The following is a 53,174-nucleotide window of genomic DNA, read 5'->3' as shown; positions in this document are numbered from 1 at the left end:
TGGTGTTTCCGGCGCTCCGATTGCCGGAAACATCCGCCCTTGCTGACGCCGGGCGGACTTATTCCGGCCTACATCCAGGGCCGCCATTTCAGCTTTCATGCCTAAATGACGGTCTTGAACAGACTTGTGTATAACGACGAGAGCTGGAGCTTGGGAACTAGCACAACAAACACAATACGGGGCGCAGCGTGTCCGGCACTGCATCCTCAAGCTCTGCGCAGGATCAAGAGTATTAAGATATTCCCGCGCAGAACTTGAAAACCAGGAAATAAACGTAATGAGTGGCACCCACTCCGGCAGTTCGATCACTTTCATTGCCTATCCTTTCATCCCGTTCAGCGAATCCGCATCCAGGGTATGGAAACGGCGGAAGATTTGCAGCACCAACCCCAAGCCGACACCCACTTCAGCCGCAGCCAGCGTTAATATCAGCAGGAACATGATTTGCCCGTCCGCCTCTCCCCAACGTGATCCGGCGACAATAAAAGCCAGACCGGTAGCGTTGAGCATGACTTCCAGAGACATCAAAATCATAATCAGGTTACGCCGCACCAATACCCCGATTAAGCCCAGCACAAACAGCGCGGCAGACAATAACAGGCCCTGCTCCATAGGAATCCCGTTCATGATCGTTCCCCGGTTTTTGTGGTCTTGAGTATCGGTTTTGCCAAGTGATAAGCACCGACCAAACCGGCCAGCAATAACATCGAAGCCAGCTCCACAGCCAGCAGATAAGGTCCGTATAACGCTATCCCCACTTGCTTGGCATTCACTACATGGCCGGTTTCGGCGCTGCCGCCGGATATAACGATAACCAACATTTCGACGAACAGAATCAATGCCAACAGTGACGGCCCGATCCACATACCCGGCTGTAGCCAAATGCGTTCCTGTTCAATGGTCTTTTGTCCTTGATTGAGCATCATGATGACGAAAACAAACAAAACCATAATCGCCCCGGCGTAAATAATCACTTCCAGCACTGCGGCAAAATGCGCGCCCAACAGAAAAAACAAAACGCCAACGGCCAGCAGCGATAAAATCAGGTACAGCAATCCATGCACTGCATTGAGCCGGGTGATCATCATCACCGTAGCGAAAACAGCAACGGCGGAAGCGATATAAAACAAAGTCAACGTCATCATGTTCTCCTGATTAATAGTTCTGACACCGGAACGCTCATCTTTGTACACATCACGGAGTAGGCCGGAATAAGCCCGCCCTTGCTGTCGCCGGGCGGGCTTATTCCGGCCTACCTCTTAATGGCAGTGACGCTCCGGCGTGGGATCGATAAATCAAGGTAATAACGTTTTCACATCGACCGGCGGAGCCTCATTCTCAGCCTGCCCCTTGGCCTTGCCTTCAACCGTCATTCCGGCGACCCTGTAAAAGTTGTAATCGTGATATTTCCCGGTGCCATCAATTAGTAAATGCTGTTTTTCGTAAACCATGTTTTGCCGGTCGTATTCGCACATTTCAAAATCCGGCGTCAGTTGAATTGCATTGGTCGGACAGGCTTCCTCGCAAAATCCGCATAGAATGCAGCGGGAAAAATTGATGCGGAAAAATTCCGGATACCAGCGGCCGTCCTCGTCCTCGGCTTTCTGCAAAGCGATACAATCCACCGGGCAAGCGACCGCGCATAGATTGCAGGCAACGCAACGCTCTTCGCCGTCAGGGTCGCGAGTCAGCACGATGCGGCCGCGGTAACGGGGAAACAGCGCCGGTTTCTGTTCCGGGTATTCGACCGTATCCGGCTTGACGAAAGTATGTTTCAAAACTTCCCATAATGATCGCAATTGACTTAGCATCGATTTCTCCCCCTCCGATTCATAATTTATGAATTTTTACTCACCACGAAGACACGAACGACTGCAAGGACAGATATTTGCTCCTGCAATATCTGCATTCCCCACATCCATGTGGGTTATGCAGGAGGTAGAGCAACGCAGGAGCAGTTGCCGAGAACACGAAGGAAAACATAAACTTCGTGTTCTTCGTGTCTTCGTGGTTAATAACAGAACCTGACATCGTCTTAACCTTGCAATGACAAGACCACGCCGCCGGTCACCAGCAAGTTCAACAGCGCCGCCGGTAACAGCACTGTCCAGCCGAAAGCCATCAGTTGATCGTAGCGGGGCCGCGGCAACGAGCCTCGCAGCAGAATAAAGAACATGATGCCGACGGCGGTTTTCAGGCAAAACCATAGCAGCGGCGGCAGCCAGGGACCCAGCCAGCCGCCGAAAAAAAGCGTTACAATCATTGCCGAGCTGAGCGTAATGCCGAGATACTCGCCGACGAAAAACATGCCGAATTTCATCCCTGAATACTCGGTATGAAATCCGGCTATCAACTCTTGTTCGGCTTCCGGCAGATCAAGGGGAGTGCGGCGGCTTTCGGCAACGACCGCAATCAGGAAGATAATAAAGCCGAAAAACTGGGGAATAATAAACCAGCCGTCGCGCTGGGCTTCGACAATCTCCCGTAGGTTGAAAGTGCCGGACAGCATCACCACGCCCATGACGGAAATACCCATAAACACCTCGTAGCTGACTGTCTGCGCCGCCGCACGAATTCCCCCAAGCAGCGAATATTTGTTGTTGGACGCATAGCCTGCCAGCACGATGCTGTAGACAGACAGCGAAGACAGCGCCAGAAAGTAAAGCAGTCCGAAATTAAAATCGATAATGCCGACGCCCGGCGCAAAAGGAACGACGGCGAAACCGGTCAGCATGGTGATGAATACGATGGTAGGAGCCAGTATGAATACCGGTTTGTCGGCAAAAGGAGGAATCCAGTCCTCTTTGAAAAACATCTTGATCATGTCCGCCACGACCTGCATTAAACCGAATGGTCCGACCCGATTAGGACCCAGACGATCCTGCCAGACCGCCAACAGGCGTCTCTCCACCCAGATCAGCATCGCCGCAACGAAAATCACCGAGACCAGAATGCCGATAATGTCGGCTGCATCGCCCAGACCCGTATTCATAACTGCACCTGCCGATCCACTTTTTTTAAAGTGACCTGAGCCCCGCTTTTCATGGACTGGAATGCAGGCAGTCCCGCTGTTGTTGCCAATAAACCGGGCGGCAGCGTAGGCTCGATCCGCACCGGAACCTTCAGAACCGGGGTTCCTGCAAGACTGCTGATGTCCACTTGATCGCCGGTATCGACTCTCAGTGTTTCTGCATCCAACGGATTCAGCAAAATACAAAAATCCGGCAATCGCTCGAGCAGCGATGGCGAATGCAGGCTTAATTCCTCGCTGCCGAAAATGTGCGGCAATGGCGTGATTCGCCACCGGCCCGGCGTCGGCATGAACCCGGCTGGAATGTCGCTGAACCAAGGCAGAGCGCCTGATGCTTCAATCAACCGTATTCCGGCGTCGCCTCCACGCAGATGCCCGCCTGTTTCTTGCTGGAATTTGTTAATCGCCTGATTGGAGTTCCATCCCGGCGTCCAAATCACCGGCAATAAAGCCGGTGGGATTTGCTCCATATCGCCTTCCATCGAAAAAGCGAACGGCGTTTCCATATCATGCGGCTGGCCGGGCTCGCTGACATTGACATTGGCGTGCATCGCGGTACGGCCGCTGTAGCGGTGCGGTTGCCTGGGGATTTTGCCGCCTTTGACGGTGTAATCCGACCTCGGCGCAGCCTGGATAATATCGGCAAGCCCCGGAAATGCGCTTGCGCAAGCGGCGGTCAGCTGATCGTGATGCCGCCATTGGCAAGCTTCCATCACATTTGTCAGCCACTGCCAGCTGCCGCGCACCGACTCTGTTTCCGGGTAAACCGGAAAATAACGCTGAGCCCGCCCTTCGTTATTGACCAGGGTGCCTTCGGATTCGGCGAAAGTCGAGGTCGGCAGCACCAATTCGGCATGCTCCGTGGTTTTATTTTCCAGGCTATCAATAACCACGACATGATCGGCCAGTTGCAAAAACAAGTCCACGTTTCGGCTCGGCGCCCGGCGATAGAGATCGTTCTCAAGAATAATCACGCTGTCCGTCAAACCGTTGCCGATTCGTTCAAAGGCTTGCGATAAAGGTCTTCCGCCCATGATTGCCAAACCAAGGCTGTTACATTCCGGAACCGTAAAGGCCAGTTGTTTGTTTATCGACGGCAGCGCCTTGGCGACGTTGTAGGCCGCCTGAATGACGGCAAGGCTTGAACAACCGGTTCCCGATACGATCAACGGGCGTTTCGCCTGTCTCAAGCTGTCGGCAATGGTCGTTGCCAGCGCTTGTTCCCTATCGCTCAGAGCGGCAGGCGCGGGAGCCGACTCATCAAGACTGTGAGCGATCGCAAAGCCCAGACGGGCAATGTCTTCCGGACTGGCTCGATAAGTATTCGCGGCCGTATCATCCAGACGAGTGGCGCAAACGCTGGCAATGAACACCGGCGTTGAGACATGTTTATCCAAATTCCTCACCGCAGCATCCTGCCAGGGCAATATGTGCAGGGTATCAGCCAGGTCGAATGATGCATTACGCGCCGCCTGCCGTAACGAAAGCGCCAGCCTTGGGGCGCTGTGAGTCACATCTTCGCCGAGGATCAGCACCGCATCGGCTTGTTCGACTTCGCGCAGGGAGGGGGAATGGATGCCGCCGTCAAGCATCAGTTCGGCAATAGTATTCAGTAAGATATGTTCCGTATCCTCCAAACCGAGGAAGAAGTTTTCCTCGCCAACCAGCATGCGCAAAGCAAAATTGGCTTCCAGAGGCGCGCGCGGCGAACCGATGCCGATCGCCGGTTTGGCGGTTTTCAGCAGGTTGCGGAAATAACTTTCTGCGGTATCGACAGTGATGTCCGGATAGCCTTTGAGCTTCGGTTTTCGGATGCGTTCGGGACTGTTAACAAAACCGTAACCGAAGCGCCCTCTATCGCAGAGAAAATAACCGTTAACCTCACTGTTATAGCGATTGACCACTCGCCTGAGTTCACCGTAGCGTTCGCCGGGAGCGATGTTGCAGCCCAGGCCGCAATGAATGCAAACCGACGGCGCGCTTTGTAAATCCCACTTGCGCGCATAATGCGCGCTGAAAGTTTTGTCGGTGAAAACCCCGGTGGGACAGACTTCGACCAGATTACCGCTGAATTCGTTTTCCAGCGCGCCATCCTCAAAACGGCCGAAATAGACGTTGTTATGTATCCCGAAGACTTGAAGGTCTTTGCCTCCGGCATAATCGTCATAAAAACGCACGCAACGGTAGCAGGCGATGCAGCGGTTCATTTCGTGATTGATAAACGGGCCGAGATTCTGGTTATTATGGGTTCGTTTCAGGCCGCGGTAGCGACGAAAGATATGGCCGGTCATGACCGTCATATCCTGCAAATGGCATTCGCCGCCTTCTTCGCAGACCGGACAGTCATGGGGATGATTAGTCATCAGCAGCTCGATATTATCGCTGCGAAATTGCCGCGCCGGTTCGGCATTCAGGGAAATACGCAAGCCATCGGCTACCGGCGTCATGCAGGCCATGACCAAGCGCCCGCGCCGGTCTTCCGCATCTTTATATTGAATGATCGCGCATTGCCGACAGGCGCCCGCCGAGCCCAGCGCAGGGTGCCAGCAAAAATAAGGCAGGTCCAGGCCCAGCGATAAGCAGGCGGACAGCAGATTTTCGCCGTCCTGAACGTCATAAGATTGACCGTCGATTTCGATGCGGGCCATTACGCAGGCTCCATGATGGCGTGACTGCCGACGATATAGCGCTCAAAATCGTCGCGGAAATATTTAAGCGCGCTTTGCAATGGTTCCATAGCCCCGGGAGCCAACGCGCAAAAAGTATTTCCGGGGGCCAGCATGCGGGTTAATCCTGCCAAGGTATCCAGATCTTCGATGCGACCTTTTCCTGCAAGGATGTCTTTCAGTAAGGTTACCGTCCAGGGCAAACCGTCCCGGCACGGCGTACACCATCCGCAGGATTCCTGGGCAAAAAACTGTTCCAGATTCAGCACCATTTGCACCGGGCAGGTTTGGTCGTCAAGCACGATGATGGTTCCGGTACCCAGACGGCTACCGGCTTTGGCTACGGCTTCGTAATCCAGGACCACATCCAGGTGCTCTGGCAGTAAAAAATCGGTTGATGCGCCGCCGGGCAAAAAGCCGCGCAGTTTGTAACCGTCCCGCATCCCCCCGGCATATTTCTCAATAACCTCCCGAATGGGGATGCCCATCGGCAGCTCCCATAAACCGGGATACTTAACGCGGCCGCTGGCGCCGAATAATTTGGTTCCCTTGTCGACGCCGCGTCCCAAGCCCTGATACCACTCGACGCCATAATGTAAAATATGCGGTACGTTACATAAGGTTTCCACGTTATTGACAATAGTGGGCTTACCCCAAAGCCCGGTGACCAGTGGGAAAGGCGGTTTGGCTCTGGGCGTGGCCCGCTTCCCTTCCAGCGCATTAAGCAACGCCGTTTCCTCGCCGCAGATATAACGTCCTGCGCTGGTATGCAGAACGATTTCCATGCTGAAAGCTGAATTCAACACCTGTTCGCCCAGATAACCCTTAGACCTGGCTTCCAGCAACGCATAAGCGAGACGCCGCCTGGCAAGATGGTATTCTCCGCGCAGGAAGATATAGGCGGTATTGGCCTGAATCGCATAGGCCGCAATGATCATACCCTCGATTAACTGATGCGGGTCCTGCTCCATCAACATTCTGTCCTTAAACGTTCCCGGTTCCATTTCATCGGCATTGGCGATCAGATAGCGCGTTTGCGGCACATTGGCATCCATCGGGACCAAACTCCATTTGAGTCCGGCATTGAATCCCGATCCGCCGCGCCCCCGCAGCCCAGCATCCTTAACCCATTGCTGCACGTCTTTCGGTTGTAATCCCGTAATGGCCTTGCGCAGCCCCTGATAACCGCCGGTGCTCTCGTAATCGGCCAGCGTGGCAAAGGCTCGGTCCGGCCGGATATTTTTAGTCAGCGGCTTGTTCATTTTTTCCATAGCGCATTACCTTCCGAAAATCTCGTTAACAGCATTTTCTGTGAGGTCGAGCCTCAGTTCATCCCCGACCATCGCCACCGGCGCATGATCGCAAGCGCCCAGGCAAACAATCGGCAATATAGTGTATTCGCCGTCCGTGGACATTTCGCCCAACCCGACGTTCAAATGCCGACACAGGCGTTCCTGTATCTGATCGCTGCCCAGCATCCAGCAAGTAACGCTGTTGCAATAATGAATGACAGTTTTACCGACCGGTTGGCGGTAAATCAGGTTATAGAAAGTCGCCACCGCTTCCAATTGTGTCGGCGATATGTCCAACAGTTCGGCGACGGCAATCAGGCAGTCATCAGAAACCCAGCGCCGGTATTTCTGAACGATTTTCAGCGCCTCGATAGAAACCGCCGCTTTATCTTCATAATGGCTCGTCTCGGCGTTAATCTCCTTGATTTCAGCGGGGCTTAAGCCTTCAAAAACTTGCTTTTTCATTTCAGCGGTCCACGTCGGCCATTACAAAATCAATGCTGGCTAATATCGCAACCAGGTCGGCAATCATCATGCCGCGGCACATCATCGGTATCATTTGTAAATGCGCAAAGGAAGGCGTACGGATACGGGTCCGGTAGGACATGGTGCCGCCATCGCTGGTCAGGTAGTAGGCATTCAAGCCTTTGGTAGCCTCGACGGTTATGGACGATTCGCCGGAAGGAATCACCGGCCCCCAGCTTACATTCAGAAAATGCTGGATCAGGGTTTCTATGTCATGCAGCGTACGCTCTTTGGGCGGCGGCGTGGTCAACGGATGATAGGCCTTGTACGGCCCTTCCGGCATGTTTTCCAGGCATTGTTTGATGATGCGAAGGCTCTGGCGCATCTCCTCTACCCGCACGGTGCAACGATCGTAACAATCGCCGTGCTTGCCGGTGGGTATGTCGAATTCGTAATTCTCGTAGCCCGAGTAAGGCCGCGCTTTACGGTAATCCCATGCAAATCCGGTGGCTCGCAGGTTCGCGCCGGTCACGCTCCAATCGATAGCTTCCGCGGTGTTATAGGCGCCGATACCCTGAGTCCGGCGTTTGAGCGTGCTGTTTTGCAGCACCAGCTTGTCGTATTGACTCAGTCGGGCAGGCAAATAGTCGATAAACTCGCTTATGCGTTTATCCCATCCTTTCGGTAAATCCATTGCGACGCCACCGATCCGGAAATAACTGGAATGCATACGCGCGCCGCTAATCGATTCCAGAATATCGAACACCTTTTCGCGGTCGATAAACATATAAAAAATCGGCGACATCTGGCCCAAGTCCTGGGCGTAGGTGCCGTAAAACAACAGGTGACTGGCAAGACGGTAGAGTTCGCAGATCATCACACGGATGACCTTGGCGCGCTCCGGCACTTCGATTCCGGCCAGTTGCTCGACGCTAAGCACATAAGGCAGATTGTTCATCGAACCGCCCAAATAATCGACCCGGTCCGTGTAAGGAATATAGGTGTGCCAGGACTGCCGTTCGCCCATCTTTTCCGCGCCTCGATGGTGATAGCCGATGTCGGGCAGCGCATCGATAATCTCTTCGCCATCCAGTTGCAAGGCAATACGAAACACGCCATGGACGCTGGGATGGTTGGGACCCATATTCAGGAACATGAAATCACTGTCTTCGCTTTGTCGGCGCATGCCCCAATCTTCCGGCACGAAGCGCAAGGCGTCCTGCTCGATGTCCTGCTGCTCGTCGGAAAGACTAAAAGGTTCCATTTCGGTCGCACGGGCATAATGATCCTTGCGTAGCGGGTGTCCCTGCCAGGTCGGCGGCATGATAATGCGTTTGAGATGCGGGTGGCCTTCAAAGACGATGCCGAACATATCCCATACTTCGCGCTCGTACCAATTGGCCGAGGGCCACATATCGCTGATAGTCGGGAGTGACAAGTCGGCTTCGCTCAACGCAACTTTGAGACGAATGTCTTCGTTGCGGTCGAACGAAAGTAAATGATAAACGACGGTAAATGCGCTGTCAGGGAGGCCTTGCCGGTGAATGCGCTGACGCTCGTCGACGGCCGTCAGGTCGAACAATAAAGGATAGGGAGGCGTCGCCTGTGATTTTAAATAGCGGAGAATGGCATGCAGGTTTTGCCGGGAAATCCAAAGCGTGGTTATGCCGTCGCGGGTCGACTGGAGGCTAAAGTCGCTTGCGCCTGTTCGTTCCGTCAGTTCGCGCACGATCTGCGGCGCGTCAGCAGGAATAGCGGTTTTGTCAGCGTTACCGTCCAATGTATTCCTCTCATTCATAACAGACAAATCGGTTATAAAACTTAAAAAATCATCACCACGAAGACACGAAGAACACGAAGTTTTATTTCTTCGTGTCTCGGCAATTGCTCCTGCATTGCTAAACCACAAGGATGTGGTGAATGCAGAAAACGCATGGAGCAGTTTTCTGTCTACCTCCTGCATAACCCACAGGGATGTGGGGAATGCAGAGAAATGACGGGATCATTTCCTGTCCATACAGCAGTCATTCGTGGTGAATAATGAGAAGTTACCGTTTGAACTATAGCTCGTCCGGATTTCTCAACTGCTGCGCACGCATCCTTTCTTCCGTCAATAAATCGCGGTAACTGGGTTTGGGCGCTTTGGTCACCGCTTGATCGCCGACCACCCAGCTTAACGGCCGCCTTTCCTTACCTATCGCATCCTGCAACAGTATCAAGCCTTGCTGCAATGCCTCCGGCCGGGGCGGACAGCCCGGCACATAAACATCCACCGGTAAAAATTTATCCACACCTTGCACGACGCTGTAAATATCATACATGCCGCCGGAATTGGCGCAGGAACCCATGGATATGACCCAGCGCGGTTCCAGCAGTTGGTCATAGAGCCGCTTGACCACCGGCGCCATTTTTCGGAAAACCGTGCCGGAAATGACGATCAGATCCGCCTGACGCGGCGACCCCCGGATCACTTCAGAGCCGAACCGGGCAATGTCATGACGGCTGGTAAATGCGGTCGCCATTTCCACATAGCAGCAAGACAGGCCGAAGTTAAAAGGCCAGACGGAATTGGATTGCCCCCAAGCAACCATGTCCTCAAGCTTGGCAAACAAAAAATTGCGGCGTAACGCTTCTTCATACGTTTGCTGCCCGGGTTGTGGAGCCGGATCTGTCTCCGCTTCGGTTAGAGTCCAATGCATGGTTCCCCCTATGATCTGCTGTCGGATGAGTCAATGCGCTGCCTGCGGGTACGCCAATCCAGAGCGCCTATAGACCCTAGGTAAATCAATGCAGCGATTAATACGCCGATAAAGATCAGCGCTTCGATAAAACCCGGCCAGCCTGCTTCTTGCACCGCAACCGACCAGGCAAACAGGAACACGCTTTCCATGTCGAAAATAACAAAAAAGATAGCCAGCAAATAAAACTGAACGGAAAAACGAATATGAACATCACCCGCCGGAACAATACCCGATTCAAAAGGTTCGTCGGCAGCTTTGGCGTGATGTCTCTGTCCCAGCAGATACGCGCCGCCGAGCATGATGCCGGTGATAGCAACGACGGCTCCGAAATAGATTATCAATTGAAACAGATCGGTGGCGGGAATAGCTTCGGAATTTTGCATATCGGAGAGCCTTATTTTATCGATAAAAAAATTAAAGATATGAACTCTGCTGCGTAAGCGCTTTCAAACTGATTATTCATTTTCCTGCAAAATACTCAGCGACACTGGCAAAGGCCTTCCTGAATTATTACGGCAATATCCAATCCATGAGCCTAAAAAGCCAGTGGGAATGGAAGAATCATATACAGGTTAGAGAAGGCTAATCATTTGTACAATCCGTAGAAATGCCTATTAGGATTCTTGATTAGCAAGATGCTTCAGCTAGCACCGTCATACTGGCAGGGATGCCAGTATCCAGAGCCAGGGATGGTAACTTTCCAATACCGCTGTGGCATGATTTAGGCTTGATGCCAAGCCATAGTCTCACATCCATGTGACTGGATTCCGGCATCCCTGCCAGAATGACGAGCTTTTTGACGCTAGCTGAAGCATCTTGCTAATCAGGTTAGGATTTGGTTAAAAATAACTTCCCGAAATCACTGTCTCCTATCGTCAAGCCGCTCGTGTTGAGCCCTTCGATAAACTCAGGAGAGCCTTGTCGAAGCATGATCGGCTTGACGCGGTAGGCCGAAATTTTTCCGTTCGCCCTGACCCTTCGGCTGCGCTCAGGACTAAAGGCCTTGTCGAAGGGGGGCGGAAAAATTTTATCCGATCCATATCGGGAAGTTATTAATGACCGTATCCTAAGTTAAGCGTTGTAGGAGCGGGCCATGCCCGCGATAAAAGCGCTGCAACGCTGTAATCGCCGCCCAAATGGCGCGGGCGCGGCCCGCTCCTACGCCGTCATTGTCTTCTTAACTTAAGGCAGTGACGCGCTGCATGGGAACGTAGCGCGCTCGTCTTTATACACATCTCGACGTTATTTCATACCCGTCCCTTAGATGAAAGCATCCGTTGCTATGAGGTGTCTGTAAATATCACTATCGGGCCTTTGACAAATCATGTCGACCGCCAAAAGGCTCGTAGTTATGCGTATTGATAACACCATTTAATTGTGAAATTATAAAATCGATTATTCATTGATCCCGTTCTGCGTAAGGGTGCCACAAGCAGGATTCTACTTTGGCTTGTTGAGTTTTTCTTCCCGGATTCAACCGTGGTTGACACTTGAAAACCAAGCACTGCGCAATAAATACAGCCGTATTTCCGGGAGATAGGTTAGCCAACCGACGGAGGAGAACCAACAATGAAGCACCTGGTGTTAATAATTGCCCTTGCAGGGATCATGTTCCCTCTGAATGGTTGCGCCGTTTATGCTCGGCCATACGACAATGTCGGCATTTCTTATAGTTATGCTCCTTACGGCGGATACAGCTATGGGACTTACGGGATTTACGGCCAGTACGGATATAGCCCCCGCTATTACGGATATAGTCCGCGTTATTACAGATATAGTCCACGCTATTACGACAGAGGCTGGAGGGGCTATCGCCAGCCCGACTATGGCTGGCGGGGACGCAGTTGGCAAGGACAGGGCTGGCGAAACCCGGGCGCACAGGGGCGCGGCTGGCGTAGCCCTGGACCGGGGCGGCAAGGTGGCGGCTGGCGGGGGCGTGGTTGGCGCTGACACCGACATTATCCAGCTCCTTTTGGTCCTTCGGTCAATGAGAAAGACCATAATGCCCGGAAGACTATCAATTGTACTCATGATCCTTATTGCGCTGTTAACTGGCGAAAGCTCCATGGCTCGTGGCGGCGGCGAACACGGAGACGCTTTCAGGGAGTGTTCAGCGATCTGGCGGAATGTTGTTCCTTAACGGAGGTGTGCCAAATGTTACAGATTCTGACAATCCTAATTTCTGTTTTCCTGCTCGGCGCTTGCTCGACAATGCCGGGCGGGCCCAGTGTTTTAGTACTGCCGAGTGCCGATAAAAACTTTGATCAGTTCCATAATGATGACCTGACATGCAGGCAACTTACTCATAAACATATTGCAACATCGCAACAGGACACCGATTCCAATGAGGACGCTCAGCAAAGTTATGACATCGTCTATATCCAATGCATGTACAGCAAGGGGCATCAAGTTCCTGTACCGGGATTAATGTATGGCATGCAGGAAGAAGAATGGGATCAGCCCCCGCCTCCTGACATGCCTGCACCGCCTCGAGCAGCCAATCCGAAGCAGCGTTAAATCAGCGTAAATCCTGAGCCAGCAAACGGGCATTGCCGCCCAGCGCGGCAGTGTTTACTGTGACTGTCTGTTCGATGACGAAACGACGCAGATAATCAGGGCCTCCGGCTTTCGGGCCGGTGCCGGAAAGCCCCGTACCGCCGAAAGGCTGTACCCCGACCACAGCGCCGATCATATTCCGGTTGACATAGATATTGCCGACTTTTACGCCCTGCCGGATGCTATTAAAGGTGGAATCTATCCTGCTGTGTATGCCCAGCGTCAAGCCGTAGCCGGTCGCATTGACGGCGGCAATGACTTGATCAAGTTCCGATTGGCGGTAACGGATCAAGTGCAATACCGGCCCGAACACTTCCCGGGTCAGTTGCGATAACGACTGTAATTCGATCAGGCTGGGCGGGAAAAAACTGCCTTGCTCCAAACCTTCCGGCACCGGCACTTGATAAAGCAGCTGCGCCTGTTCCTGCATGGTTTCCAGATGCGCCGACAATGGCGCCAGTGCGGCATGGTCGATAATCGGGCCGATGTCGGTTTGATAAACGCCGGGGTTGCCGACATTGAGTTCCTGCATGGCGCCAATCAGCATGGCGATGGTTTTATCGGCAATTTCCTCCTGCACGATTAAAACCCGTAAAGCCGAGCAGCGCTGACCGACACTGTTAAAAGCCGAAACAACGGCATCCTGTACCAGTTGTTCAAGCAATGCCGAGCTGTCGGCGATCATCACATTCTGTCCGCCGGTTTCGGCGATCAACGGCACAATATCCTGACGATGTCGGGCTAATTGCAGGTTAATGGACTGCGCCGTCTCCGTGGAACCGGTAAAAACGACACCGGCAACGCGGCAATCAGGGAGTAAATGTTGTCCAAACAAACTGCCGCCCACCGGCAAAAACTGCAACACCGATTCGGGTATACCGGCCTGATGCAATAGCTGGATACAGCGCATCGCGGTTAATGCGGTCTGACTGGCCGGTTTGGCGATAACCGTATTACCGGCGACAAGAGCCGCCGCTATCTGGCCGATAAAAATGGCAATCGGGAAATTCCACGGACTGATACAGACATAAACGCCGCGACCGTAATGATAAAGCCAGTTTTCCTCGCCGGTAGGGCCGGGCAGCCTGATCGGTCCGCCGAACAAGTCCAACGCGGACTGGGCATAATAGCGGCAAAAATCGACTGCCTCCCTGACTTCCGCCAACGCGTCTTTAAGGGTGCGCCCGCCTTCCCGTACGCATAAAGAAACCAGCTCCAAACGATTTACTTCCAGCAGATCGGCAGCCTGTTTCAAATACCCGGCACGTGCTGCAACAGGGCAAAGCCGCCAGTCGGCGAATGCCTCGGATGCGCCGTTTAAGGCCTCGCCAATAGCCGCCGGTTCTGCAAAAGCGACTGAGCCGACCGTCAAGCGATTATCGTAAGGGTTAACAATAAGCCGCTCCTTACCGGAGCCTGGAATACCGTTTATTAACGGCGTTGCCGTCCAGTGTTTGTCCGCCAATGCATTGAGATCGTGCTGCAACGCTTCCAGTCGCTCAGGATCGGCTAAATTTAAACCGGATGAATTAAGCCGTTGTTCGCCGAATAAATCGCGGGGCAATACGATCAGAGGCTGATTGATGGATATTTTTACCGCCGCGACCGGATCGCTGATCAGTTCGTCAACGCTGATATCCGGACGGCTGATTTGATTGATGAAGGACGTGTTGGTGCCGTTTTCCAGCAAGCGCCTGACCAGATAAGGCAACAACTCATGATAAGCGCCGACCGGTGCATAAACTCGGCAAGGCGTCTGCCAGTTTTGAACTTCGATAACTTCCCGGTAAAGGCTCTCGCCCATGCCGTGCAACCGCTGGAATTCATAGCCCGGATGCCGCTGTCCGAGTTGATGAACAGCGGCGACCGTATGAGCGTTATGACTGGCGAACTGAGGATAAAAGACATCCGGTCTGGACAGAATAACCTGCACACAGGCCAGATAGGATAAATCGGTCGCCGACTTACGGGTAAATACCGGGTAATCGGCAAGGCCGTTTTCCTGCGCCCGTTTTATTTCGCTGTCCCAGTAAGCGCCTTTGACCAGACGCAACGGAATCTTCCGCCGTTGACCTTCGGCCAGTTGAGCCAGCCAGCGAATCACCGGCAGCGCTCTTTTTTGATAGGCCTGCACCGCTAAACCCAGCCCCGGCCAGCCGTCTAAATCGGAGTGAGTAAAAACGGCGGCAAAAATATCCAACGACATGTCCAGGCGTTCCGACTCTTCTGCATCGACAGTGATCGTAATGTTGGCGGTGCGGGCGGCCTGTGCAAGTGCCAGCAGTTTATCGCTCAGCTCTTTGACGGCACGAGCGTGCTGCAAGGGTTCGTAACGGGGACATAAGGCGGATAATTTAATCGACAGACCCGGATTAGCGTAAATATCGGCAGAAATCGCATGCCCGGCCAGCGTATTAATAGCCGAACGATAGGACTCGAAATAACGTTCTGCATCGGCCTGCGTCAGTGCCGCCTCTCCCAGCATATCGAAAGAATAGCGGTACACCGGGTCCTGTCCGCTACGCTGAACGGCTTCCTGTATAGACTTTGCGAATACAAACTGCAACGCCAGATGCTGCATGGCCTGCTTGACGGCAGCGCGTATTACCGGCGCGCCCATCCGCGACAACAGTTGTTCGAAACCCTGAGACTCATGCGGCGCTTCAAAGTCTCCGGCAAATAACAGGGCTCTTGTCGCTAAATTGACCAGCGGAGAATCGCTGTGTTGCAGATGACTTTGCCAGTCTACGCCGGCGAGCTTTTCCTGTAAAAACAGGTCTTGCGTGCGGCTATCGGGAATGCGCAGCAAGGCTTCGGCAATCCCCATTAGAACAAGGCCTTCATGAGAATTAAGCTGATATTCCTGCAGGAAGGCTTCAATCACGGATTGCTGATGTTTTTTTTCCCTGATTGCGGTAGCCAGTGTTTTGGCGCTCTCGCTTATCGCAGCCGGATCGTAACCGTTTAATGCGGATATATTCAACAACGGCGCGAATTGCAGTTGTTGCCCGCCTCTTCTTTCATTGAAAGGCCGGGGAGAAGGCTTTCTGAATAGCGCAAACCGCGCCCATACGCAATAGAGTAATTCGCTGATAAGGTGTTTTTCATCAGCCAGATAAGCCTGGTTAACTATTTTCCGTAATTCGGCTAAAGATTTTTGAGTCATAAAGGCTTACCCCATTGGTAAGAATCTCCGGTTTGTTAATAACGAATCGTTAAAACCGGAAATTGGATCAAAAAAATAGACCGATCAATCCATTTTATTGTTCCATAGCGACGGCGCAAGTCAATTTCTTTTGTAGTTGTTTTTCCGGATGATGTTAATCAGCTTTAAAAAACCCTATCTATAACATTGTAATTAATCAGAAAAATCACTCTATCCTGATAAGTAATTGTACATATTGATTGAAAAATTAAACCCTCTATTCTACATAACTTATATACAGCGCTAACGCTTAGGCTTAATAAACTACGAGGTTTTTACTTTGTCTTTTCTCGATGCATAAGCAAAAGACGATTCCGACCCTATAGATTTTCTAGTGGTAGAACATTCCAGAAATACCGAGGAACACATCAGTGTCAGGTTTCAGCATGACTGCATCAACAGTGTCATGCAAATAACCTTAAGCCCGCTGCAAATCCGGAGTTATAAAAGTGGCCGACCACTGGGGCATTAAGCCTCAAACATGGTTTTTGCTCCGGTTTTTCCATGACAGCGCACGGAACGAAAGCTGCTTTAAACCATTCTGGAAATGGCACAATTTTCACCTTTTTCCTATACCCGACAAATGCAGCCACTTATTGATTTTTTTGGCATTAACGATCTCATACCCCATGGTTATTGCTTGTCGTGGAGCCCGGTATTACTTTGGCTGCACGTTATCTCGGATCTGCTGATCACGCTGGCTTATTATTCCATCCCTCTGATTCTCGTCTATTTCATCCGGCAGCGTAAAGATTTTCCCTATCCGTTACTGGCTACCATGTTTGCCGGATTTATTATCGCTTGCGGCACCACGCATTTACTGTCGGCTGTCACGATATGGATACCTTTATATTGGCTGGACGGCTTGGTTAAAGCCCTTACAGCGATTGTTTCAGTCACCACCGCCGTACTGATGTTATGGGTTATTCCCGGCGCCTTGTCTTTACCCAGCGTTGCACAACTACAAGCCGAGATGCAAAAAAGAAAAACAATAGAAGATGCATTACGGGAAAGCGAATATCGCTGGAAGTTTGCGATTGAAGGTTCCGGCGACGGCGTATGGGACTGGGATATACAGACCAATGAAACCCTGTATTCGAGTCGCTGGAAAGAAATGCTGGGGTATGGCAAAAACGATATCCTGCCTAATATCGAGGACTGGATAAATCTTGTTTACCCCGACGATCAGCCGCATGTTACAGAAGCCGGACAAGCCTACCTGAATGGAAAAACGGCACTTTATCTCGTTGAATACCGCTTGCGCTGTAAAGACGGAAGCTACAAATGGATTCTAAGCCGAGGCATGGTGGTTAGCTGTAGCGAAGACGGCAAGCCTTTGCGCATGATCGGCACGCATAAAGATATTTCGGCGCGCAAACAAGCGGAACAGGTGCTGCAACAAAGTCGGAAGGAACTGCAAGAAGCGCAGCGCATCGCCCATATGGGCAGTTGGCAGCTGGACCTAAAGACTCACCATGTGGCTTGGTCGGAGCAACTTTACCGCATGTTGGGCCTGAATCCGGAACTGCCACCACCGGATTATACAGAGCACTTTCGGTTGTTCACCCCCGAGAGCTGGAAACTACTGAGCGCCGCTCTGCCCCACACGCAGGAAACCGGGATTCCCTATGAACTGGAACTTGAAATGATCAAAGCTGACGGGGCGCACGGATGGATGTTGGCACGCGGGGAGGTAATGCGGGACGACACCGGCGCCATTGTCGGACTCCATGGCGTGGCGCTGGATATCACCGAACGTAAACAGGCTGAGCAGGTATTTACTCAACTCAAAGCGATGATTGATATATCCATGGACGGATTCTGGATAGTTGATTTAATGGGTAATGTACTGCAAGTTAATGAGGCTTATGCAAAAATAAGCGGCTACTCAATTGATGAATTGATGAACATGCACATCAGTCAATTGGAAGCAATAGAAGGACCCGAGCAAGTAAAAGCGCATATTGCAAAAGTTGTTGCGCAAGGTTATGACCTGTTCGAGACCTGCCACCGTCATAAACACGGGCATATCATTGATATTGAAGTATCGATCGCCTTCCTGCCTGAATTCCAGCAATTTTGTGTATTTTGCCGCGACATCACCGAGCGCAAATTAATGGAAAATCAGCTAAAAGCCAGTGAGGCGAAACTCCGTTCGATAATTGAAGCATCCCCCGTGCCGATGGCCTTGCATGATGAACAGTCGAACATCACTTTCCTGAATCCGGCGTTCATGCAAACCTTCGGTTACAGCATAGATGACATCCCCACTATGTCAGACTGGCGGGCAAAAGCCTACCCTGATCCAGACTATCGTCACTGGGCCGAGACGACCTGGCAAACGTCACTGGAAAAAGCCAATCAGGAACAGAACGGCTTTCCGCCTTTAGAGTTGACTATTCGCTGCAAGAATAACAGCATTAAAACCGTGTTGGCGAGCGCTGCGGCGATTCACCACGATTTTGCGGGTGAGTGCTTGATGATACTGTACGATATTACCCGGCGTAAACAAATTGAGGCCAAGCTCAACGCCATTTTTGATGCGTCGGTGGAAGGCATTATTACTTATGACAAGACCAATATCATCGTATCCGTTAATAGTGCAATAGAAACTATTTTCGGCTATAAAACCGAGGAGCTGATTGGTTGCAGTATTTGCAAACTCATGCCGATTGGTTGCAGTGTTTGCGAACGCATGCCGTCATGTCTCAGCTTATCCCAAACAGTAAAATTATTTGACAATCAAATCCAGGAGATTGAAGGCATTCGTAAAAACGGTTCCGTAGTGCCTCTGGATCTGTCCGTAGCGGAGTATTCAATCGATAATGCATGTTATTTTACCAGCATTGTGCGCGATGTGAGCCTGCGCAAACATCGGGAACAGCAAGACAAGGCGCATCTGAACGAACTCGCCCATGTCACCCGCCTTGGGCTGATGGGTGAAATGGCTTCCGGCATTGCCCATGAAGTCAACCAGCCTCTGGCTGCGATTTCCAGCTATACCCAAGTCAGTTTAAACCTGATCAATACTGAAAGTCCTGATCTGGTGAAACTCACCGAGATTTTATACAAGACCCAGCAACAGGCTTTACGGGCGGGACGGATCATTCACCGCATGAGGGAATTTGTCAAATCCCATACCAAGCATCCTTCAGCCGTCGATATTAATGTATTGATTCATAACGCTGTCGACCTGTGTATGGCTGATCTTAAACAAAACAGCATAAAGCTGACAATTGCGCTGGAAAATAATCTGCCGCCTATTTATGTTGATCAGATACAAATTGAGCAGGTCATCATGAATTTGATCCGAAACAGCGTTGAGGCCTTGCAAGGCTTATCCCCGGAACGGCAACGCCAGTTAACCATCTATAGCCACCTGGTTCCCAATAATGTTCGGGTCAAGGTGAAAGACAATGGGCCGGGGCTTGATACAGGCCAACAACAAAAAATATTAACGCCTTTTTACACCACCAAGGCAAACGGTATGGGCATGGGACTATCCATCAGTCGTTCCATTATCGAAGCCCATGAAGGTACTTTGCATTTCAATAGCCGGCATGGAAAAGGCACCACTTTTTATTTCACCCTGCCCATGCAGAGAAAACCTGATAAGAGCCTGTAGGAGCAATTGCCGAGAACGTAGGAAACCCATCGTACTATTGAAACCGGAGCGCTTCGATAGGCTTGAGATTGGCGGCTTTGCGCGCGGGGTAAAAACCGAAGAACACGCCGACCGCAACGGCTACAGCAAACGCGAGCAATACCGAACTGAGCGTTACGACGACCAGCGCGTCATTAAACCGGCTGAAAAAATAAGCGCACGCGATGCCCGCCACCACGCCGATGAAGCTTCCGGCCAACGAGATCATCACCGCTTCAAAAAGAAATTGCAGCAAAATGTCACGTGTTCTTGCGCCAATCGCCATGCGGATGCCGATTTCGCGGGTTCTTTCGGTAACCGAAACCAGCATGATATTCATGATGCCGATACCGCCTACCAGCAGCGATACCGACGCGATGGCGCCGAGCATCGTCGACATCGCTTTAGTGGTGCCGGCAGCGGCTTGGGCTACTGCGGTGAGGTTGCGGACAGTAAAATCGTCTTCTTGTTCGGGACGAATCCTGTGCCGTGTCCTGAGCAATTCGTTCATATTGCGTTCGGCTCTGTCCATGACTTCGGCCGATTTGGCTTTGACCATGATGAAGCGAACCATACCGGGAAATTGATTGCCGAACAGTTGGCGCTGGGCCGTGGTAATAGGGATAAACACGGTGTCGTCCTGATCTCGTCCATCCAGGCTTTGACCTTTCGACGCCAGAACCCCTAATACTAAGAACGGGCTGTTTTTCACCCTGACCATTTTACCGACAGGATTTTCATTGCCGAATAGATTACGAGCCACGGTTTGTCCCATCAACAGCACCCGGGTCGCCGAGCGCACATCGCTGTCGCTGAACGCTTCACCGGAAATAACCTGCCATTCCCGGACCTCAAGAAAAGCGGGCGTGGTTCCCGATACTTGGGTGCTCCAGTTGTTCGAGGCGTAAATAAGTTGGGCAGTATTTGGGAAACCGGGCGCGACCGCGGCGATTTCAGGTAATTCACTGATGGCTTGGGCATCGGCCAAGGTCAGTGTCGGCACGGTGCCGGAACCCTGACGCAACCCGCCCGACGTCGTTGAACCCGACAGTACGATAAACAGGTTACTGCCCATCGAGGCGATGGATTCGTTGACCATCAATTGTGCGCCCTGGCCGATCGCCAGCATCATAATTACCGCACCGACGCCGAAAACCATACCCAACATGGTTAGCAAGGTGCGCAAGCGATTGGCGCGCATTGCCGCCCAGCCTTCCCCCAATAATGCGCCGATAATCATGAGCGCTGATCCGTTGCGATTTTGCCATCGACCATCCGGATCAACCGTTTGGCGTGGGCGGCAATATCGGCTTCATGGGTAACCAGGATGATCGTGATATTGTGCTCTTCATTTAAGGTCTGAAAGATTTTCATGATGTCCTCTCCGGTTTGCGTGTCGAGGTTGCCGGTCGGCTCGTCCGCCAGAATTAGCTTAGGTTCGTTAACCAATGCCCTGGCAATGGCGACGCGCTGTTGTTGTCCTCCCGACAATTGATTCGGCCTGCGCTCGCCTAATTCAGCCAAGCCGACTCGCTCCAGCATGATCAACGCTTTTTGATGTCGTTCTGCCCTGCTCTTGCCTGCATAAAGCAGCGGCAAACCGATATTGTCTAAAATCGAGCTTCTCGGCAATAAGTTGAATCCTTGAAAAACGAACCCGATCAAGCGGTTTCGCAATACAGCCAATTCGTTCGAATTTAAATCGGCGGTGTCTCTGCCTTCCAGATAATAGTGCCCTCCTGTAGCAGTATCGAGGCAGCCGAGTATATTCATCAGTGTCGATTTTCCTGAACCGGAATGGCCCATGATCGCGACGAACTCGCCGCTTTCGATGTCGAAATTAACATCCTTAAGCACCGGCATGTTTTCCAAATAATATTTGGACAGTCCACTGACACTGATTAAAGGCCGTTCCATCAAAATGCCCTGACCCGGAAGCCGCCTTGCCCCTGCCCCTTGTCATCGTCAGCCTTGCGCTCGCTCCGGTCTTCGAGAATCACCGAATCGCCTTCTTTTAACTCCCCGCCGGTTAATTCGGCATACTTGCCATCGGCGATGCCGGTCTGCACCGGTACCGCCACGGCTTTATTATTCTCCAGACGGTAAACGTTTTTACCGGGCTTGCCGGCCTCTCCGGCAGGTCGGAACTTGAATGCCGCCAATGGCAGTTTCAAGGTGTCGTTTCTTTCGTCAATGATGATGTTGACAAAGGCCGTCATGCCCGGCAACAGAATTTCTTCAGGATTATCCACACTAATCACCACATTATAGGTAACCACATTCTGCAGCACTTTGGAATCCAGCCTGATGCGGAAAACTTTTCCCTGAAAAGCCCGGTCAGGATAAGCGTCCACAGTAAAGTTTACTGTCTGGTTAACCCGAATGCCGCCGACATCGGCTTCGGCGACCGAGGTGTCGATCTGCATGCGTTGCAGATCCTGGGCGATGGTAAACAAGGTCGGTGTTTGAAAGCTTGCGGCGACGGTTTGTCCTATGTCGACATTGCGCGACACCACGATGCCGAAAACCGGGGATCTGATAATGGTATAGCCCTTGTTGGCTTTATCGCGTTTGAGCTGGCCGATGGCTGACGCAACCTGCGCCTTGGCGGCTGCCAGCGCCTGGACGGCTTGATCGAGATCCGATCTGGCAACGTAATCCTGCACATACAGCTCTTTAGATCTTGTTGCATTGGCTTGGGCAAGTTTGAGTGAGGCCTGTGCATTGGCAAGATTCGCCCGGCTCTGTTCTAGCTGGGCATCAATCAATGAGGGGTCGATTTCCGCCAGCACTTGGTCTTTGCGCACCCGGTCATTAAAATCGACATTGAGCTTGTTGATCACGCCTGAAATCTGCGTACCGACATTGACCAGCACTACCGGGTTTAACGTGCCATTGGCGGAGACCGTCTTGACGATGTTGCCTTTGGCTATTGTTTCCGTCCGGTAATTATGGACTTGTTCCGTTGCGCGCCAAAAATTGAATCCATAAATACCGGCAGAGATGGCGATCAGGCTGAAAAGGGCGATTAGCTTAATATGAGCCATAAAATTGTTACCTTGCCGGGATAGTGGAAAAATCCAAACGCCCCAATGCCTGGGCTAATTGGGCTTTTTGCGTCAGCCAGTTGTATTGGGCCTGAATCAACTGCAGTCTGGCATTGGCGTGACTGGATTGCGCATTCAAAAGATCGATAATATTACCGGCCCCGGCTTTGTAGCGCCCCATCGCCACCCTTTCGGATTGAGCGGCGCTGGCTACCAGATCTTCACTGCTTTTGAAACTTTCATGAGCGGTGTTTAAAAGCTGGTAGGCGCGCCAGACATCCAGACTCACCGACTGCTCAAGCTGATCGTAATTGGCGCGCTGCACTTCAAGCTGTTCTTGAGCGCTTCGGATTTGGTAAGTCACATTGAAGCCGGTGAACAACGGCACGCTGATCTGCATACCCATCGTCCAGCTTTGCGTATCGCTAGGCAAGCTGGTATGGCTGTAACCGTAATTGCTGATGACCGAAATGCTCGGCCAATGCCCTGCCTCGGCGGCTTTAACATTCGCTTCGGCCGCTTTGACGGTTGCTTCGGCAGCGGCCAAGTCGGGGCGCATAGTCTTGGCCTCTTCGATCAAACGATGCACCCTGGTGTCCTGTTCGGCATCCGGTTTGGGCAGGAACGGAGCAGCGATATTCAATCGATAGTCGGCTTCGAGTCCCAGCGCATTGGCCAAGCTTCCGACGGCAACTCTGGCATCGCCCTCGGTCTTTTGACGGTTAAGCCTGGCCTGGGCGAATGCTGTCTTTGCCTGTAGCGCATCGGCCAAAGCCGCCACGCCGACCTCATAGCGCTTTTGGGCCGCATTCAATGCTTCATTACCGGCATTCTCGGAAACCAGCGCCGCTTCAGCGGCGGCTTGAGTCGCAAAAACCTGATAATAGGCCTGAATCGCTGCAAACATCACCGTTTGCAACACCGCGTCATGTGTCCAGTTCGAAGCTTCCAGGGTTCTTTGAGCGCTTTCAAGCTGCGCTTCGCGCCCGCCGAAGTTATAAAGAAGATAATTCAGGCTGACAACCGGAGTGAAGCGATTGATGGGCTGCGAAGAAGAAGCGCTTCCGGCACTGCTGATGGTGGTTAGCTGCAAGTTGCTGCCGGCGGAATTCATACTCCGCGAGACCGAGGTATTCAAGGTCACAGTCGGTAAATAGGCGGCTTTGGCAATGCCGACCTGTGCCGCCTGGAAACGCGCATTGGCCCAGGCTTGACGGGTTTGCGGGTTGCTGCACAGCGCTTGGTCGACCACATCCACCAGCGTCCAGGCATGATCGGAGTTTTTATTCAGGCGACAGGGGTCTTCAAGCGCTAAATGTTTTTTTCCGGGGCTTTGACTCACTTGCCGAGTTGTGGAGAAAGGATCGTCCACTATTCCGTCCTGCCCCGAAGAGGCGGCAAATGGACAGGACAGCAAACAGCTTGCGAGCAAAATACGCACGCTCATGGTTGGCCGAACTTTGGATAGCGTGTGCAATGATGATCGTAAAGCATCGCACCCCAGGGTGTATCAGTCCTATATCGAATCATTTTATCTCCGGCGTAGCTTTGAAAAAGCATGGTGCGGTGAAATATTATAAATGACGGATCAATAGCTTATGATTCTATCAATGTCTGTACGCTGATGCATAGTACTCGCTGATGATCGACTCAGAGCCTGAGGTATCCCCACAAATTTCCCAAGCTCGTCGTTCCGGCAGGGATGCCGGAATCCAGTGCCATGGATGGTAACTTTGGTGACTTTCCAGGTGCTTAATAAAAGCGAGTGGTATTTTAAAGTTTCACATCCTTGTGACTGGATACTGGCATCCCTGCCAGCATGACGACTTTTCGGCTATGTTGTATATATTGAATGCGCAAAATATCAAAAACCTGTTGTTTTATAAACTTATTTTATGGGGATACCTCAGACTCAGAGCCGTTTCATTTTCAGAAAAGCTTTCGTGTCACCTCAAACAACAAGCAAATTTGACGACAACCAGCAAGATAGAGTAAAACAAAACTTTCCTCGTCATTACACTCCGACGAGGTGGCAACTTCCATTAAATCGGTCTGTTTTCGGTTTATTGACAATACTCGATCGACACTCGGCAATGAGCATCGAATCGACAGATACAACTTAAATTCATAAAGCGCGCTTCTATCCGCAGATCTGTTAAACGGCTACTGTTTTTGAAAGGAGTAAATAATGAAAACACACACGACGCTATCAGCCATACTACTAATGATTTGCAGCTTGTATAGCGGTGTCAATTGGGCGCGCCACGGTTATTCCAGTTTTGGATTTTCTTTCGGCGTGCCGCTTTATTCTTATCCTTATTACCGTGATCCTTTTTACCGCGATCCCTTCTATTACCCTTATTATTATCCGCCGACGGTGATCACCGTTCCGGTAACACCGCCAGTCTACATCCAGCAATCGCCTCCCGCTGCCCAACAATACCCATCCGGCTACTGGTATTACTGCAACAACCCCGAAGGCTATTATCCTTATATCAAAGAATGCCCAAGAGGTTGGCAACAAGTTGAGCCGATACCGTCCTCACCTCGTTAAGGAGTCCAAATATGTCACGTTTTTCTATACTCTTTTCGGCCACGGCCATGCTGGCAGCCAGCGCTTGCGTCAGTTTGCCTACAGGGCCCAGTGTCATGGTGCTGCCCGGTTCCGGCCTGTCTTTTGATCAGTTTCGTAACGACGATGCCGTCTGTCAGCAATACGCTTATTTTCAGATTGGCGGCACCACCGCTCAAAAAGAGTCTGTGCGTAGCGGCGCCACTAGCGCCGTAATCGGTACGGCTTTAGGTGCGGCAGCCGGAGCGGCAATCGGTGGAGGGGAAGGGGCCGCCATCGGCGCAGGCACCGGTTTGTTGGGCGGCAGCATAGTCGGCACAGGTGCCGCCGGCAGTTCCATGTATGGGACGCAAGAACGCTATGATGTGGCTTATATTCAATGCATGTATTCCAAAGGCCATCAGGTCCCGGTATCGGGACAATTCTCTGGCGAATCATTCCGTCAAGCTGAGCCGCCGTCCTCCAATATTCCGCCGCCACCGCCCGGCTCGCCGCCACCCGCTCCCAGAAAATAACAGCGCCATCGGAGCCGCATGAATTTCAACACCGAGCCAACTGCCGCATTTTGGCTTGGCATTATTGCTAAGGAAAACCGAAAGTCTCGCGGCGCAAGGCTGTCAGTTGATCGGTATCGGGCCCCGCCACATCCTGATCCAGAACGCAATAACTGCGGTATCAGCCTTGTCGAGATAACCGACCGGATTCGTCAATGACTTCCGGGGCGGCAAATCTGCCTTCGCTTGTCTTTAAAACAACAAGTGAAGGCATTATTAAGAACCGCATAAGCGCATATCAAACTTGTCCGGCCGGTTTATTTTTCCCATTAATGGCTTTTTTATCAGTTTTTCCTTGTACTTCATTACTTGGTTCCGAAGGCTTGTTCGCTTGCAAACCCTCGTCTTCCAGAGGCGGACGAGGATCTTTACCGGCCATTAAGTCTTCAATTTGTAACCGATCAATGGTTTCCCACTTCATCAGAGCATTGGCCATTTTGTGCAGGATGATGATATTTTCCTGCAAAATAGTTTCAGCGCGTTGATAGTTGCGGTCTATCACTGCGCGTATTTCTTCATCGATAAGGTGGGCGACATTGCCCGATACGGAACTGCCTTGAGTACCCGGATGCCCCATAAACGGCCGACCGCCTTCTTCGCCATAGACCAGTGGACCGAGCTTGTCGGATAACCCCCAGCGAGTAACCATGTTGCGAGCCAGTTCCGTGGCTCTTTCTATATCATTCGACGCGCCCGTAGTCACGCGGTCGCCGCCGTAAATCATCAGCTCCGCAATCCTGCCGCCGAACAAACTCGCTATCTGGCTTTCCAGCTTGCGTTTACTGGCGCTGTATTGATCCCGGTCAGGCAGGAACATGGTGATACCCAAGGCTCTGCCTCTGGGCATGATGCTGACTTTATAGACGGCGTCATGATCAGGGGACATCTGGCCGACGATACAATGCCCTGCTTCATGATAAGCGGTTAACAATTTATCCTCTTCAGTCATAACCATGGTATGCCGCTCTGCACCCATCAGAATTTTATCCTTGGCTTTTTCAAGGTCGCTCATGCTGACTTCTTGCTTATTGGAGCGGGCGGCAAAAAGCGCGGCTTCATTGATAATATTGGCAAGATCGGCACCTGAAAAACCGGGAGTTCCTCGAGCAAGGTATTTCAATTCGACATCGGCAGCCGCAGGCACTTTTCTGATATGCACGTTCAGTATTTGCTCGCGGCCGCGTACATCGGGCAAGCCGACGTTGACCTGACGGTCGAATCGTCCCGGCCTGAGTAAAGCTTTATCCAGCACATCAGCGCGGTTGGTGGCGGCGATCACGATAACGCCTTCATTACCGTTAAATCCGTCCATTTCCACCAGCAACTGATTGAGGGTTTGCTCCCGTTCATCATTGCCGCCGCCCATGCCTGGACCGCCCCGCTGGCGACCGACTGCATCGATCTCATCAATGAAGATAATGCAAGGTGCATGTTCTTTAGCCTGGGCAAACATGTCCCTGACTCTCGAGGCACCGACGCCGACAAACATTTCGACAAAATCGGAACCCGAAATGGTAAAAAACTTCACTCCCGCTTCACCGGCAATGGCTTTGGCAATCAGGGTTTTACCGGTTCCCGGCGGACCGACCATCAAAATGCCGCGCGGTATTTTTCCGCCCAATTTTTGAAATTTCTGCGGATCGGCCAAAAAATCAACCAGCTCGGCCACATCTTCTTTGGCTTCTTCACAACCGGCGACATCGTTAAAGGTAACGGTCATTTTGTCTTCTTCAAGCATTTTGGCCTTGCTCTTGCCAAAGCCGCCGCCACCCATGCCGCTTTGCGTTCTGCGCATGTAAATGACCAATACAACGATCATTAACAGCATCGGAAACCAGGAGATGAAGACTCTCATCAGAAAGCTCTCCTGCTCGGGAGGCACTGTTCTTATCTGGACGCCGGCGCTCAGAAGATCGTCAATTAAATGACCATCGCCGGGATTAAAGGTCTGATAGTTTTGCCCGTCTGAAGTTCGAACGCCAATCTGCTGACCGGACACTTCGACACGTTCAACCTGGCCATGCTTTACCTTACTGATAAAATCCGAATAAGCCAGGGTGTCCTGTACCGGAGGCGTTGATTTTACGCGGTCATAGATTAAATATGCTCCGCCAATCACCACGCAAAAAATCAGAACATTAAATAAATATTTCTTCATGTGTACTCTCCTGGTTACGCTTCTTAATAACGAGCGTTAATCATAAAAAACTCATTAATTGCTTACCATAGCTGAGTTTCATTTTATTGAGCGCCCTAACCTGAATCTGCCTAACCCGCTCTCTGGTTAAGTTAAGTTCTGCGCCAATTTCCTGTAAAGTCATTTCATTACCGGTATTGATACCAAAATGACAACAAATAACCTTTAATTCCCGTGGATCAAGGATTTTTATCGCTTTACCAATCCAGGTCTTGAGATCGGATTGCTCCATTTTTTTAAACGGGTTAGCAAAAACCTGCTGCTCTAAAAAATCAATCGGTGCTAACGATTCTTCATCGTCATCTAGGTTTTCCAGCGGCACTGCCGTTTGCGAGATGGATAAAATAGCATTAATTTGATCATCGGGTATTTTTGAATATTCAGTTAATTCTTTAATGGAAGGCTCCCTACCCGTTTTTGAACGCAACTCATTTTTGGCACGCAACACTTTATGAATATTGGCCACTTGCTCGCAAGGCACACGCACAACTCTTTCGCTACGAGACAGGGCCCGGGAAATGGCCTGTTTGATCCAATAAGCCGCATAAGTTGAAAATTGAAAACCCAAGTGATAATCGAATTTATCGATAGCTCTTAATAAGCCGGTTTGACCTTCCTGGACCAAATCGTCAAAGTCTAAAAAACCACACTTGTACTGGTTGGCTATAAATAAAACCAGGCCCGAATTTGCCTCCGCTAAGGCTTGTCTTGAACTTAACCAAAGATGTTCGGCAACAATCATATCGGTCACGTATTGCTGCATCTCGGTGCCGGACAAAAAGAGAAACTGCTCATCAAACTGATTGGCGCGCATGGCTTCAATTATATCAGGCAAATTCACCTTGCCGCGCCGACTTGATCTTTCCAGCCGTTTAACGACCCAATCGGAATGACTTTTAACATTTTGACTGGCTTTCCGGGTCGTGAAAACATACATAATGAATTCAGTCAGCGCCAACAGATCTTCAATCGAAAAAGGAAATGCTTGCAGTGCCTCAGTTAAATGCCGATTTTGATCGGCTTCAGCTTCACGATTAAAGCCTCTGCCTGAAAACGACAGGCTTGCCAGCAAATAATGGCTCTTGATTTTGGCTAAAGCAACCTTACGCGCTTCGAAAGCCTGCTCAGACTCGTAAGCCTCTACTTCATATCTATGAAGCAACCATAACGCAGTGGCCGGAAACTGCGACAGAATATTAATCAGCCTGAGTTTACCGGCTTCTAAATTATTTGCTATTTGAAAATTACAATGTTCAGTGCTTTCTTTCGCTTCATTAACGCTATTAACAATCGCCGTTTCCGGTTGTATTAAAGGTTTATTTAAATGCATCATAGTCCCCACCACTTGCCGACACTATTTTTTAAGCTTATTCGATGAAACTCCTGCTGTGGAAAATAGTGCGGTTAATAGAGTTTATTTGTTTACTATAATAATCCCCCTTTTATTGAAAATAAATCTTACTAAAATAAAGGTTTATTATGTGCCGCGTGCTTTGCTCGTACTGATGAGCGGTTAAAACGATATGACACTCACCGGTTACAGCAGCCGCACCGGTCATTGCCATGGCTAATGCTTGAATTCTTTATCAACCGGACTGCTTTCTTTATACTGTTTCGTTCAAGACTCAACTTCCGTTGCGGCAGATAAACGAGCTGAATTCTCAATTGCCGACAGCCCTCAATCCCATAATCGAGTGATTTTTGTGCCATGACTACTCTCTCGCCGCCTTTTGCGCAAGCACGTTCTATTTTTGAAAAGCTTTATGCCAATTTAGAGCGGGTGATGTTTGGACAACAGCGCACCTTGCATTGGCTATTGGCGGCGTTCAGCACCGGCGGACATGTTTTGTTGGAAGATGTTCCAGGGACAGGCAAAACCACTTTGGCTAAAGCCCTTGCGGTTTCCTGCGACGCGCAGTTTCAGCGCATTCAATTTACGCCAGATCTGCTGCCGTCCGACATCATAGGCATCTCGATTTTCGATCCGCAAAAACAAAGCTTCCGCTTTGAGGAAGGGCCGGTTTTTTGCCATATCCTGCTGGCGGATGAAATTAACCGCGCATCACCCAGAACCCAGTCGGCATTATTGGAAGCCATGGCGGAAAATCAGGTCAGTATCGAGCGGCAAGTCAGGCTGCTGCCCTCGCCTTTTTTTGTGGTCGCCACCCAAAACCCGATTGAATTTCATGGCACCTATCCGTTGCCGGAAGCGCAGTTGGATCGCTTTGCGATGAAATTCAGCCTGGGCTACGTTTCCAAGGCTCAGGAAGTGGCCATCTTAAACTCGCAAGGCAGGCAGCATCCTCTGGATACGTTAAAAGCCTGCATTACGCTGGATGAGATGCAATTTTTACAAGCTCAAGTCAAACAAGTGCGTATCAGCGAGGAACTCAAGCACTACATTGTCGCCATTGTCGCGGCCACCCGTAACAAAGCGGAAATCAAGCTGGGCGCAAGTCCCAGAGCCTCGCTAACGCTGATGAGAACAGCCCAGGCTTTGGCGTTGCTGGACGGTTTTGAGTTTGTCACGCCTGATGTGATTAAGGAACTTGCCGTACCGGTTATTTCGCATCGGCTTAACGTGGATTCGCAAAGCAGGTTTTCCGGCATTGAAGCGAGCACATTGATGCAGGAAATTGTCGACAGTCTCCCCATACCGGGCTAGACGATGCGGCAAGGATTTGTGCTCCGGCAATATCGCAAGGTTTATCGCTTCGATAATTGGATGCGGCGGCATTTTACCTTTACCGGGCATCTCGTCGTCGCATTTATGATCGCTGCTGCCGTGTTCGGCGTAAATACCAAGCAAAGCACCACTTATCAGTTGTTTGTATTTTTATTGGCGCTATTGGTTTTTGCCTTGTTGAACAGTACATTTAATCGACTTAAAGTGACATTAACCCGCCAGTTGCCGCGTTACGGCATGGTCGGCGAGCCGTTGCGCTACAGCGTAACGCTAGCTAATTTAACAAGCCGAACTTATGATCGTCTGGCGCTGTGCGAACAGCTGGCGGAAACCCTGCCCAACTCAGCGCAATTAAAAAAATTTTATCAACTGCATAAACAGCCGTGGTTTAAACAAGGCGTAAGTTTTCGACGCTGGCTGCGCTACTTGGCGTACCAGCGCGGCGGCGTGATTGCCGAGACCGCCTTGCCTGAGCTGGCGCAAACGCCGCTACAGGTAAAAATAAGCTTTATTCCCACCCGGCGCGGCACTATAACTTTTGCCGACAGCTATCTGGCCAAACCGGATTTACTGGGTTTGTTTCGACGTTTAATCGAGCTGAAAGCGCGTCAAAGCTGTCTGGTGCTACCCAAACATTATCCTGTCAAGCCGTTAGCACTGGCCGGAAAACGCAAATATCAGGCAGGTGGAGTGTCGTTGGCAAACTCAGTCGGCAATTCCAGCGAATTTATGTCATTGCGGGATTATCAACGCGGCGATCCGCTAAACAGCATCCACTGGAAAAGTTTTGCCAGGCACGGCAAGCTGATCGTTAAAGAATATCAGGATGAGTATTTTGTCCGGCGCGCGTTATTGCTGGATACCTTTGTCGGCGATGCAGCGGCCGAGCAATTTGAAGCGGCAGTGTCGGTTGCCGCCTCGATTGCGGTCAATGAGCGGCAAAATGAAGCCTTGCTGGATTTAATGTTTGTCGGCCTGCAAACTTATTGTTTTACCGCCGGGCGCGGTGTCGATCAGATACCGCATTTACAGGAAATCCTGGCGGCTGTGCAGTCCAGCGAGGAAGACTCGTTTGCGCGGTTACAGCTGGCTGTGTTGGCCAGAGTCGGATTGTGCAGCAGTTTGGTTTGCGTACTGATGCACTGGGATGAAGCCCGGCAGGACTTTATCAAACAATTGGCGGCTCACGACTTACCCGTTGCGGTATTTTTATTGCATGACGGTTCACTGAGCAGACAACAATGCGCCAACAAGCCGGAACATTTTTATCTGCTGGATTACCATCACCTGTCCGAACAGCTGGCCGGGTTATGAACAAAGATTTGCTGTTTTTAAGTTTCAGTTTGTTGTCATGGGGATGGTTATCGCAAACGTGGCTGGCGGCTTCCGGATTATTGTGTGCAATCGCTGTCGGCAAATACAGTTCGTGGCGTTGGCGGATAAGCTCACGCCAGTTCTACCGTTGCGGCGATTTATCGGCCCTGCTGGTGATACTGCTGTTGGTCGATGTGTATATTTTACAACCCACCGAACTCGCCATTTTCGTGTTGTTAAAATGGCTGCCGGTATTATTTGCCCCTGCGTTACTGGCACAGTTATTCAGCAGCGATCAAAAATTGCCTTTAGGCGCTTTATTTTATTCATTTCGCAAACAAAAGGCCGGGCAATCCGGAGAAACTGATTTTAAACCGCCTTATACAACGCTCTATAACAGGGAGTCTACAGTTGTCAGGCTACTAAGGGAGATTGATTTTGTACTGCCTTATGCAGGATTGACGGTATTAAGTGCCGGAGCCGCCAATGTACAAACGCCCGCTTACTTTATCATTGCCGCAACGCTGTTTACCGGCATTCTCTGGTCGGTCCGGCCAAAGCACAGCCCTGCGCCGGTCTGGTTGTTAGCCGTAGGTTTGGCTATTGTGATCAGCCATTTCGGCCATCATGGCTTAAGACAATTAGACGCATTAGTCGAAGAAAAAGTGGTTGGCTGGCTAGGTGATAGTCAAACCGATCCCTTTAAAGGGCAAACCTCTATCGGCGATGTCGGCAAATTAAAGTTATCCGACAAAATCGAATTCCGCCTAAAAGCTGATAAACCGTTATTGTTGCATCAAGCCAGTTATGATATTTATTTAGGACACCATTGGGCGGTTTCCACGCGCCTGCTGACATCTGAAAACCCGGCAACCCAAACCGGAAACAGCAAGCTGAAACAATTGGAAATTATGCAACCGCTTAATCGGCAAACCGTATTGGCCTTGCCGGACGGCACGATAAAAATAACGGGGCTCGATGACGCTAATCTGCAATACACCGAACTGGGTGCTGTAAAAGCAAGTCTGCCGCCAAGATTTGCCCGTTATCAGGTTTTTTATACCGACAAAAGAACCGGCGCTCCCGGCAAGTATGACCTGCAAATCCCCAAACAACATCTCGATTGGTTACAGCAACTTAGCAGCGAATTAAAACTTGCGGGGCAACGTCCCGAAGCCATCGCCGAACAAATCAAATCGTACTTCCGGACCAATTTTTTTTACAGCCTTTATTTGGGTACCCAAACGGATGCCGACTTGGCCTTAAGAAACTTTATGCTCAAGCGCAAGGCCGGTCATTGCGAATACTTTGCCGCAGCCACCGTGTTATTGCTCAGGCAAGCGGGAATACCCGCACGTTTGGCCAACGGCTATTCCGTCGATGAATACGACAGCCGACAAGACTTATATATCGTCCGCAGCCGTCATGCCCATGCCTGGGCAATTGCCTATATCGACGGCGTGTGGCAGGCCGTCGATTCCACGCCCTCGCAATGGCTGAGGATGGAAACAGAACATGCCGGCCTGTGGCGACCGCTTACCGATGGGTGGTCGAATTGCGTGTTTCAGCTTAGACAATGGCAACTTCAACAAACCCGGCAAAAAAACATCCAACTGGAATTGCTGGCCGCCTTGTTGCTGTCGATTTATTTGGCATGGCGTATTTACTCTGCAAAGCGAAAACTAAACCGTAACATGCGGCATACCAAAACAGCCGTATTTAAACTCGCTTATCAGGGACTCGATTCCGAGTTTTACCTGATCGAGCAATGCTTGCAAAATACCGCTCAGGCGCGACAACACAACGAAAGCATTCAGCAATGGGTCGGACGTTTGCAAATACCGGCATTACACCCGCTTTATAAGCTTCATTACCGGTTACGTTTTGACCCTATTGGGCTTTCCGGTGAACAGAGACAACTTTTACGGCAACAGGCAAGCGCATGGGCGGGCGATTTCGAGGGCGAAGCTGCCAAGCATTAACATTGCAAGGTAGGCATCGAGTATGATGGCGACTATTTTAAAACTTGGGCGGATTTAAATCTTGAATCAACAACAGCAACTTTTATGATCTCTGTACCTTTATTGATTACCGCTCCGCATCCCTGTAGCTATTTGGAAGATGAGCAAGCACAATCGGCATTTGTGAGTCCTTCATTTGAACTTAATACCGCTATTTATTCGCAACTGATTGCTCATGGTTTCAGACGTAGCGGCGACAACGTTTACCGTCCCCATTGTGCCCAGTGTTCGCAATGCGTGCCGGTGCGTTTGCCTATTGCGCAATTTAAACCCAGTCGCAACCAAAAGCGCTGTTTGCAAAAAAATCAAAAAACTACAGTAATAATCAAACCCGCGGTTTTCGAACAAGCCCATTACGATCTTTATCTGCGCTACCAAAACCAACGTCATGCCGAAGGCGACATGGCAAACTCCAGTCCCGATGACTACATCAGCTTTTTAGGCAGTTCATGGTGCAATACTCAATTTATAGAATTTTCCATTGCCGATGAACTTGCCGCGGTGGCGATTATAGACCGTCTTGATAATGCCCTCTCCGCCGTTTATACCTTCTTTGACCCCCAATTTTCCAGCCATAGCCTTGGCGTTTATGCGGTGCTATGGCAAATTCAATATGCACAAGAACAGGGTCTGGAGTGGCTGTATCTTGGATTTTGGATTGCCGACTGCCAAAAAATGAACTATAAAAACCAATACCAACCCCTGCAAGGCTTGATTAACCGACAGTGGGACTTTTTAAATATCGGCAACCCCGTGGACAATATCAATGGCTAAGTTAAAAAATGAATCTCAGCTGCTAAAAAAAGCGATGGAGGTGGGTGAAAATTATGCGAAAAATCGCGGCTATGCAAATTTTGCCTCGACCGATTCTGCAAAAGATAAAACTGAATGTCTTTATCGTCTGCTGGTCAATGATCAACTTATTCAGCCATTGGCGATTGATCAGGAGAACGGGGTGAATATGAAACATAAATTAGCGTTATGGATAGCGCGGCAATTACCGAAAGACCATCCTCTTTTGAAATAAACGAACCCTACACCAAAGGTAGATCTGATGAATAACAAAACAAAACTGCGCTGGGGTATTTTAGGTGCGGCGCGTATCAACGAGCGTCTAATGCCCGCCATCGTCGAAGCGTCCAATGCCGAGCTGGTTGCTATAGCCAGTCGCCGCCCCGGCGCCGCCGCGCAAACGCTGGCGCAGTACGCGCCGCAACAGCAACAGGTGCGCACTTACGACACTCTCGAAGCGTTACTTGATGATCCGGAAGTCGATGCGGTGTACTTGCCGCTTGCCAATCACGAACATGCCGAATGGACGCTACGCGCTGTCGAACATGGCAAACATGTGTTGTGCGAAAAGCCTATGGCGCTGACTGCGAACGACATAGAAGCCATTCAAGCCGCCGCACAACGGCATAAAGTCACCGTGATGGAAGGCTTCATGTACCGTTTCCACCCGCAACATACGAGAGTGCGGGAATTGATTGATTCCGGAATAATCGGCGAAATAAGGTCGGTGCGATCCAGCTATTCTTTCATGATGCGGCCTGCGCGCTTGTACCGTTTGGCGGAAAGCGTCGACAATGGCGGCGGTGCAATGTGGGATATCGGTTGTTATGCAATCCATTCGGCGCGAATGTTTTTCGACGAGCCTGCTGTCTCGGTAACCGCCATAGCCAAGTATGTCGAGAGCGGCGCGGATATTGCGACCAGCGGCATTATTGATTTTGGTGACGGGAAATACGCCCATTTCGATTTCAGCTTTGAACGCGCAAGGCGGTGTGAATATGAAATCATTGGTACCAAGGGCGGCATTAAATGCCACAACGTCTGGAGTATGCCCGGCGATGCGCCGGTGATTTCATGGTGGACAGAAGACAGTGAGCCAGTTGAAGAATGGCTACCTGCGGCCAATCACTTCCGGCTGGAAATCGAGCATTTCGGCGATTGCATATTAAACGGCAATGCCCCCGCGCTGTCGCTGGAAGACGCGAAAGCCAATTGCCAAATCATCGTTGCCGCCTTGCAATCAGCGGCTATTGGTCAACGAATCAACCTGGATTAGACCAATGCTTGAGCGCCATATCGATTTGGTTTTTCACTCGTCCGGAGAGCTTGCATTGCTCAACATATTTAACCGCTGGAAAAGTATTGCACGTGGCAATTGATAATTGCCATTAGTTTATTGTACCGAAGGCATTATTAAATATGCCTTCTAATATTTGCCGAAAGGGATTAGAAATGAAGTTAAAAATTGTATTTTTATTAGTCACAACGCTTATTTTACAAGGATGCGTATTAACAAAAATTGCCTCCGTACCCATGCGTTTAGGTGGAGCGGTTGTATCAATCGTGCCGGGAGTTGGCAATAGTGCTCATGATGCAATCGATGCAGCGGCTGATGGAGTGGATGATATTCCCATTTAAACGCTGAATGCTTTAGCTAAACCTTGTAATATCAGTGGGTTGCCGGAAAGCAGGCAACCCAGCCATGCGGACTTAAGCAAGACATCCCTATATTCAAGCAATGGTAATAATCTACGGTATCAAACCGGCACCAAGTCCGGGGTTCGCCAGCAGTATCCGACAGGAAAGCAAGCCTATATTTTGACTTTTGAAAGGATAATGGTGACTGAATATCGATGGAGGCAATGCCTCTGCATCCTTATAGGTCACTATGATATAACCGGTCTGATGATGCTTGGCCCAATCGTATAAATCGTCGATGTATGGCACGACGGTAATCGTCTGTTTAAGACGCCCCGCAAAATGATATTGGCCGTGATACTTACTGCCGTAAAAGGCAATATCCCGGCCTTCATCCATTAAAGCGGCAATTGTCCGGGCGGCGGGTTGGGTATCGTAGCGGTCGAATTTAACTTCAAAAAAGCCGCCGCAAAGCGTTATTAATGCGATAACCGAGGCCACACAAACATAGAGAACCGAATCTTGCGCCGTTTTTGCCCTGATTATCCCTAAAATCACCGCACTAATAACCAGCAGACTTCCCCATACAGGCGATATTAACGATAACTCGGCCCGCCAATGATAAGCGTCATTTAACCGGGGCAACAACATTAATACTGCACCCAGCAGTCCGAGAACCGCCATGACAACGCGGTGGGCCCGTTCCCAACACTCAGTTTCCTTTATTTCATCTACGGCCCGCGCCAATATCAAAGCCATGACAGGAACTAAAGGTAACAAATAATGGATACGCTTACCGCTGATCAGGGAAAACGCGATAAGAACCGGCATTGCCCAAGCCCAACAAAAACGGGTGCCCAAATCCTGATAGGTGAGTTTGCGTAATCCGATCCACAAAGGCTTCCAAAGCAGCCACGGTAACAGCAATAACGGCAAAATCTCTAAATACCACCACCATGGCAACCGATGCGCAAAAGACTCGACCAACCGCCCGCTGGTCTGTCCCAGAAAAATCGCTTTCCTGTAAGCCTCGCCGCCGGCAATTCCGGCCGGTATGGCCCAGCACAATGCGACGATGGCTCCGGTTAAAATGGCGGTAATCAACCCAAAATACCAATGCTTCCAGCGAAAATAAGCGGCTTTCAACCACCAGGGAGCCAGCAACGCGACAGGTAAAAGATGCAACAAGATCACCGGGCCTTTACTAAGAACGCCGCCGCCGATGGCTATTGCTAAAAGCGCCCAGTATTTTAAAGACAAACCCGAATTAACGAGTTTTAACAGGCTGTAAATGCCTAATAATGCAAAAAATGCCAGCATCATATCGAACATGGTCAATGTGCTGTAGATCGCCCAAGAAAACAATCCCAGTAACAACAGCGGTGTAAGCGCTTCAACCCGTTTGCGATCAGGCCATAAACTACCAGCCACTGCGCCGGATAAAAACAGGGTTGCCAAGGAAAATAGCGGCGAAATCAGACGTAGGGACCAGTCGTTAACACCCATCAGCCACCAACTTAACTGCATTAACCAGAACAATAATGGCGGTTTGTGACTGTAGGTTTCCCCATTTAAGTAGGGGACAAGGAAATCATTTCTGAGCCACATTTCCCACGCGACAGCGGCATATCGGGTTTCATCGACGGGAAATAATGGCCGGATATAAAGACTGACGGCAGTTAAAATCCCCCAAAGAAGGACAATCCAAAGTCTGGCAGACAGCGATTGATACATAACAATTACTCAATGCCTAATTTTTTACGCTCGTGAACCACAAAATACAGGTTCCGGAAATAAATAAACAGACCGGTCAGTTGCCCCACGATAAAAACCGGGTCTTGCCGATAAATCGCATAAGCCAAAAGGGTAACGCCGCCGCCGATGCTAAAATACCAAAAAGCGATAGGAAACACGCTTTTTTTCTCACGTTCGCTCTTAAGCCATTGCACTATAAATCGGGCCGAAAATAGCGCCTGCCCTACAAAACCTATAATGAGCCAAATAGTCTCTTTATCCACGTTCAACTTCGTTTGCCTCCGGCAGTTTTGCCCGTTTCTGTAACCACATCACGCCTAATAGGTCGACAATCCCTACCCAAAGCCGATCTAACGTTCCATATTTTGAATAGCCATGCGCTCTGACTCTGTGATTAACCGGTTCGGAAATCACCTGTCCACCCGCTCTTAGAATCAATGCCGGCAAAAAACGATGCATATGATCAAAATACGGCAAGCCCAAAAACTTATCTCTTAAAAACACCTTTAATCCGCAACCGGTATCCGGTGTATTATCGCCTAATAGCCGTGATCGAACGGCATTGGCTACTTTCGATGAAAAAAGCCTCCAGGCGGAATCATGGCGTTTATTTCTCCATCCGGCTATCATCCATAAATTGCCGCTGACTTTTCTTTGTTGTATCAATACTTCATATAATCGGGGGATGTCGGCCGGATCATTTTGTCCATCGCCATCCAGCGTTGCGACCCAAGGGTAGTTTGCTGCCTTTATTCCTGTATAAATAGCGGCGCTTTGTCCGCAGCTTTGCTGATGATGAATTACGCGTAGTATTTTGATATTTTGTTGCATCTGCTTTAAAACTGCCGCTGTATCGTCATTACTGCCGTCATCGACATAGATAATTTCATAGGCTTCAGCCTGACTCATAGCATTAACAATCTCTGTAGTTAAATCACTAATATTGTCAGCTTCATTATAAACAGGAACAACAATCGAAATATTCACAGCTCCTCCTCTTTTAAATACCCATAAAAAAGGGGCTGCATCCTTACGAATGCAGCCCCTTTGATTTTCGCATGAGTAACGTGAGTTACTGCATGGAAGTAGTCGATTAACGTTTTGAGTATTGTGGACGTTTTCTGGCTTTGTGTAAACCCACTTTTTTACGTTCTACAATTCGAGAATCGCGGGTAACAAAACCGGCTTTTCTAAGCGCTGGACGTAGGGTTTCGTCGTATACCATCAATGCACGCGTCAAACCGTGACGAATAGCGCCAGCCTGACCGGATGGACCGCCGCCTTTAACGATGACATTAATATCGAATTTGCCTTCCATATCAACACAACCTAATGGTTGACGAGAAACCATCTGGTCGGTTTTACGACCGAAATATTCTTCGATAGTTTTCTTGTTAATAGTGATTTTTCCGGTACCTGACGTTGCGTAAACACGTGCTATTGCACATTTACGACGACCTGTTCCGTAGTACTGAGCTGCTGCTACCATGATCTACCCGCTTATAATTCTAATACTTGTGGCTGTTGAGCCTGATGATCGTGTTCAGGACCTGCATAAACTTTCAATTTCTTGAACATTGCACGACCCAGTGGATTGTTAGGTAACATTCCTTTAACTGCTGTAGTAAGAATACGATCGGGGAAAGTTTTTCTCAATTTACCCAAGGTAACAGTCTTAAGATTACCGATGTAACCTGTATGGTGCTGATACAATTTATTCTTTTCTTTATTGCCGGTAACGCCTATTTTCTCTGCATTTACTACAATAATGTAATCACCGGTATCAACATGCGGTGTGTATTCTGGTTTATGTTTACCGCGAAGGCGTAGCGCAATTTCAGAAGCAAGACGACCTAGAGTCTTTCCTTCTGCATCGACCACGTACCAATCACGCTTAACTTCTGCTGGCTTTGCACTAAATGTTTTCATCGTTGCTTAGGCTTACTGTTAAAGGCTTAATATAAAAAACGAGATTTTACTAAGAATCATGGGATGTTTCAAGTTTATTTGTGATTCAGGTACAAGACGAAAGACGAAAGGCGAAAAAAACATATGCCTTGAACCTTTCGTCTTTTGCCTTTTGCCTGGCTTTATAATTTTATATTCAACGAATGTAATTTGCGATAAAGATGCGTCCGTTCCATGCCCACTGCGGCTGACAATTTTGCAACACTGCCGCCGGTTCTTTCAAAATGATATTCCAGATAAGCTTTCTCAAAATGATCCCTGGCCTCTTTTAACGGTAAATTAAAAAATTCAGGCACCGCGTGAGAAATAACGGCATCACCAATCACCGAACCCAGCGCAGCCTTCACCTCATCCATCTCTATATCTTCACCGGCACCCAGAATCATTAACCGTTGCACCAGATTTTTTAATTCCCGGACGTTGCCACGCCAGCTGTAATTACGTAAGAAATTTTGTGCCGCCATGGAAAACCTCCGAAAAGGCAATCTATCCTGACTGACAAAATAATCGACATAAAAACTCAGCAATGCCGGCACATCTTCACTGTGCTCCCGAAGCGGTTGAATATCGAGCGAGACTTCATTAAGCAGATAATACAAGTCCTGTCGGAAACGCCCGGCCTTGACCTCCTCATCCAAAGCAATGCGGGTTGACGCCACTACCCGGACATCGACACGAACTGCCTCGCCTCCGCCGACCCGCAGGAAAGAACTGGACTCCAGAGCACCAAGCAACCTTAACTGGGTTTCCTTATCCATGCCGCAAATCTCGCCTAAAAATAACGTTCCTTTATGCGCCCGCTCCAACAGGCCGGGATAAATCTTGCCCGCATCCTCTTTGCCGAAAAATTCCACCGCCGAATTTTCCGGCGATATGCTGCCTACCGCCACGTCCACAAAGGGGCCGTCCCGATGCGCACTGTTATTATGCAGATATCTGGCATACATCTCCTTACCGACACCCGCCTCACCGACAAACAGTACTCTGGCATCATGCTGAGCCAAGCGTTTTAATTGATCCTTAAGTCTCGCAACGGTAGCGCTCTTGCCAACCGGATCAATATCGACATGCAACTGCTGCTTAAGCCCCGCATTTTCTATTTGCAGACTGCTGGCTTCCAAAGCCCTTTCTACAATCAATAATAATTTTGCCAAGGACAACGGCTTTTCAAGAAAATCATAAGCCCCCAGCCGGGTTGCCTCAACAGCGGCTTCAACGGAACCGTGCCCTGACATCATAACCACTGGACAAAGCATGGCCTCTTCCGCAACCCATTCTTTCAACAAGGTAATGCCGTCAGTATCCGGCATCCAAATATCCAGCAGGATCAAATCGGGAGCTTTAGATTTTTTTAATTCTCTGGCTGCACCGGCATTCTCGGCCATAGCGACCTGATAGCCCTCATCTTCAAGAATTTCGCAGACCAGCCGGCGAATGTCCGGCTCATCATCTACAACCAATATACGCGGTGTTTGTGCATTCATATTTTTTACGGCATCTCAAAAATTACACGCCGGAAGCTGAATGATAAATCCCGCTCCCACTTTGCGGCTGGTGTCGACCCATATCGCACCGCCATGTTCTTCAATTATTTTTTTGACGATCGCCAATCCCAACCCCGTTCCCTTGGCCTTGGTGGTCACGTAGGGTTCAAAGATTTGTTCAATTTGCTCGTCTTTAATACCCGGCCCGTCATCATAAAGCGCTATTTCAATAAAATCAGTGTTATTTTTTTGCACCCGGCGCAGACTTATTTCGATTAAACCCTTGGCATTTATCGCTTCCAGCGCATTTTTTATCAGATTATGCAACACTTGCCTGATACTAACCGGATCGCCTTTAATCACCAACAGACCGGTATCGTAATCGGCTTTAAACTTGACTCCCGACTTTAATGCATAAAGCGCTAACACTTCCTGAACCAAACGGGGCAAATCAATATCCACCGTCTGCTTTTTGGAAGGCTTGGCATATTCAGAGAAATCATCCACCATTTCCTTCATCGCCTCAACCTGCTGCACAATGGTGGTGGTTGAGCGCTGCAACATATCCGCATCACCGGCAGTCAACTTGTCGGCCAGCTTGTGCTGCAAGCGTTCTGCCGATAACTGTATGGGCGTTAAAGGATTCTTGATTTCGTGAGCCAGACGCCTGGCTACTTCCCCCCACGCCGCATTTTTCTGCGCCTGAATCAAGTCGGTCACATCATCAAAAACCACCACCGCCCCGACTTGCCTGCCTTCCTGAGAAAACAGCGGCGTACCTCTGCACAGCAATTCCTGCCGACCGTTAGGACCTAAAAAAGCAATCCGCTGCTGCCATATATCGTCGGCTTGCTCCAATAAACGCTGAATGGATTTTAACGGTTCGGCCAGTTCCGCATAGTTCTGAACCAGTTCCAACAAAGTCTGCCCGACAAACTGATTAACATGAATATGGAAAATCCTGTAGGCCGCCTGATTTGCCGTACGTATTTTATATTCCGCATCGAAACTGATCACTCCCGCCGTTAAATTCGCCAGTATTGTTTCCAGATAAGCCCGTTGATTTTCCACCTCAATACCGGCCATTCTGGTTTCATCGCTGGCTCTGGCAATACGATGAGTCATCTCGTTGAAAGACTCGACCAGAAAGCCCAAGTCATCTTGGGCCATAACCGGCAATTCCTGATCATAGTGCCCGGAAGCGACTGCCTGCGTCCCTTTAACCAGCGCTTTTACCGGGGCGACAATATTACGGATGCTAATGAAGGCCACCCAGATAGCCGCCAGCAAACTCATCAACAAAACCAACGACAAAGCCAGCGAGAAACTCAACTTTAATGAATGCCTTAAAAAATGCATTTCCTGATAACGCACAAAGGCAAACTCCACCGAATCGGCCAAGTCGGCAATTCTTACCGGCACCGGATATAAAGCCTGCAAATACTCAGGCTCCTTGGCCTTAACGGTGACGATAGCCCGAATCATCAATTCATCTTCGCGCACCGGAGTCAAGGCGACGTACTCTGCATTCTGCCGCAACTGCAACCAGATATGCTCATCCGGCAAGCTCGGCAAAATATCGCCGGGATTAATACTGCTTGAGGCAATAATCCTGCCCTGCCGCGAGAACAAGGTCATCTCTGCCGCCCCGGAAAGTTCACGCAGATTTTCCATTTCCAGCGTGGCCAGCGTTTCCGACGATTCCACCAACTTCGCGGTCAATTGCTGCGTTTGTCGCAAATGCCAGCGCATCCGCTGGTCTAATGATGCCTGACTGAGCTCCAGGGCATCTTCCATCGCCCGGTCTATTTCCACATTAAACCAGCTATCGATACCCTGATGCAGAAACTGCATGGAAAAATAAAATACAATAGCGGCAGGCGCCAAAGCCAGCACCACAAACAGCGACACCATGCGCGTGGTTAACCTCGAACCGGCCTCGCGTTTTTTTAACTGCCGCGCCAAGGAATAAATATTAGCGCCGACCAATCCCAGCAACACTACCGATCCCAGCGCATTGACCAAAAGCAGCCATGAATACATCGCGCTCAACTCTGAAGATTCCTGCGTTGCCGAACTCATAAGCTGCAACAACAGCAGAATCAAGCCAAACAGAACCAATATGGACAAGCTGATAGGGGGCTTTATTTTGTCAAAGGCCATAATGTCCAATCACTGGATAAATACCATTGAGGATTAGTATAAGCAATCGGGCGTAGCGGCAAAGGCAGCGCGTCCCGATCGAGCGTTACTTTTATGCCGACAGCGTAGCGTTCTCCCCGCTCACTCTCTGACTTATCCAGCACGCGAAAATCACGTATCGTTGACATCAAACCCAGCGCCGCAGACAGCGTAGAAAAGTTATACAGTTCGCCGCTGCCCTCATTTCTGACCCGGTACATATTCAGCAACGCATGATACTGAATACGATAACGAATGTTGGCATTGACCAGCGTTTTATCCCAGAAATAATCGCGATGCCGGAAGGTCTTGATGTGTATATCCCAATACAAAGGCACACCGTTTTGCAACGCCTCCTTTGCCCTTGCACTGAGCTGATAATCTATATCCGCAGACAATACATAGTTATTGCCTTGCAAAGCGATCTCGGCACTTTTCACCTCAACGCCAAACGCATCAGCATAGCTTATAGCGGGCAGCAGCCAGACCAAAAAACAATACAGCAATGAATAACGGAGAGATGACTTATTGCTTACGGATGCATGCATAATAAAACCCGTCCATTGCCGATTCACCGGTAAAAATCTGGCGCCCGCATGCTCCGGCGACTCCCCAGCTTGCTGTTCCCAAGCTGGAACTTGGGAACAAGGGCAACTCGACCGCGTCGTCATGTTCGGCTAAGAAAACCTGAACCTGTTGCTCATTTTCCTGTTTTAAAATGGAACAGGTTGCATAGACCATCAGTCCGCCGGGCGCTAACAGCGGCCAGACGGCTTGCAGGATGGATTTTTGCAAGGCCTGCAACTGCAAAATGTCCTCGGCTCTGCGTAATAATTTAATATCAGGGTGACGACGAATAACGCCCAAGGCCGAGCACGGCGCATCCAGCAATATCCGGTCAAACGCCTTGCCGTCCCACCAGCCTGAAGGATTTGCAGCATCACCAACCACCAGCTTGGCTTGCAAATTTAAACGCTGCAAATTTTCGCTGACCCGCTGCATTCTCGACTCGTCTATATCGACGGCGACCAGCTCTTTCAGTTGCGGCTGAGTTTCAAGAATATGCGCAGTTTTTCCGCCCGGCGCGGCACAGACATCCAGCACCCGATGTCCCGGCCGGACATCCAGCAAGCCGGCCGCCAATTGCGCGGCGGTATCCTGAACCGATACCAGTCCGTCTGCAAAGCCGGGCAGCAAGTCTACCGGTACCGGTTTATCCAGCCTGATCGCCGACGGGCAAAAGCTGACGGTTTCAGCCGCTATGTCCTGCCCGGTTAATAATTGCAAATAGTGTTCGCGACTGGTTTTCGCCAGATTGACCCGCAACACCATCGGTGGCTGCCGGTTGTTTTCCAAGAAAATATTTAACGCCTGCTCAGGCCAATCCTGCTCAATTTGCTTAATCAGCCAATCGGGATGACTCAGGGCTGCGACCTGAAATTTATCGGCTTTGTGTTCAAGCCCTTCCTGCTCACGCAGATAGGTTCTGAGTACGGCATTGATCAGCGACTTGGCCCACGGTTTTTTACGCGTTGCCAAAACCGTTTCGGATACCGCCGCATGAGGCTTTACCCGCATGAATTTGAGCTGGTACAAGCCCACCAAAGCCAGCGCCTTAACGTCGGCATCTTTTAGCGGCTTATCCAGCAACTGGCTTAAAATATAATCCAGCCGGTGATATTGTCTGCAAACGCCATAGCATAGCGCCTGAATGAAAGCCCGGTCTTTAGCCGACTCTACGGCTAAAAATGCATTATCCAGGGCGGCGGTTAAAGACTGCCCGTCCTGCAAAACACGGGACAATACCCGTGCCGCGACTAATCGTGTATTCAACCGAGTTTTACCCCGTTAACATCGTGAGCGCTCAAAAAAGCCTGGACAGGCATGCGTTTTCCACCCGGCAGTTGCACCTCCAGCAGCCTTAAAAAGCCTAAGCCGGTCGCCACATCCATGAGTTTATCGGCACAGTGCACGACGCCGGACTCCAGTTGTAGCGACGCATCGTCATTTACTTCTACAGCCTGCCAGATACGCAACACATTGCCCTGATAAAGCGTTTGGGCGACCGGCCATGCATTTAGCCCTCTTACTTTTCGAGCCAGATCCACAGCGGGTTGCGTCCAGTCGATAACGGCTTCGCTTTTTTCCAGTTTTTCGGCATAGGTCACCAGCGCCTCATCCTGCCGTTCGGGATGAACGGTTCCGGCTTCTATTTGCGCCAGCACTTTGGCTAGGCCTATTGCACCCAACGTAGCCAATTTGTCATGCAAATCGACGGCCGTATCGGTCGGGCCAATCACGCATTCTTCCTTGTGCAACATATCGCCGGCATCCAGTTTGCGCACTATCTGCATAATGGTCACGCCGGTTTTTTCATCGCCCGCCATCAACGCACGCTGAATAGGAGCGGCACCTCGCCAGCGCGGCAATAGCGAAGCATGTACATTGATACAACCCAGTTTGGGCGCATCCAGAACGGCTTGCGTCAAAATCATGCCGTAAGCGACCACCACCATCAAATCGGCATTGAATGCGCTGATCTGTTGCAAGTCCTCACTGGTTTTCATGGTAAGCGGCTGAAAAACGGGGATTCCGGCAGTTAAGGCCAGTTCTTTGACAGGGCTTGGATGTAACTTGCGGCCCCTGCCCGCCGGTCGGTCGGGCTGGGTATAAACGGCGCAAATTTCGTGCTCCGAATCCAGCAACATCTGTAGACAAGGCACCGCAAATTCGGGGGTTCCGGCAAAAATAATCTTCATGCTCAGCTCATTTCCATCTTATGAATTTTTTCCAATTTTTTCTTAATCCGCTGCCGTTTTAATGGTGAAATATAATCAACAAACAATTTTCCGTCCAAATGATCCAGCTCGTGCTGGACACACACCGCCAGCAAATCCCTGGCGCTTAATTCAAAAGGCTCGCCTTCCCTGTCGAGCGCCTTTACTATGATATGCTCAGCCCTGGTTACTTTTTCAAAAAAACCGGGCACTGAAAGACAGCCTTCTTCAGACTCCCTAACGCCGTCTTTTTCAATGATCTCAGGATTAATTAAACACAATGGGGTGTCCTTTTCCTCACTGACATCAATAACGACTATCCGCTGATGCACATTAACCTGGGTAGCGGCCAATCCTACGCCATGCGATTCGTACATGGTTTCAAGCATATCGCCGACCAATTTTTTGATTTTATCATCGACCGTTTTTACGATTGCCGCCTTCTTACGCAACCGTTCATCCGGAAACTCGAGAATAGATAGAATACTCAACAAACTCTCCACTATAATAATTGAATACTGGAATTCTATCTGAATTCATCTAAACTTTGAATTCAGATAGTATAAAAAGACTCGACAGGAACCCAAAATGGCTTTTCGAATACTCACCGGATTGATAGTTTCTTTACTTCTCAGCTTAAGCGCGTGGGCTGATCAAATACAAATAAATCCGTCCCACCCTGATCAATATACTGTCGTCAAAGGCGATACTTTATGGGAAATATCCGGTAAATTTTTAACGCACCCGTGGCAATGGCCTGAACTATGGAGCCACAATACCCAAATTAAGAACCCTCATCTGATTTATCCCGGCGATACCATTTATTTTTCCATGGTAAACGGCAAACCGCAGCTTAGTCTTTCCAGAAGCGAGTTACCTCAAGCCCAAGCCAATTCTCCCTGTGTGCTTAAAGAAGAAGACTATAAACATGGACGCAAAGACTTTGCCGTTTCCGAAGATGGAAAGGTGCTGCCTTGCATCCGGGAATCCGACTTAAAACAGGCTATCAGATTAATCCCTACCGAAACCATAACAAGTTTCCTGTCATCACCCAAAGTGGTCGATGAAAACGAACTCAACAATGCACCTTATGTTGTTGGCTTTGCAGGGGAACATATCATTGTAGGCACTGGCGACCGTGTTTATGTGCGCTCGATAACCGAACCGAAAAACCTGCCTCATACAATTTACCGGCCGGGAAGCGCTTATATCAGCCCGGAAAATGGAGACATTCTGGGTTATGAGGCGCAATACATTGCCGATGCCTCATTGCAACAACCCGGCGACCCGGCAACCTTAGTCATAACCAAAGCCGATCGTGAAATTCGTACCGGCGACCGGATTATGCCCAACGCAGAAGAGGAGCTTGTCTTAAATTATTTTCCCCGCCCACCTGAACAAAGCATAAAAGGCAGCATTATCAGCGTGCTTGGCGGCGTCTCCCAAATCGGTCGATATAGCGTAGTTGTAATAGACAAAGGCACATCAGACGGCCTTTTAGTCGGACACGAACTGGATATCTATAAAAGCGGAGAAATTATCAGCGACGCTTACAGCCCAATTAAAAATGATGCCGTTAATCTTCCTGATGAGATTGCCGGCACCCTGATGGTTTTCCGTCCGTTTGAGCGCGTCAGCTATGCCCTGGTCATGAAAGCAACCCAGGCTCTTCATGTTTTAGACAAAGTTAAAACCCCCTGAACATTATCGCGCAACATCCCGACAACGACATAAAATACTGGCTTGCGTTATTACGCACGCCAGGGGTTGGTTGCAGAACTTTTCTTCGCTTGCTCGAAAGCCATACTCCGGCGCAGCTATTTGCAGAATCATCATCCGCATTGAGCGCCTTGGGCTTAAAAAGTGACATCGTTCATGCCATCAGAAACCCTGACTGGACGCTGATAGACTATGACCTGCACTGGCTGAATCAAGAAAATAACAGTGCTCTCACCCTCAATGATGCAAACTATCCCTCGCAATTAAAGGAAATCTCCGATCCTCCGCCACTTCTGTTTGTACGCGGCAACCCTGAACTGTTATCGTTGCCGCAAATCGCCATTGTGGGCAGTCGCAACCCCTCGACTTCTGGCTTGGAAATTGCCTTTAACTTTGCCAAGACCCTGAGCTATTGCGGCTTTGTGATTACCAGCGGACTGGCTTTAGGCATAGACGCTGCCAGCCATCAAGGCGCATTAAAGACCAAAGGCTATACCATTGCAGTAGCCGGAACCGGACTGGATCGTGTCTATCCCGCGCGGCATAAAGACTTGGCCACTGAAATCGTGAATACCGGCGCCATGATCTCGGAGTTTCCGCCCGGCACAACCGCCAAACCTAACCATTTTCCCAGACGCAACCGCATTATCAGCGGCCTTTGCCAAGGGCTGTTGGTGGTTGAAGCCGCCAAGCAAAGCGGCTCGCTGATCACGGCCCGAATGGCCCTCGAACAAAACCGTGAAGTTTTCGCCATTCCCGGCTCCATTTACAACCCGCTGGCCCGAGGCTGCAACGCGTTAATCCGTGAAGGCGCAAAACTTGTCGAAACAACCCAAGATATTCTTGAAGAACTAAATCAATATAATCAACAAGATGAGAATTTCGCCCTGCCAACAATGCAATCAACACTTGACCTGGAGCAACAAACATTATTGAATCTTGTCATGTTTAGCCCAACTTCCATCGATACTCTGGTTGAAAATGCCAACGAATCCGTCGAAGTTATTTCGTCAATGTTACTGATTCTGGAACTACAAGGTTACATAGAAGCATCCGCCGGCGGATGCTATACGAGAATAAAATAATCATAAACAACCAAGAGCCTATGAAAGAAAATATTTTTGATGTCCTGATGTACTTATTCGAAAACTATATGGAAGATGAAATTGAAATACTTCCGGACAGCGATATCGTCAGAACAGAACTACTTGAAGCGGGCTTTGAACAAATCGAAGTCAATAAAGCTTTCGACTGGCTGGAGTCGCTTAGCCTGCAACGGGCAATAAAAGCATCCGTATCGCCTACATTCCGTATTTTTTGCAGTCAGGAAAAAGCCAGACTGGATCTTGAATCCCGCAATCTGATTATGTTCCTTGAGCACAGCGCTATCCTGAGCTCAGCCAACCGGGAAATTGTCATCGACCGGGCTATGGCACTGGAAAATGAAGAATTATCAATGGAAAAGCTAAAATGGATTGTGCTGATGGTATTGCTCAGCCAGCCGGATGAGGAAATCGCTTTCTCCAGAATGGAAGATATTGTCTATGACCTTATTCCAACGTATTTGCATTGAAAACATAGGCGAAAGGCAAAAGACCAAAGGCAAAAAAGAACGTATACTTTCGCCTTCAGTCTTTCGCCCGTCGTCTTTAGCCTCTCGCCTTTAGCCCTTCGCCTTTCGCCCTTTTAAATAAATGAGTAAAAATCTCGTCATTGTAGAATCGCCTGCAAAAGCCAAAACCATAGAAAAATATTTGGGCAAGGACTTTCAAGTTTTAGCCTCTTATGGACACGTCCGCGACCTGATCCCAAAAGAAGGCGCAGTTGACCCGAACAACGACTTCGCCATGAAATACGAAGTTATCGATCGCAACCAAAAACATGTGCAAGCCATCAGCAAGGCTCTTAAGACTGCAGATACCTTATATCTGGCGACTGACCCTGATAGAGAAGGGGAAGCTATTTCCTGGCATTTGCTTGAGCTGCTGAAAGAAAAAAAACTACTGAAAGACAAGCCGGTACATCGGGTCGTGTTCCATGAGATTACCAAAAAAGCCGTCACCGAAGCCATTGCCAACCCGGAGCAAATAGCCATCAATTTGGTCAATGCCCAACAGGCGCGCCGCGCTTTGGATTATCTGGTCGGCTTTAACCTGTCGCCGCTATTATGGAAAAAAATCCGCCGCGGCCTGTCAGCAGGTCGTGTTCAAAGCCCCGCCTTGCGCATGATCGTCGAGCGCGAACTGGAAATCGAGGCTTTTAAAACCCGCGAATACTGGACAATCGATGCCGCATTGACGGCGCACGACCAAGCCTTTAAAGCCAAACTGACTCAATTTGAAGGCGAAAAAATCAGCCAGTTCAGCATTACCGATGAAGAGCTGGCGGAAAAAACCAGGCAAACCTTACTGGGTGCCGCTGACGGCCAATTAATGGTTGCCAAGCTGGAAAAGAAACAGCAAAAACGCAACCCGGCCCCGCCCTTCATCACCTCGACACTGCAACAGGAAGCCTCGCGCAAACTGGGTTTTACCACCAAACGCACCATGATAGTTGCCCAGCAACTCTATGAAGGTATCGATATAGGCGGCGAAACCGCCGGTTTGATTACCTACATGCGTACCGACTCGGTTAACCTGTCGGTTGATGCTGTCGAAGAAATCCGCGCCCTGATTGCCGAAAACTACGGTGCCGAAAATGTGCCTAAAGAACCAAGACTTTTTAAAACCAAGTCGAAAAACGCTCAGGAAGCGCACGAAGCCATACGCCCGACATCTCCCCGGCACTTACCCAGTCAGATAAAAAGCCACCTGAGCATCGAACAGTTCAAACTCTATGAGCTGATCTGGAAGCGCACCATCGCCTGCCAGATGATTCATGCCACGCTTAACATGGTTGCCGTCGACTTGACCTGCGGCGACGGCAAACACGTATTCCGGGCAACCGGCTCCACGATAGCCCATCCCGGATTCATGGCCGCCTATCTGGAAGGAAAAGACGACAGCAACGAGAGTGACGACAAGGAAAGCTTTCTGCCGCCGATGGAAGAAGGTCGCCCCGTCCAACTCAACGACATCAATGCCGGACAGCACTTTACCGAGCCGCCGCCACGCTACGGCGAGGCCAGTCTGGTAAAATCCCTTGAAGAACATGGTATCGGCCGACCATCGACCTATGCGTCGATTATTTCGACCTTGCAAAACCGCGAATACGTCACCCTGGACAGCAAACGCTTCTACCCGACCGATGTCGGCAGAATCGTCAACAAATTCCTGACCGAACATTTCACCAAATACGTCGATTACGATTTTACCGCCAACCTGGAAGATGAACTGGATGCGGTTTCACGGGGAGAAAAAGACTGGGTTCCATTGATGCACGACTTCTGGAAACCTTTCACCACTCTGATTCACGAAAAAGAGGAAAGCGTCCAGCGCAAAGATGTTACCCAGGAAGCCATTGATGAAAAATGTCCCGATTGCGGCAGTCCGCTGTCCATCCGTTTAGGCAGGAATGGCCGGTTTATCGGCTGCACCAACTATCCCGAGTGTTCCTATACCCGAAACCTGAACGATGACGCAGGCGCTACCGACGAACCCGAAGTTGTAGAAGGCCGAGTTTGCCCTAAATGCGAATCGCCTTTAGTGATCAAGACCGGTCGCTACGGCAAATTTATAGGTTGCAGCGGTTATCCCAAATGCAAGCATATCGAGCCGTTGGAAAAACCGATGGATACCGGCGTCGAGTGCCCGCAATGCAAACAAGGCAATATCCTCAAGCGCAAGTCGCGAAACAGCAAAATATTCTATTCCTGCTCTGAATACCCAAAATGCGATTACGCATTATGGAACGCACCGGTAAAAGAAAGCTGCCCGGAATGCGAGTGGCCTATTTTGACCGTCAAAGAAACCAAAAGACGCGGAGTGGAAAAGGTTTGCCCACAAAAAGAATGTAAGTATGCAACTCCGTATGAAGGCGATCCTGCGGATGTGCAGGGGCCAAAAGAACCTGGTACGCTGTAGGGGCGAATTCGTTCGCCTTCAGTTTGGGGTAATGGGTCAAAACCGCTATAAGGCTTGCGAGACGGGCACTATTGCAGACATGTCCGTCAATGGCAGCGGTATCCGCGATACAGCAAGGGTTCTCAAGACCAACAAAAACACAGTGATTAGCACGTTAAAAAAATCGAGCAGCATTGTCCAGGTCAATCCCAACTTTCAGGCCCTAAATCCGGCAGGAAATTTGGCGGTGAGACTGAAATTGGCTTGTGAAGAAGCTGAAATGGATGAGCAGTGGTCATTTGTCGGCAACAAGTCCAATCAACGTTGGCTCTGGCATGCCGTTGATCATGCCACGAACACGGTACCGGCTTATGTGTTTGGCAAACGCAAGGATGAGACGTTCAAGTAGTTGAAAGCATTGCTCGAACCCTTTGGCATTAGCCGTTATTACACCGATGATTGGGGCGCTGATGCGCGTCACATTGAAAGCGATAGACATCAGGTGGGTTAAGCGCAACACCTGACAGATTGAACGCAAAAATTTGAATTTCAGAACCTGGATTAAGCGACTCACACGAAAAACAATCTGCGTCTCGAAGTTGGAAACCCTGCATGATACCGGCCATCGGATTGCTGATTAACAAGGTCGAATTCGGTTTGGATGTTCATGCCTAATTACAGATTTAACCCACTATACCCTCAATCAATTACCTGATTAGCAAGATACCTCAGCTAGCGCCAAAAAGCTCGTCATTCTGGCAGGGATGCCGGAATCCAGTCACATGGATGTGAGACTATGGCTTGGCATCAAGCCTAAATCAGGCCACAGCGGTATCGGAAAGTTACCATCCCTGGCTCTGGATACTGGC

At 50.0% G+C, this 53,174-nt stretch carries 47 protein-coding genes; 19 read left to right on the top strand and 28 right to left on the bottom strand.

Annotation, left to right across the window (positions count from 1 at the left end):
* Nucleotides 1–318: 318 nt before the first annotated feature.
* From nuoK to ndhC, 10 genes are all read right to left on the bottom strand, one after another.
* Nucleotides 319–627, bottom strand: coding sequence for an NADH-quinone oxidoreductase subunit NuoK (gene nuoK / locus Q8L79_RS14060; protein WP_305272316.1), 309 nt, complete (start codon nt 625–627; stop codon nt 319–321).
* A complete protein-coding gene (gene nuoJ / locus Q8L79_RS14055) occupies nt 624–1,142 on the bottom strand; it encodes an NADH-quinone oxidoreductase subunit J (protein ID WP_305272318.1) in 519 nt (172 codons plus the stop codon). The genes nuoK and nuoJ overlap by 4 nt, the downstream gene beginning before the upstream one ends.
* Before the next feature lie 153 nt (nt 1,143–1,295).
* Nucleotides 1,296–1,811 (bottom strand): NADH-quinone oxidoreductase subunit NuoI, encoded by a 516-nt coding sequence (nuoI, locus tag Q8L79_RS14050; protein WP_305272314.1) that lies wholly within the window; start codon nt 1,809–1,811, stop codon nt 1,296–1,298.
* 224 nt (nt 1,812–2,035) lie between these two features.
* Nucleotides 2,036–2,992, bottom strand: coding sequence for an NADH-quinone oxidoreductase subunit NuoH (gene nuoH, locus Q8L79_RS14045; RefSeq protein WP_305272312.1), 957 nt, complete (start codon nt 2,990–2,992; stop codon nt 2,036–2,038).
* The gene (gene nuoG, locus Q8L79_RS14040) at nt 2,989–5,679 is read right to left on the bottom strand and encodes an NADH-quinone oxidoreductase subunit NuoG (protein ID WP_305272310.1); all 2,691 of its coding nucleotides are present in this window, start codon (nt 5,677–5,679) and stop codon (nt 2,989–2,991) included. The genes nuoH and nuoG overlap by 4 nt, the downstream gene beginning before the upstream one ends.
* Nucleotides 5,679–6,968 carry an NADH-quinone oxidoreductase subunit NuoF gene (nuoF, locus tag Q8L79_RS14035; protein ID WP_305272308.1) on the bottom strand — a complete coding sequence of 430 codons (1,290 nt, stop codon included), beginning with the start codon at nt 6,966–6,968 and terminating at the stop codon, nt 5,679–5,681. The genes nuoG and nuoF overlap by 1 nt, the downstream gene beginning before the upstream one ends.
* Before the next feature lie 6 nt (nt 6,969–6,974).
* Entirely contained in the window at nt 6,975–7,454 is a 480-nt protein-coding gene (gene nuoE, locus Q8L79_RS14030) for an NADH-quinone oxidoreductase subunit NuoE (protein WP_305272306.1), read from the bottom strand.
* Between the two features lies 1 nt (nt 7,455).
* Entirely contained in the window at nt 7,456–9,252 is a 1,797-nt protein-coding gene (gene nuoC, locus Q8L79_RS14025) for an NADH-quinone oxidoreductase subunit C/D (RefSeq protein ID WP_305272305.1), read from the bottom strand.
* Nucleotides 9,253–9,514: 262 nt separating this feature from the next.
* On the bottom strand, nt 9,515–10,153 hold the full coding sequence (locus Q8L79_RS14020) for an NADH-quinone oxidoreductase subunit B family protein (protein ID WP_305272303.1): 639 nt from the start codon (nt 10,151–10,153) through the stop codon (nt 9,515–9,517).
* 8 nt (nt 10,154–10,161) lie between these two features.
* Nucleotides 10,162–10,578: an NADH-quinone oxidoreductase subunit A gene (gene ndhC, locus Q8L79_RS14015; protein ID WP_305272302.1), complete on the bottom strand. Its 417-nt coding sequence runs from the start codon at nt 10,576–10,578 to the stop codon at nt 10,162–10,164.
* Nucleotides 10,579–11,764: 1,186 nt separating this feature from the next.
* Between ndhC and Q8L79_RS14010 the strand changes: the two genes are divergently transcribed.
* On the top strand, nt 11,765–12,145 hold the full coding sequence (locus Q8L79_RS14010; protein WP_305272300.1) for a hypothetical protein: 381 nt from the start codon (nt 11,765–11,767) through the stop codon (nt 12,143–12,145).
* A 204-nt stretch (nt 12,146–12,349) separates the two neighbouring features.
* A complete protein-coding gene (locus Q8L79_RS14005) occupies nt 12,350–12,712 on the top strand; it encodes a hypothetical protein (protein WP_305272298.1) in 363 nt (120 codons plus the stop codon).
* A gap of 1 nt (nt 12,713) precedes the next feature.
* Here Q8L79_RS14005 and putA read toward each other — a convergent pair whose 3' ends face one another.
* A complete protein-coding gene (gene putA, locus Q8L79_RS14000) occupies nt 12,714–15,917 on the bottom strand; it encodes a bifunctional proline dehydrogenase/L-glutamate gamma-semialdehyde dehydrogenase PutA (RefSeq protein ID WP_305272296.1) in 3,204 nt (1,067 codons plus the stop codon).
* A gap of 586 nt (nt 15,918–16,503) precedes the next feature.
* On the opposite strand from putA, the gene Q8L79_RS13995 reads away from it, so the two are divergent.
* Entirely contained in the window at nt 16,504–19,581 is a 3,078-nt protein-coding gene (locus tag Q8L79_RS13995; RefSeq protein WP_305272294.1) for a PAS domain S-box protein, read from the top strand.
* A 34-nt stretch (nt 19,582–19,615) separates the two neighbouring features.
* On the opposite strand, the gene Q8L79_RS13990 is transcribed toward Q8L79_RS13995, so the two are convergent.
* The 4 genes from Q8L79_RS13990 to Q8L79_RS13975 are packed head-to-tail and all read right to left on the bottom strand — an operon-like array spanning nt 19,616 to nt 24,093.
* Nucleotides 19,616–20,839: an ABC transporter permease gene (locus Q8L79_RS13990; RefSeq protein ID WP_305272292.1), complete on the bottom strand. Its 1,224-nt coding sequence runs from the start codon at nt 20,837–20,839 to the stop codon at nt 19,616–19,618.
* The gene (locus Q8L79_RS13985) at nt 20,836–21,516 is read right to left on the bottom strand and encodes an ABC transporter ATP-binding protein (protein ID WP_305272290.1); all 681 of its coding nucleotides are present in this window, start codon (nt 21,514–21,516) and stop codon (nt 20,836–20,838) included. The genes Q8L79_RS13990 and Q8L79_RS13985 overlap by 4 nt, the downstream gene beginning before the upstream one ends.
* Nucleotides 21,516–22,646 (bottom strand): efflux RND transporter periplasmic adaptor subunit, encoded by a 1,131-nt coding sequence (locus tag Q8L79_RS13980; RefSeq protein ID WP_305272288.1) that lies wholly within the window; start codon nt 22,644–22,646, stop codon nt 21,516–21,518. The genes Q8L79_RS13985 and Q8L79_RS13980 overlap by 1 nt, the downstream gene beginning before the upstream one ends.
* Before the next feature lie 7 nt (nt 22,647–22,653).
* Entirely contained in the window at nt 22,654–24,093 is a 1,440-nt protein-coding gene (locus Q8L79_RS13975; RefSeq protein WP_305272286.1) for a TolC family protein, read from the bottom strand.
* Between the two features lie 741 nt (nt 24,094–24,834).
* On the opposite strand from Q8L79_RS13975, the gene Q8L79_RS13970 reads away from it, so the two are divergent.
* The 3 genes from Q8L79_RS13970 to Q8L79_RS13960 are packed head-to-tail and all read left to right on the top strand — an operon-like array spanning nt 24,835 to nt 25,931.
* Nucleotides 24,835–25,200, top strand: coding sequence for a hypothetical protein (locus Q8L79_RS13970; RefSeq protein ID WP_305272284.1), 366 nt, complete (start codon nt 24,835–24,837; stop codon nt 25,198–25,200).
* A gap of 11 nt (nt 25,201–25,211) precedes the next feature.
* On the top strand, nt 25,212–25,733 hold the full coding sequence (locus Q8L79_RS13965) for a glycine zipper family protein (RefSeq protein ID WP_305272282.1): 522 nt from the start codon (nt 25,212–25,214) through the stop codon (nt 25,731–25,733).
* An 18-nt stretch (nt 25,734–25,751) separates the two neighbouring features.
* Nucleotides 25,752–25,931, top strand: a complete 180-nt coding sequence (locus Q8L79_RS13960) for a hypothetical protein (protein ID WP_305272280.1) — start codon at nt 25,752–25,754, stop codon at nt 25,929–25,931.
* A 79-nt stretch (nt 25,932–26,010) separates the two neighbouring features.
* Here the strand turns inward: Q8L79_RS13960 and ftsH are convergent, their stop codons facing one another.
* Nucleotides 26,011–27,930 (bottom strand): ATP-dependent zinc metalloprotease FtsH, encoded by a 1,920-nt coding sequence (gene ftsH, locus Q8L79_RS13955; protein WP_305272278.1) that lies wholly within the window; start codon nt 27,928–27,930, stop codon nt 26,011–26,013.
* 40 nt (nt 27,931–27,970) lie between these two features.
* Nucleotides 27,971–29,302, bottom strand: coding sequence for an RNA polymerase sigma factor RpoD/SigA (locus Q8L79_RS13950; RefSeq protein WP_305272276.1), 1,332 nt, complete (start codon nt 29,300–29,302; stop codon nt 27,971–27,973).
* A 375-nt stretch (nt 29,303–29,677) separates the two neighbouring features.
* On the opposite strand from Q8L79_RS13950, the gene Q8L79_RS13945 reads away from it, so the two are divergent.
* The 7 genes from Q8L79_RS13945 to Q8L79_RS13915 all read left to right on the top strand — a co-directional run bounded on the left by Q8L79_RS13945 (nt 29,678) and on the right by Q8L79_RS13915 (nt 36,420).
* Nucleotides 29,678–30,634 (top strand): MoxR family ATPase, encoded by a 957-nt coding sequence (locus Q8L79_RS13945; RefSeq protein WP_305272274.1) that lies wholly within the window; start codon nt 29,678–29,680, stop codon nt 30,632–30,634.
* A 3-nt stretch (nt 30,635–30,637) separates the two neighbouring features.
* Complete coding sequence (locus tag Q8L79_RS13940; RefSeq protein WP_305272272.1) at nt 30,638–31,969, top strand: DUF58 domain-containing protein; 1,332 nt, start codon at nt 30,638–30,640, stop codon at nt 31,967–31,969.
* Nucleotides 31,966–33,951, top strand: a complete 1,986-nt coding sequence (locus tag Q8L79_RS13935) for a transglutaminase family protein (RefSeq protein WP_305272270.1) — start codon at nt 31,966–31,968, stop codon at nt 33,949–33,951. The genes Q8L79_RS13940 and Q8L79_RS13935 overlap by 4 nt, the downstream gene beginning before the upstream one ends.
* Nucleotides 33,952–34,035: 84 nt before the next feature.
* Nucleotides 34,036–34,764, top strand: coding sequence for an arginyltransferase (locus Q8L79_RS13930; protein WP_305272268.1), 729 nt, complete (start codon nt 34,036–34,038; stop codon nt 34,762–34,764).
* Nucleotides 34,757–35,017, top strand: a complete 261-nt coding sequence (locus tag Q8L79_RS13925; protein WP_305272266.1) for a DUF5062 family protein — start codon at nt 34,757–34,759, stop codon at nt 35,015–35,017. The genes Q8L79_RS13930 and Q8L79_RS13925 overlap by 8 nt, the downstream gene beginning before the upstream one ends.
* Nucleotides 35,018–35,044: 27 nt before the next feature.
* The gene (locus Q8L79_RS13920; protein ID WP_305272263.1) at nt 35,045–36,058 is read left to right on the top strand and encodes a Gfo/Idh/MocA family protein; all 1,014 of its coding nucleotides are present in this window, start codon (nt 35,045–35,047) and stop codon (nt 36,056–36,058) included.
* 176 nt (nt 36,059–36,234) lie between these two features.
* Nucleotides 36,235–36,420, top strand: coding sequence for a DUF6726 family protein (locus Q8L79_RS13915; RefSeq protein WP_370869979.1), 186 nt, complete (start codon nt 36,235–36,237; stop codon nt 36,418–36,420).
* Between the two features lie 111 nt (nt 36,421–36,531).
* Here Q8L79_RS13915 and Q8L79_RS13910 read toward each other — a convergent pair whose 3' ends face one another.
* The 11 genes from Q8L79_RS13910 to def form a co-directional block, all read right to left on the bottom strand.
* Entirely contained in the window at nt 36,532–38,154 is a 1,623-nt protein-coding gene (locus Q8L79_RS13910; RefSeq protein WP_305272260.1) for a glycosyltransferase family 39 protein, read from the bottom strand.
* Nucleotides 38,155–38,159: 5 nt separating this feature from the next.
* Nucleotides 38,160–38,438 (bottom strand): lipid-A-disaccharide synthase N-terminal domain-containing protein, encoded by a 279-nt coding sequence (locus Q8L79_RS13905; RefSeq protein ID WP_305272258.1) that lies wholly within the window; start codon nt 38,436–38,438, stop codon nt 38,160–38,162.
* Nucleotides 38,431–39,162, bottom strand: a complete 732-nt coding sequence (locus tag Q8L79_RS13900) for a glycosyltransferase family 2 protein (RefSeq protein WP_305272256.1) — start codon at nt 39,160–39,162, stop codon at nt 38,431–38,433. The genes Q8L79_RS13905 and Q8L79_RS13900 overlap by 8 nt, the downstream gene beginning before the upstream one ends.
* Before the next feature lie 106 nt (nt 39,163–39,268).
* Nucleotides 39,269–39,664 carry a 30S ribosomal protein S9 gene (rpsI, locus tag Q8L79_RS13895; RefSeq protein WP_305272254.1) on the bottom strand — a complete coding sequence of 132 codons (396 nt, stop codon included), beginning with the start codon at nt 39,662–39,664 and terminating at the stop codon, nt 39,269–39,271.
* An 11-nt stretch (nt 39,665–39,675) separates the two neighbouring features.
* Nucleotides 39,676–40,104, bottom strand: coding sequence for a 50S ribosomal protein L13 (gene rplM, locus Q8L79_RS13890; protein WP_006892965.1), 429 nt, complete (start codon nt 40,102–40,104; stop codon nt 39,676–39,678).
* Between the two features lie 161 nt (nt 40,105–40,265).
* Nucleotides 40,266–41,627: a sigma-54 dependent transcriptional regulator gene (locus tag Q8L79_RS13885; RefSeq protein WP_305272250.1), complete on the bottom strand. Its 1,362-nt coding sequence runs from the start codon at nt 41,625–41,627 to the stop codon at nt 40,266–40,268.
* Between the two features lie 15 nt (nt 41,628–41,642).
* On the bottom strand, nt 41,643–43,790 hold the full coding sequence (locus tag Q8L79_RS13880) for an ATP-binding protein (RefSeq protein WP_305272247.1): 2,148 nt from the start codon (nt 43,788–43,790) through the stop codon (nt 41,643–41,645).
* Nucleotides 43,772–44,356: a DUF4390 domain-containing protein gene (locus Q8L79_RS13875; RefSeq protein WP_305272245.1), complete on the bottom strand. Its 585-nt coding sequence runs from the start codon at nt 44,354–44,356 to the stop codon at nt 43,772–43,774. The genes Q8L79_RS13880 and Q8L79_RS13875 overlap by 19 nt, the downstream gene beginning before the upstream one ends.
* Nucleotides 44,334–45,641, bottom strand: coding sequence for a 16S rRNA (cytosine(967)-C(5))-methyltransferase RsmB (gene rsmB / locus Q8L79_RS13870; protein WP_305272243.1), 1,308 nt, complete (start codon nt 45,639–45,641; stop codon nt 44,334–44,336). The genes Q8L79_RS13875 and rsmB overlap by 23 nt, the downstream gene beginning before the upstream one ends.
* Complete coding sequence (gene fmt, locus Q8L79_RS13865) at nt 45,638–46,567, bottom strand: methionyl-tRNA formyltransferase (protein ID WP_305272242.1); 930 nt, start codon at nt 46,565–46,567, stop codon at nt 45,638–45,640. Before fmt ends, rsmB begins: the two co-directional genes overlap by 4 nt.
* Before the next feature lie 2 nt (nt 46,568–46,569).
* The gene (gene def / locus Q8L79_RS13860; protein WP_305272241.1) at nt 46,570–47,076 is read right to left on the bottom strand and encodes a peptide deformylase; all 507 of its coding nucleotides are present in this window, start codon (nt 47,074–47,076) and stop codon (nt 46,570–46,572) included.
* Nucleotides 47,077–47,173: 97 nt separating this feature from the next.
* Between def and Q8L79_RS13855 the strand changes: the two genes are divergently transcribed.
* From Q8L79_RS13855 to Q8L79_RS20155, 6 genes are all read left to right on the top strand, one after another.
* The gene (locus Q8L79_RS13855; protein ID WP_305272239.1) at nt 47,174–48,286 is read left to right on the top strand and encodes a LysM peptidoglycan-binding domain-containing protein; all 1,113 of its coding nucleotides are present in this window, start codon (nt 47,174–47,176) and stop codon (nt 48,284–48,286) included.
* Nucleotides 48,287–48,315: 29 nt separating this feature from the next.
* Nucleotides 48,316–49,389, top strand: coding sequence for a DNA-processing protein DprA (gene dprA / locus Q8L79_RS13850; protein WP_370869981.1), 1,074 nt, complete (start codon nt 48,316–48,318; stop codon nt 49,387–49,389).
* Nucleotides 49,390–49,409: 20 nt separating this feature from the next.
* A complete protein-coding gene (locus Q8L79_RS13845) occupies nt 49,410–49,877 on the top strand; it encodes a DUF494 family protein (protein WP_305272234.1) in 468 nt (155 codons plus the stop codon).
* A gap of 121 nt (nt 49,878–49,998) precedes the next feature.
* Complete coding sequence (gene topA / locus Q8L79_RS13840; RefSeq protein WP_305272232.1) at nt 49,999–52,326, top strand: type I DNA topoisomerase; 2,328 nt, start codon at nt 49,999–50,001, stop codon at nt 52,324–52,326.
* Between the two features lie 31 nt (nt 52,327–52,357).
* A complete protein-coding gene (locus tag Q8L79_RS13835; RefSeq protein WP_305272230.1) occupies nt 52,358–52,714 on the top strand; it encodes an IS1 family transposase in 357 nt (118 codons plus the stop codon).
* A 118-nt stretch (nt 52,715–52,832) separates the two neighbouring features.
* Nucleotides 52,833–52,946 carry an IS1 family transposase gene (locus tag Q8L79_RS20155; RefSeq protein ID WP_370869980.1) on the top strand — a complete coding sequence of 38 codons (114 nt, stop codon included), beginning with the start codon at nt 52,833–52,835 and terminating at the stop codon, nt 52,944–52,946.
* Nucleotides 52,947–53,174 lie beyond the last annotated feature (228 nt).

Source organism: Methylobacter sp. (assembly GCF_030680395.1).
In the GTDB taxonomy this organism is placed as follows: domain Bacteria; phylum Pseudomonadota; class Gammaproteobacteria; order Methylococcales; family Methylomonadaceae; genus Methylobacter_A.
The sequence above is the reverse complement of the archived record's forward strand: the minus strand, read 5'-3'. Positions and strand labels throughout refer to the sequence as shown.

Coding starts and splice junctions, on each gene's coding strand:
- nuoK (WP_305272316.1), bottom strand. CDS start 627: ATGAACGGGATTCCTATGGAGCAGGGCCTGTTATTGTCTGCCGCGCTG.
- nuoJ (WP_305272318.1), bottom strand. CDS start 1,142: ATGACGTTGACTTTGTTTTATATCGCTTCCGCCGTTGCTGTTTTCGCT.
- nuoI (WP_305272314.1), bottom strand. CDS start 1,811: ATGCTAAGTCAATTGCGATCATTATGGGAAGTTTTGAAACATACTTTC.
- nuoH (WP_305272312.1), bottom strand. CDS start 2,992: ATGAATACGGGTCTGGGCGATGCAGCCGACATTATCGGCATTCTGGTC.
- nuoG (WP_305272310.1), bottom strand. CDS start 5,679: ATGGCCCGCATCGAAATCGACGGTCAATCTTATGACGTTCAGGACGGC.
- nuoF (WP_305272308.1), bottom strand. CDS start 6,968: ATGGAAAAAATGAACAAGCCGCTGACTAAAAATATCCGGCCGGACCGA.
- nuoE (WP_305272306.1), bottom strand. CDS start 7,454: ATGAAAAAGCAAGTTTTTGAAGGCTTAAGCCCCGCTGAAATCAAGGAG.
- nuoC (WP_305272305.1), bottom strand. CDS start 9,252: ATGAATGAGAGGAATACATTGGACGGTAACGCTGACAAAACCGCTATT.
- Q8L79_RS14020 (WP_305272303.1), bottom strand. CDS start 10,153: ATGCATTGGACTCTAACCGAAGCGGAGACAGATCCGGCTCCACAACCC.
- ndhC (WP_305272302.1), bottom strand. CDS start 10,578: ATGCAAAATTCCGAAGCTATTCCCGCCACCGATCTGTTTCAATTGATA.
- Q8L79_RS14010 (WP_305272300.1), top strand. CDS start 11,765: ATGAAGCACCTGGTGTTAATAATTGCCCTTGCAGGGATCATGTTCCCT.
- Q8L79_RS14005 (WP_305272298.1), top strand. CDS start 12,350: ATGTTACAGATTCTGACAATCCTAATTTCTGTTTTCCTGCTCGGCGCT.
- putA (WP_305272296.1), bottom strand. CDS start 15,917: ATGACTCAAAAATCTTTAGCCGAATTACGGAAAATAGTTAACCAGGCT.
- Q8L79_RS13995 (WP_305272294.1), top strand. CDS start 16,504: ATGGCACAATTTTCACCTTTTTCCTATACCCGACAAATGCAGCCACTT.
- Q8L79_RS13990 (WP_305272292.1), bottom strand. CDS start 20,839: ATGATTATCGGCGCATTATTGGGGGAAGGCTGGGCGGCAATGCGCGCC.
- Q8L79_RS13985 (WP_305272290.1), bottom strand. CDS start 21,516: ATGGAACGGCCTTTAATCAGTGTCAGTGGACTGTCCAAATATTATTTG.
- Q8L79_RS13980 (WP_305272288.1), bottom strand. CDS start 22,646: ATGGCTCATATTAAGCTAATCGCCCTTTTCAGCCTGATCGCCATCTCT.
- Q8L79_RS13975 (WP_305272286.1), bottom strand. CDS start 24,093: ATGAGCGTGCGTATTTTGCTCGCAAGCTGTTTGCTGTCCTGTCCATTT.
- Q8L79_RS13970 (WP_305272284.1), top strand. CDS start 24,835: ATGAAAACACACACGACGCTATCAGCCATACTACTAATGATTTGCAGC.
- Q8L79_RS13965 (WP_305272282.1), top strand. CDS start 25,212: ATGTCACGTTTTTCTATACTCTTTTCGGCCACGGCCATGCTGGCAGCC.
- Q8L79_RS13960 (WP_305272280.1), top strand. CDS start 25,752: ATGAATTTCAACACCGAGCCAACTGCCGCATTTTGGCTTGGCATTATT.
- ftsH (WP_305272278.1), bottom strand. CDS start 27,930: ATGAAGAAATATTTATTTAATGTTCTGATTTTTTGCGTGGTGATTGGC.
- Q8L79_RS13950 (WP_305272276.1), bottom strand. CDS start 29,302: ATGATGCATTTAAATAAACCTTTAATACAACCGGAAACGGCGATTGTT.
- Q8L79_RS13945 (WP_305272274.1), top strand. CDS start 29,678: ATGACTACTCTCTCGCCGCCTTTTGCGCAAGCACGTTCTATTTTTGAA.
- Q8L79_RS13940 (WP_305272272.1), top strand. CDS start 30,638: ATGCGGCAAGGATTTGTGCTCCGGCAATATCGCAAGGTTTATCGCTTC.
- Q8L79_RS13935 (WP_305272270.1), top strand. CDS start 31,966: ATGAACAAAGATTTGCTGTTTTTAAGTTTCAGTTTGTTGTCATGGGGA.
- Q8L79_RS13930 (WP_305272268.1), top strand. CDS start 34,036: ATGATCTCTGTACCTTTATTGATTACCGCTCCGCATCCCTGTAGCTAT.
- Q8L79_RS13925 (WP_305272266.1), top strand. CDS start 34,757: ATGGCTAAGTTAAAAAATGAATCTCAGCTGCTAAAAAAAGCGATGGAG.
- Q8L79_RS13920 (WP_305272263.1), top strand. CDS start 35,045: ATGAATAACAAAACAAAACTGCGCTGGGGTATTTTAGGTGCGGCGCGT.
- Q8L79_RS13915 (WP_370869979.1), top strand. CDS start 36,235: ATGAAGTTAAAAATTGTATTTTTATTAGTCACAACGCTTATTTTACAA.
- Q8L79_RS13910 (WP_305272260.1), bottom strand. CDS start 38,154: ATGTATCAATCGCTGTCTGCCAGACTTTGGATTGTCCTTCTTTGGGGG.
- rpsI (WP_305272254.1), bottom strand. CDS start 39,664: ATGGTAGCAGCAGCTCAGTACTACGGAACAGGTCGTCGTAAATGTGCA.
- rplM (WP_006892965.1), bottom strand. CDS start 40,104: ATGAAAACATTTAGTGCAAAGCCAGCAGAAGTTAAGCGTGATTGGTAC.
- Q8L79_RS13885 (WP_305272250.1), bottom strand. CDS start 41,627: ATGAATGCACAAACACCGCGTATATTGGTTGTAGATGATGAGCCGGAC.
- Q8L79_RS13880 (WP_305272247.1), bottom strand. CDS start 43,790: ATGGCCTTTGACAAAATAAAGCCCCCTATCAGCTTGTCCATATTGGTT.
- Q8L79_RS13875 (WP_305272245.1), bottom strand. CDS start 44,356: ATGCATGCATCCGTAAGCAATAAGTCATCTCTCCGTTATTCATTGCTG.
- fmt (WP_305272242.1), bottom strand. CDS start 46,567: ATGAAGATTATTTTTGCCGGAACCCCCGAATTTGCGGTGCCTTGTCTA.
- Q8L79_RS13855 (WP_305272239.1), top strand. CDS start 47,174: ATGGCTTTTCGAATACTCACCGGATTGATAGTTTCTTTACTTCTCAGC.
- Q8L79_RS13845 (WP_305272234.1), top strand. CDS start 49,410: ATGAAAGAAAATATTTTTGATGTCCTGATGTACTTATTCGAAAACTAT.
- topA (WP_305272232.1), top strand. CDS start 49,999: ATGAGTAAAAATCTCGTCATTGTAGAATCGCCTGCAAAAGCCAAAACC.
- Q8L79_RS13835 (WP_305272230.1), top strand. CDS start 52,358: ATGGGTCAAAACCGCTATAAGGCTTGCGAGACGGGCACTATTGCAGAC.